Here is a 52,728-nt window from a genome sequence, read left to right on the forward strand (position 1 = left end):
GTCAGTTAATTCATGCCTGTCAGATCAAGTCTAAACTATTACAATTTTTGGGAATTTCAACTTCACCAGAAAGAATTTGTTTGTTAAATAGTTCCATAGTATTATTTTGTCTATTTGCTTGATTACTTCTAAGACTTTTCTGATTTTGAATAGTGCTACTAGAATGATCTTTATTGTTGCTCTTTTTAGTAATCTCTGAAATTATTTTTAATGTTTTCCCTCTTCTTGTTGGTGATCCTTGTGATTGTTCTATTTCATTCTTAAATACTGGAAGTCCGACTTCTGATCCCATTACTTCTTTTTCCAATTCTGGAAGAAATTTCTCGGTGTAATAATTATAATATTTTTCTTGCTCTCTCAGTAATTTTTCTAATTTAATTAATATGTTCGGATCAGCTCCTTTGTTGAACAACTCTATGCATTTTGCGATAGTTCCATCTCCCTTTTTTAGATTTCCATGATTATGTGTTTTTTTTGTGACCTTTTTGTATATAGCATTGTACAATTGTTGATTAATATCTTCACTCTTCTGATGTTTTGCAAAACGACTTAGCATAACATTTCTCCATACATAACAAAATGTATGAATACCTCTTTAGCGTTAATTTTACATTAAAACTGGGCAGTTATGCCTTATTGCGGATAATTATAGCAATTTGCTAACTATTTTCTTTGCTGATTACTGATTTTACATTTCAACATAATTGCTTGCCTGTTGAACTAACATATCTATCACTTCTTTTACAGGCTTTTCTCTATCAACCATGCCAACACTTTGACCGGCCATTAAAGATCCTGTTTCAACATCTCCATCAATTACTGCCCTTCTTAAAGCTCCAGCCCAGAACTTTTCTATTTCAAGCTGCCCATCTTCTTTTGAGATTTCTCCATTTTGATATTTATCAATAATGTCTCTTTGATGCTCCATAAAATCGTCACTTGCTTTGTTAACTATAGCCCTTACTGGAATTACAGGGAAATCAGCACTAATCTGCACAGAAGATACAGCATTACGCGCAGCTGATTTGATGAATACTTCTTTAAAATTTTTGTGAGCGATTGACTCATTCGTGCAGACAAATAATGTACCTATTTGACAGCCACTTGCTCCCATTTCTAGGTAGTTCACTATCATTTCGCCTCTTCCTATTCCACCTGCAACAAACACCGGTGTTTTCTCATTTTTAAAATGAGGTAATATCTCTTGTGCGAGAACAGAAGTGCTAACAGGACCGATATGTCCTCCTGCTTCCATACCTTCTATTATTAACGCATCTACTCCCATTTTTACTAACCTTTTCGCGAGGCTTAATGCTGGTGCAAAACACATAACTTCAATGCCCGCACTCTTGATTTTTTCTATATTAGGCTTCGTTGGTAGTCCACCGGCAAGCACTATATGGCTTACTTTCGTTTCAATGCACACATCTATCAACTCACTCAACTTTGGGTGCATAGTAATTAGATTTACACCAAATGGTTTGTTAGTTAATTTCTGTGTCTCTATGATTTCTTTTTTCAGTAAGTCTGGAAACATTGCACCGCAAGCAATCACGCCAAATCCACCAGCATTTGAGATTGCTGAAACCAAATTTCTCTCTGAAACCCAGCTCATAGCGCCACCCATTATGGCAAACTCACTACCGAGAAAATTTGTTCCTTTTTTCCAGAGGCTACTTAACATATAACCTATATCATACGTTTAAAAATGTTTTGTTTATCTATAAATGTGTGTTTTAAAGCACCAATTATATGCAAGGCTATAAAGAGTATCATAAAATATGCAAGTATCGAGTGTAACTGATTAGCTGCACTAGCTAGATCTTCATTATGGTTAATTAATAAAGGGATATGGAAAAAATATTTGATCTCTTTGCTAGAAGCAGAAGACATGACATAACCAGATAGTGGCATTAGCACCATCAAAGCATATAAACCAAAGTGTATCGTTTTGCTCGCATTGATTACAAATCGAGAAAAATTGGCTGGTAATGGCGGAACATAAGTAAAGACGCGAAAAAATATACGTACTATAATTAATCCAAGAACGGTGATACCACAAGCCTTATGAACAGCGTATATGCTGAATTTAATTTCATTGCTAATCGGCAAACTTTTCATGTACAGCCCAGAACAAAGCATGCCAATAATAAAAGCAGACATTAACCAATGAATGATCCTTAAACCTAAACTATATTTATTGTCTTTCATTAATTTTGATTACTCTAAAGTAGAATTTATATAGTAGAAAAACTATTTCTCAATCAAAATTATCTATACATAATTTCGCTGCCTTGATCAACATAAGTGCAATAATTGTATGTGACACATAAACATTGTCTATCAGATCATGAAGAAGTGGTGAAGTTTTTGAGAGTTTTTCTATTGTAACGATGAGTTATAGCTTGTACAAGAAGCCTATTGACTTTAAGCACATTTTACCCTATACAATTCCAATACCTTAAGCTACCAAGCATGCCTGATCTAAAGACAATGATGCTAAACTTTGGCCCTCAGCACCCAACTGCACACGGGGTGTTACGTCTTGTTTTAGAGATGGATGGTGAAGTGATCGAGAGGGCAGATCCCCACATTGGACTTTTGCATCGCGGCACTGAGAAGTTAATAGAACATAAAACATATCTTCAAGCTCTGCCTTACTTTGACCGCCTTGATTATGTGTCACCAATGTCACAAGAGCATGCATATTCGTTATGTGTAGAGAAATTATTGCAGTGCGAAGTTCCGATTAGGGCAAAATATTTGCGTGTTCTATTTTGTGAGCTGACAAGAATACTAAATCATTTACTAAATATCTCTTCCCAAGCACTTGATGTTGGGGCGATGACTCCTCTTTTATGGCTCTTTGAAGAGAGAGAAAAAATACTCGAGTTCTATGAAAGGGCCTCAGGTGCAAGATTTCACGCAGCTTATATAAGGCCAGGTGGACTTGCAGCAGATATCCCAGAAGGTTTGATTGAAGATATTGCAAAATTTATAGAGCAATTTCCAAAGTATATAGATGATGTTGATGAGCTTCTAACAGAAAATAGGATATGGAAGCAACGCACTGTAGGAATTAGTGAAATATCAATAAAACAGGCGCTTGATTGGGGCTTTAGTGGACCAATGCTCCGTGCTGCTGGACTTGCTTGGGACTTGCGAAAAAGCCAGCCATATGAGATATATGATCAGTTAGATTTTGGTATACCTATCGGCCAAAATGGTGACTGTTATGATCGTTATTTAGTAAGAATGGCAGAGATTAGGCAGTCTGTTAGCTTGGTGAAGCAATGCATAGAGAAAATGCCTGAAGGGCCAATAAAAACTGAAGATAGAAAGATCTCTCCACCGCCAAGAGCAGAAATGAAAGAATCTATGGAGGCTATGATTCATCATTTTAAGCTTTATTCAGAAGGATATCATGTGCCAGAAGGTGAGGCATATGTGGCTGTTGAAGCGCCAAAAGGTGAGTTTGGAGTATATATAGTTTCAGATGGTACCAATAGACCTTATAGATGTCGAATAAGAGCACCTGGCTTTGCGCATTTACAGGCCTTAGATTTCATGGCAAAAGGACACATGCTTGCTGACATTGCAGCAATTATCGGTTCACTCGACATAGTCTTTGGTGAGATTGATAGGTAATTATTTTAAAATAGTAACTTAACTAATGGTTAAGACATCTTCTATCATAAATTGTATAAATTCATTGCCATTCCAGTAATTCATAGAGATTTTACCCAAAATGGCTTTAACATTACCCTGCATAATAGCAGAGCCAAGCTCAGTATTTGCACAGCGAAACGCAATAGCTTTGACCATAACATTATCGTCAGCAATAAAACATTTTATATGGTCAACTCCTATAACTTCCGGCTTTCTTATCTTTGCCCCTTGAATGATGAATCTCGGTTCAGGATTGCCAACACCAAATGGCTCTAAGCGTTGCAATTGATTCCACAAGGATAAGTTTATTGCTTTAGCTGTTACTATGCCATCGGCTTTTATGATTTTGTCATTTGTAGAGTTTGCAAATCTTTCAGTAAAAAAATCATATAGATCACTTATTTTACCTTCCTCAATCGAAAATCCTGCTGCCATACTGTGACCACCACCTTCAATGATTAGGTTGGTAAATTTTGCAGAAAGAACCGCAGCGCCAATATCTATCCCAGAAATTGACCTGCAGCTTGCTTTTCCTATTCCATTGTTTAAAGATATCACTATCGTTGGTAAGTGAAACTGCTCTTTTAGTCTTGATGCAATGATACCAATTATTCCCTGGTGCCAATTACCACTTACCATTATAAAATTTACACCTAAGTGGGCAAAATTTTCCGCTTGTGTTGTAGCTTCCAAAATAGCCTCATTTTCTAGCATTTTTCTTGCATTATTCAAATCTATTAGTTTTAGCGCGATTGAATGTGCATCATCATCATCATCGGTGGAAAGCAACCTTGCACCGAGCGATGCTTCTCCAATTCTTCCTCCGGCATTTATACATGGCCCAATACTAAACCCTAATCGCGAAACACTTGGTTTTTCAAGGATTCCCAAAGCGTCAAACAAAACACGTAAGCCAACATTTTTTCTTGCTGACATAACTTTTAATCCTTGTAAAACAAAAGCCCTATTTAGGCCTGTAATCTGCATAACATCACAGACAGTTCCAAGAGCAACCAAATCCAGTAGATCAAATAAATCTGGTTCTTTTTTGTTGGTAAAAAATCCTTGCTCACGTAGGCTTCTGTTAAGAGCAACAATTAGCAGAAATGACACTCCAACTGCTGCTAAGTTATTATAAGGAGAGCTCTCATCAAGGCGGTTGGGATTAACAACTGCTACAGCACTTGGTAATTTTTCTGTTCCAAGGTGATGGTCGACAACTATAATATCAAGTCCAAAGACTTTTGCATCTTCTATTGGTTGATATGCAAGCGTACCGCAATCAACAGAAATACATAAATCAATACCATTCTTTTTAAGTTGTAATAAAGCATCTGTGTTCAATCCATAGCCCTCATCAACACGATCTGGAATATAGATTATAGAGTGTGTCCCAATCGCTCTTAGGTACCTATTAATCAATGCTGATGACGTTGCACCATCAACATCGTAATCACCATATATTGCAATATTCTCATTATTGTTTATTGCTTTTATTATGTGAGAAACAGCTTTCTCCATATCAAGGAGGTGAAAGGGATCTGGTAATAGCGATCTGATTAGTGGGTGTAAGAAGTCATGTGCATTTTCTATGTTAACACCACGAGCAACTAATATTCTTGCTAATATTTCTGGCAACTCAAATCTCTGTATAAGAGTAAAAATCTCCCTTTGATCTGCTTCTTGTAACTTCCACAGTGCATTTGTTATGCTGCATTTTTCAATATCAAGTAGCATATTTTTTGTAAATAAAACTACTTTACCAGAACTTTTACGCTTGTTCTATAATTGTGTTAGACTTCTGTATAACCTAAAGAAAGATATAGGAGAGTGTCACTCGAAAGGAATCACATTTATTTTGACAAAGAGCATCTGTAAAATCTGATACTTCTTCTTGCATAACATGCTCTTTAATTAGTATTATATCTATATTAGCATATAAGTGTGAATATTATATTAGTGTAATTACTTTTTGGTATACATAACAAATTTATGCCTGGAAACAGTTTTTGGTTACTCAAACCTTTTCTACCTTTATTTCATATTCTTTAAAGTATTTTTTGCACTTTCTTTATAAAAACCATAGGTACCAATCGGTTTTTAGCTTAAGAATAAAGGTTAAGTATCTGGAATTCTGGACATAAAATCCTCCTGAAAGATTAGAAAGAAAATGCAGCGCACATACAACAGAATTTGAACACGTGCTGAAGAAGATACACTACGTTTTTTGTTGAAAAATTGACTGAAAAGTCTGCAGACGAAGATAGATTTTTGAGCTCTTAAAATACCTCTACTGTTAGAGTAAGGAAAGCGAGAAGGTTTGTCAAGCAATCTTTATTGGCTGTTGTACTAGAATTCAGTTTTTCGTATAATTTGCTAGAATTTGTGTGAAGAATTTTAAATATGAAAGGCCTATATATTAAAACTTACGGCTGTCAGATGAACGTTTATGACTCCATTTTAATGGAGAATATAGTTAAGCCTTTAGGGTTCAACGTTGTTAGTGATGCAGAACAAGCTGATTTGGTGATATTAAATACTTGTCATATTAGAGAAAAGGCAGCAGAAAAGCTTTACTCAGAGCTTGGAAGAATCCATTCATCACAAAAAAATAAGGAAATGACCATAGTGGTGGCTGGATGTGTAGCGCAAGCAGAGGGAGAAGAAGTGTTCAGAAGGGCTCCTTTTGTTGATATTGTTGTTGGTCCGCAGAGTATCGCTGTTTTACCGGAGCTGATAGTCAAAGCAAGCAGAAGTAAAGGTCATGTAATAAATACTGATTTTCCAGAAGTTGCGAAGTTTGATAAATTGCCAGATGAATGCTATGGCAATAGCCAGGGGTCTTCTGCGTTTCTTGCCATACAAGAAGGTTGTGATAAATTTTGTACGTTTTGTGTGGTACCATATACACGCGGGGCTGAGTATTCACGACCAGTAAATGAAATATTCCGTGAAACATTGAAGTTAGTTGCAAATGGGGCAAGGGAAATCAATTTGCTCGGTCAAAATGTTAATGCTTATCATGGAGAGTGCGAAGGAGAGGTGTGGGATTTAGGAAAATTAATTAGTCACATTGCTAAAATTGAAAAGCTAGAAAGAATCCGCTACACAACTTCTCATCCAAGAGATATGCACGAATCTCTCTACTTGGTACATGCGGAGGAATCAAAACTCATGCCGTTTGTTCACCTACCTGTGCAGTCAGGTTCGAATAAAATATTGCATGCAATGAACAGGAAACACACTGCAGAGGAGTATTTGGAAATAATAGACAGATTTCGCAAATTGAAACCTGAAATCGAATTTTCTTCTGATTTTATTGTTGGTTTTCCTGGAGAAACTGAAAAAGATTTTGAGGAAACTATGAAGTTAGTAGAAAAAGTAAAGTACGCTCAGGCTTATAGTTTTAAATATAGCCCAAGGCCAGGAACGCCAGGGGCGGAAAGAAAAGATCAAGTACCAGAAGAGGTTAAAACAGAGCGTCTTCTTCGTTTACAGGAATTAATTAGCAAGCAACAACTTGAATTTAATCAGAGTATGATAGGAAAAACTATTCCTGTTCTATTCGGTGATAAAAAAGGTAAACACCAAAATCAAATTATTGGTAAAAGCCCATACATGCAATCAGTATGCGTTGATGATCCTGACGATAAATACAAAGATAAAATAGTAAATGTAAGGATATTGGAAGCTCGGCAAAATAGTTTGTTGGGATGCGCTGCCTAATTAGAGAAAAGTGCTCCCATGGTCTCATGTAGAAGCACTTTGTGTGTTTTTATAAGTTTATAAGCTATCTAGATTTAATCCTTAAAGGACTACAACTCTCTGTTACGCAATCATATGAGACTTGATATAATAGATTTGCGGGATTTTTTTTCTTTTCCCACTGATAGTGTACTTTTTCAACCTTTCCAGAATTATTATATTCATAAGAAAGCGATCTCCAAATAACGCTGCTTTTACTATTATTTTTGTTAGCATCGTGAAATTTCTGATAAGGCCAACTGTTATTGTCTTTATTCATCTTTAACTTAAGTAAATAAGTCTGATTTATTAATATGCTGTATAATAATGTCAACACCTATCAATGTTTATAGAAACAGAGTTTTTGGATTTGTAATTTTCTGGAAAGCTCTATATTCTTTGATTTTATCCAGTTAAAATGAATATGAAGTATTATCCTGATACAAGCAGCAGTCCTGATTTTTCATTGCTAGAAAAGGAAATCATAAAATTTTGGCAGGAAAATAAAATTTTTGAGCAGTCAGTCGAGAAACGTTCCAAGGATCATTGTTTTGTATTTTATGATGGGCCTCCGTTTGCAAATGGACTTCCGCATTACGGACACTTGCTTACTGGTTTTATAAAAGATGCATTTGCAAGATATCAAACTATGCTGCAAAAAAGGGTTGAACGCAGATTTGGTTGGGATTGCCATGGGCTACCGGCTGAGATGGGCGCGGAAAAGGAACTTAGAATATCTGGTAGAACTGAGATAGAGAAATTTGGCATTGAAAAATTCAATAATCATTGCCGTACTTCTGTGATGAAATTTTCATCAGAATGGGAGAAGTATGTAAATAGACAAGCAAGATGGGTAGATTTTCACAATGACTATAAGACTATGGATAAGTCATTCATGGAGTCGGTCATGTGGGCATTTAAGCAGCTTTATGATAAAGGTCTGGTGTATGAATCAATACGCGTTGTTCCCTATAGCTGGGCGTGCGAAACTCCACTCTCTAATTTTGAAACAAGGCTTGATAATGCATATAGAGAAAAAATTAGCAAAGCTGTAACTGTTGCTTTTGAACTTTTAGAAAATCCAAAGCAATTTAAACAAAAATGTAGATTACTTGCTTGGACTACAACGCCTTGGACGTTGCCGAGCAATCTTGCACTGGCAGTAGGGGAGGATATTGAGTATTGTATGGTGTTAGTAAATGGTGAAGTCTGCATCTTTGCTGAAAGTTATTTAGAGAAATTTGTCAGCCACTGTGAACAAAGCAATATTCAATATGAAAACTGTAATACAAAACTTAAAGCGAGTGATCTTGCAGGTCTTTCCTATAAACCACTGTTTGATTACTTTAAAGATACAAAGAATGCGTTCCGTGTTTTCATTGCTGATTATGTTACAGGAGAAGATGGTACTGGTGTTGTGCACACTGCTCCTGGATTTGGTGAAGAAGATTTTTACCTTTGCCAAAGCCATGATATTCGAGCTGTTTGTCCAGTTGATAACGCTGGAAAATTTACTACTGAAGTTTCAGATTTGGCAGGAGTTCATGTTTTTGATGCCAATGATACAGTAATCAAGAAATTAAAAAGGCAGGGGAGCTGGTTTAAAACTGAGCAATATATTCACAATTATCCACACTGCTGGAGAACTGACACTCCTTTAATCTACCGCACTATGCCTTCTTGGTATGTTGCTGTGACAAAGTTTAAGGGAAGAATGACAGAGCTAAATAAGAGAGTTAATTGGATGCCAAATCATATAAGAGATGGTCAATTTGGAAAATGGCTTGAAGGAGCGCACGACTGGTCTATTTCACGCAATCGATTCTGGGGTACTCCAATTCCTGTGTGGAAATCAGACGATGCAAAATATCCAAGAGTGGATGTGTATGGCTCAATAGCAGAACTAGAGCGAGACTTTAATGTTAAGATAGATGACTTGCACAGACCGTTTATCGATACTTTGACGAGACCAAATCCTGATGATCCAACAGGAAAATCAGTTATGCGTCGTGTGCCTGATGTGTTTGATTGTTGGTTTGAGTCTGGCTCGATGCCGTTCGCGCAAGTTCACTATCCGTTTGAAAATAAAGAATGGTTCGAGAAAAATTTCCCTGCGGATTTTATCACTGAATATATAGCACAAACAAGAGGATGGTTCTATACGCTTTTTGTGCTTTCCACTGCTTTATTTGACAGTGAGCCATTTAAGAACTGCATATGCCACGGTGTGGTTCTTGATGTGAAAGGGCAGAAATTATCCAAACGTCTGAATAATTATGCGGACCCAATGGAAGTGTTTGACAAATATGGTTCTGATGCGCTGCGTTTTCTTATGCTGTCTGGTTCCATTGTCTGCGGTGGTAATTTACTACTCGACAAAGAAGGAAATTTAGTGCGTGATGTTCTGAAAAACGTAATAAAACCTATTTGGAACAGTTATCACTTTTTTACTATGTATGCAAATGCAGATGGAATTAAAGCTGAGATTTGTAGGGATTATCAGAATACTATTGATTGCTACATGATTTCAAAATGTTTTGAAGCTGTGGAAGGTATGCGAGCTTCTATGAACAACTATAACTCTCAGGAAGCTTGCAAAATCTTGACAGATTTTTTTGAAGTGCTAAATAATTGGTATATTCGTCGCAGTCGCGAGCGTTTTTGGAAAAGTGACTTAGATCAAGATAAAACCGACGCTTATAATGTTCTATACACAGTTTTTTATTACATACTACGGGCTGCAGCTCCTTTGTTGCCACTTATAACAGAGACTATATGGCAGGGGCTGAAGTATAAGGAAACATCTGTTCATTTGGCTGATTTTCCACAATTAGATAGATATAATAGTGAACTCATTGCCAAGATGGATTTGGTAAGGGAAATATGTAATGCTGCACTCTCTATTAGAAACATGTTTAACATACGTATAAGGCAGCCACTTGGTAGCATGACTATTTATCATAAGTCTTCCTGCAATTTTCTTGAAGATGAATATCAAGAGATGGTAAGAGATGAGGTGAATGTAAAAGCACTAGAAATAGTAAGTGAATTGAAAGAGGTTGCATCACTAGAGTTAAAATTAAATTTTCCTGTGCTTGGAAGAAAAGTTCCAGACAAAATCAAGAAACTAGTTCAATACGTTAAGGAAGGAAAGTGGAAGCAAGTTGAAAACGAACAGATATTTTTGGGAGATGAAACAGAGAGCTATACTATGGAAAAAGGTGAATATGAACTATTATTAAAAGCAAACAGTGAATATTCTGCTGTGTTTGATAATAACAAAGGAGTTGTTATTCTAAATACTGAATTAAATAATGAACTAATTCTAGAAGGGCTGGCAAGAGATATTGTGAGGCTTATTCAAGAAACTAGAAAACAAGCTGATTTTCATATATCAGATAGAATTAGAGTAACAATAAAAACAGAAGATGAGAAAATTAAGGAAGCAATAAATACATGGGTTGAATATATAAAAGATCAGACCCTTGCCTTATCTTTGGACACTAATAAAGAGATCGAGGCCGATTTCTATTCTAAGGAATACCAAGGTTTGACAGTTGGTATTAAGTTAATAAAGTTGCAAAGTTAGTAATGTTTATGCTATACTTAAATTGCTTTAAGTAGGGTGGTGATATGAATCAAGTTGTTGCAGATGGTCATAGAGAAGTTATTGATTTAAATAACAATAGTGATGGTTTAGGTAAAGTAGAATCTATTTCCAATGTTGCTTTGGAAGAGGAAGAAGAGTTTTTTGATGCTATGGAAGATGTTTCTAATGTAGAAGAAGGGAATGATTTAGGTCTTGCTAATTCAGAAGAGGAAGAAGAGTTTTTTGATGCTGTAAGTAAGCAGGATTGGTTAATTAAACAAATAGCTGCTTTTAATGTTCCACTCAGTATATTTCATTATAAAGATTATAATTCTGAGTTTTTTACTTCCTGGTATAATATGTCAAGTGAAATATTTAAGGAAATAAACAGAGCTTGTCCAGAGAAGAAAGTATTAAATTTAGCTCTGTCAATTTTAATGCTTCCTTATATTGCTTTTACTGCACTGGGATTGGTCATATACAATAGATTGAGAATAAACAGTAAGACACAAGAAGGTGTAGGAGAAGATAAGACACAAAAGAGTGAGGCAAGTGTACCAAAAAGACTGGCATATGGCGTTCTTGCTGCAATAGCAATTTTTGTTAATGTGGCTGTGCTAACAGCCTTAGTTATTCCTGCAACAGTTGCTTTGGCTACTTTTTATCTTTTAAATAGAGAGTTAGTCCATTCTTTAGTTACTGTTCTTAAAATAAGTACGGGGCAGTATTCTAATAAGCACCAAAATATTGAGGTATCTTTTCATGAAACAGAAGTTCCTGAGCCAAGCATTGAATATGATATGGAAATAAAGTTTCCACCACAATTTAAACAATTACTTAAAGATTTATGCGAGAATGAAGATAATAAGTGGTTTAATGTGACACGAGATTCAGAGCATAATACCATACTAAAATTGTCAACTAACATCAATTTAAAAAATGGTCTTAAGCCCTTGCATAATGAAATTAAGAATGTGCTTGCAACTTCAATTCAAGAATTTGCAAAAACTATGGAAGAGCTGATGAAGCTAGAAAAGAAAGAGATTACATATGATAAACTGAAGGAATTGTTGAACGAATTCAGGCTGAAAGTTGTAGATAGTATAGGCCATCAATTGACAACTCATTTGATAGAAAATGCTTATCAAGTTGCCTTCATACAAGCAATTAAGTTTCAGCAAAATAGACGGGGAGAAGATTTTTCACTGGAGGATGAGCTAAAAAATACTTTAGTGAAACAGAAATTAGAAAGTCAAGGTAAGGAATTACCAAATGAGAAAGAGATGATAATAAAAGATCTGAGAGAAGCAGGAGCAAAAGTACCAGATATCTTAGAAGATAGTGAATTTCCTGTATTTAAAGCAGAATGGGAACGGCTTAAAGAAGAAGGGAAAATAGCTAAGAGGACAATCATTGATGTTTATAAAGAGAAGTATCGTGAAGAAACAGGAACAGCTCTAAATAGTGCTAAAAAAGAGATTGAGAATTTAAGAAAGGCAGGGCATGAAAGGTATCACAGTGTACGTCAAGAATTAGAAAAAATGTCTGATGATAAAGAGGGAAATAACTCAATAAATGATGATTTAAAAAGGAAATTAGAGGATCTTTTTAAGTTCGAGTATAATGATCAAGAAGTTGAGCAAAAGCTAATAAAATCAGTAATGAAAAAAGCAAAGGGTGAGTTAGGTCGATTAGGCATGCTTAGCTTAATAGATCAGTTTCAAAGTTTAGAAAAGAAGATAAAACATCATTCTAGCAAGAAAAGTTTAAAAGAAGCTTTAGATGAAGTGAATGATTTTATAGCAAAGATGTATTTAGAAATAACGAAACGTAAAACGCAAGATTTGTTTAAAAGTCAAGCAAAGGGTATAGAGAATTCATGTAAGCTGTTAGAGGAAAAGGAGCCGGATTTAGTACAGAGGATTAATGTGCACCGAGTGAAAATTGCAGAATGCTTAGATCAACCTATATCGTTAAGAGAAGTAATAGAAGAAAGTGAGGATTTAAATAAGTACTTAGAAGATGAGCGAAAGAGAAAAGGAGAAAAGCATCCAAGTACAAAATTAATAGAGAAGCACTTGCAAAATAACCAAGAAATTCTAAAAGCATTAAAACAGTTAGAATTAGAAAAAGAAGGATTGTTGATAAATAAAAAAACAAAAAATGATTATAGAGAAGAACTAGAATCTCGTGAAAAAATAAAATTTGCAATAATAGAAGATGATTTACTGAAAGCATTCAAGCATGAAACTTTTGATGAAGAAGAAATTAAGAAGTTATTAGAGGAAGCGGAACTTGAGTGCTACTTGGCAGAAAAGTGCATAAAAACTCCTATTATTAAAATAAAAAATAATATCAAACACTTTTGTCAAGATTTATTGTCTCCTCTAGTAGATAGATTAGCAAATCTTATAATAAATAATGTACCAAAAGATAATGAGAGTGGTTTGTGGAGGATTTGGAACTCTCTCAAAGTTGGTTTTAATTATAATGTGATTGGATGGTCAGCTACTGTAAACAAAGATAATAGCACAGAAGGGAAAGCATTGAGTGTGGCACATGATACTCATAAGGAAGTAGAGATATTTCTTCAACATTTTCAATCAAGTTATGAGGAAGTAGGAGTTTTTTTGGGTAATTTATTTTCTGATGATGGAACGACATTTAAAAATGATGTATGGCCTAAAGTAGAAGAGCATTTGCATGGAATGTGGGATAGGTTTTTCAAGGATATTGAATTCAAGATAGGGAATAAATTGGATGAAGTAAACGTGACACAGCAAAATCAGGAAACGGCGATTACGGCTTAATTGTAATAGTTTAGACTTGATCTGACAGGCATGAATTAACTGACAGAAGAATTAACAAAGTCAAAACCAAAATCAGCATCCTGTTTAATGCTATCAATATTTTTCTGATAAGCAATATGCATACTATCAAAAAAGGTTTGCATAGGAGTCTTACCATAGCAATATTTACCTGAATGCGGTCTAGATCTATTGTAAGAATGCACCCAATGGTCTACGTCTAACTGAAGTTCTGCCAAAGAGGTGTAAATTTTCTTTCTAAAGATAATATTGTAACATTCATCTTGCATAGTTCTGTGGAACCTTTCACATATGCCATTAGTCTGTGGAGAACGAGCTTTGGTTCGAGAATGATCAATATTTTCTACCCCTAAATATAGCTGGTAAGCGTGATTTTCAGGTCTGCCACAATACTCTGTACCACGATCCGTCAAAACACGTAGCAATGATACTTTCTGTTCATCAAAGAACGGTACTACCCTATCATTAAGAAGATCTGCAGCTGTGATAGCAGTCCTTTCTGTGTAAAGCTTAGCAAAAGCAACTCTGGAATAGGTATCAACAAAGGTTTGCTGGTAAATTCGTCCAATACCTTTGATATTACCAACATAATAACTGTCTTGGCTACCTAAGTATCCTGGATGCTCTGTTTCAATTTCTCCATGGGCCTCTTTTTCTTCCTTAGCCTTTTCTAGAGCTGTTATCTGTTCTTCTGTTAAAATGATACCATCCTGAGCTACTTTTGCTTCTAATGCCTTTAACCTCTTTTTAAAATTTTCAAGATCGTTTCTTTGCCACACTGATCTTATTCCACTTGCAGAGATGAGAATTCCTCTCTTTTTCAGTTCGTTTGCTGCTCTTTCTTGTCCGTATGCTGGAAACTCTATTGCTATTTCAACTACTGCTTTTTCTATATCCTCCGACACTCTATTTGCATACAATGGCTTGCTTTTGCTTATCTCGTGTAAAGCCTCTTCTCCTCCTGTTTCATACAGTTCTTTGAAGCGGTAAAATGTATCCCTTGAATATCCCATTACTTTACACGCCTGTGATACATTTCCTAATTGCTTTGCAAGTTCTAGCAATCCCAACTTTGGTTTTAGTATTTTTTCTTGTGTTGTATTCATATCTGACACTCCTTTAAAACTTGTCTATATTTTTATCTTACTTTGTTTGCTTGTCAGATCAAGTCTAAACTATTATAGCTTAATAATGAGCTCTCAAAGTTCCTTCAGTATTTTCACACACTAAGTTGACTATCATATTTGATTCTTTTTGGATTTCCTCTTCAGTTAAAGTGTGAGTTGGAGAGCAGAAAGTAACTGAAAATGCTATAGACATCTTATTCGATTCTATATTGTTTCCATGATATACATCAAATATCAAAACTTCTGTGATGAGCTCTGAGCTTTTTTTCACCATATTGATTATACTGCCTGCTGCTACATCTTTATTTACAATAAATGCAAAGTCGCGTTTTACACTTTGATATTTATAATCGATAAATTTTTTTCTACTTATAGGTAAATTTTCGATATTTTCTAATATCAACTCAAAGCCTACAATTTTTTGTTTGATGTTAAAAAAATCCAATATACTCGGATGCAATTCTCCAAAATAACCAACTATTTTACTTCTAAAAGATAAGGAGCCTGATTTTCCTGGGTGATAATATTCTTTTTCTGCTCTCTCTATTGCTAAATTATCACAATTGACATTAAAAAGTTCCAAAGCTGTTATGAGGTCAGCCTTTGCGTCAAAAATATCTATTTTTCTATCAGTGTTATAGTGGTTTTTCGGCGAATTATTTCCTGATCTAATTCCACTTAAAACGTACTTAGACTGAGCCTCACCATTATAAATTGGTCCAATTTCAAAAATTGCGAGATCAGATATCCCGTGAGCAATATTATCTGCAGTGACTTGCAACAAATTTGGTATGACACTTGGCCTCATTATATTGAAGTTATTATTAAATGGATTATCGATAATGAATAACTTATTCAAGTAACCAAACTTTTCAGCTATTGATTCACTCATAAAAGACCAAGTTATCACTTCATGAAATCCTCTGCTTGTCATTAAAATGCGCAAATCATCTTGTGTCTCTTCTTCTACTGTAACGTCTTCTGCTAGTTGCTCTTCCTTTATTTTATCATAGCCGTATATTCTTACTGCCTCTTCAACTAAGTCAGCAGGTATGGTTACGTCCGGTCTCCAGCTTGGTACTTGTATATTCCAATTACCTTCGGTTTTTTTATCGATACTAAACCCTAGCTTTGTTAAAATATCGAATAGCTCATTAGGTGATGCAGATACACTTCCAAGTTTGTTTGCATCTTGATAATCAAAATTTATCTTGGTATCAGCCTTATTCAGATTGCCAGCAGACACTACGCTTGAGATTTCTCCACCACATAACTCCAAAATCACCTGGGCTACAAGATTCAGCCCATCAAGAATGAATCCATGATCAACTGAGCGTGCAAACCTGTAACTTGAGTCTGTGGAGATGCTGAGCTGCCTTGAAGATTTAGTGATAGAGATGGGGTCAAACCAAGCAGACTCTAAAAAGATATCAGTAGTCTCAAGAGTGCATTCACTGTACTTACTGCCCATAATTCCAGCAATTGCATGAACATTTTTATTATCAGAAATAACGCTTATGTCTTTGTTTAATAAGTACTCTTTATCATTTAAACCAATAAATTTTTCTTCGTCATTTGCTTTGCGTACTATGAGCTCTCCTTCTATTTTTTTTGCATCATACGCGTGCATCGGGCGCCCGAAAGATATCATAATGTAATTAGTAATATCAACTATTGCAGAAATGGAGCGCATTCCTATCGATTGCAATTTATCTTTTAGCCACTTTGGGCTTTCTTTATTTTTTACATTGGCAATGTATATTCCACTAATAAAGCTCTCCCCGTCAGTAACTTTGACGTTTACTGGTGAATTTATAGAGCAGGCAAGTTGTGGAACGCTTAAAGTCTTGAGTATCCCAATTCCAGTTGCTGCTAGATCACGTGCTATTCCGTAGACGCCTAAGCAATCCCCACGATTTGGAGTAACATTTATATCAATCACAGAATCACAATTGAAAAATTTGTCCCCTATTTTATAATCGGCAGAAAGCTCAATTATTCCTTCACTTTCCTCTTGAGTTATCGCAAGTTCGAGAGCAGAGCAGAGCATCCCTTCACTTAACACTCCTCGTATTTTCATAGACTTAATAGTGAAATCACTTTCTGGCAATGTGCTACCAAGAGATGCAAGTACAGTCTTCATGCCTTCTTTAACATTTTTTGCTCCGCAGACTATCTGCAGAACTTTACTTCCATCATTTACTTTACATAATTTTAATTTATCAGCATTTGGATGAGGTGCGACTTCTAATACTTCTGCAACAACAAACCCGGCCAATCTGGAATTGTCGATCACATTCTCTACTTCCAACCCTATGTGAGTTAATTTATCAGTAATTTCCTCTAAACTAGCATTGGTTTCTAAGTACTCTAATAACCAAGATAATGTGAATTTCATCTATCTAACAAGAAACAAAAATTCATTGTAATGTAAAATGTGATGTTTTTAAAGTTTGTTGTAATAAGTGGCTTCTATATTGCAAGAAACAACAGAGAAGCCTACTCTTTCTACAAAGAAAGAATTTTCTTTATATCACCTTTGCAGTCCATTTCCATGCAGAGTTGAATGTTCATATTGTGATCATCTATATGGAAATTATAAATGTAAGCATCACCAGTGAAATTTCCTATAACATCATGGCTTTCATTTAGCATTTCACCTGCCATGTGGAAAAGACCAGTGTCTGAGTTAGAAGAATAATCTGTAAACTTGATGTACCCGTTACCACATTCCTGTTCTAAATTTAAAGGTGGATTAGTAAAATCTATTTCGTTCATAATTGCCTCATATTAAAATTAAATTATAGTTAAAATAAGATGTTAAGTCAAGAATTTAGAATAAGATTGGTAGCTGACTATAATTTGCATTTTAATTGTATATTTTGTTAATATGTTAATGCTATAATAATACAGAGCTCCTTATATTAATTCTTGACTTTATTCTATAAAATTTATACTTTATTTACTGCTGCAGTTTAAGTATACAGGGTCAAAATGGCGTTAAATCCGCTAGAACAATTTAAAGTATATACAATAATAGAACTACCAAAATTATTTGGGTATGACATAAACTTTACCAACTCATCTCTTTTTATGATGATCTCGGTGATATTAATGGTACTGTTTTTGCTCCTTGGAATAAGAAAAGGTGCAGTAATACCAGGATATTTGCAAGCTGCAGTTGAATATGTATATGATTTTGTTGTTTCAATAATAGAAAGTAACACTGGAAGCAAAGGTTTGGAGCACATTCCTTTGATATTTACAGTATTTATTTTCATTTTATCGTGTAATTTAGTTGGTGTTCTTCCTTATAGTTTCACAGTTACAAGTCATGTGATAGTTACCTTCGCTTTATCAATGGTGGTTTTTACTTATATAACGATTGTTGGGTTTAAAGAAAGAGGAGTAGAATTTTTACGCATATTGCTACCAAAAGGAACTCCTTCGTGGCTTGCACCTATAATCATCATTATTAAATTATTTGCTTATTTAGTAAGACCGATTAGTTTATCAATAAGGCTTGCAGCAAATATGATTGCGGGTCATACAATCATCAAAGTGATAGCAGGATTCGTCATAAATATGAACATATTTTTTACACCTGCACCTTTTTTGTTTATAATTGCACTAATAGGATTTGAAGTATTTGTTGCAGTTTTGCAAGCTTATATATTTACTATATTAACATGTGTATATTTGTCAGATGCAGTAAAGTAATTGACTTCCTTGCAGAATATTTTACAATTATATTATAAAGAAATAGTTAAAGGTAATATATGGATTTAGTGGCTTTAAAATTTATAGCAATTGGTTTGGCTGTATTTGGAATGCTCGGTGCTGGTTTAGGTATAGCTAATATCTTCTCTGCTATGTTAAATGGGATTGCGAGAAATCCTGAGTCAGAAGGTAAAATGAAAAGTTACGTTTATATTGGTGCTGCCATGGTTGAAATCATGGGGTTGCTTGCGTTTGTACTTGCAATGTTATTAATATTTGCTGCTTAACAGATGCCACAGCTTGATATTTCAACTTTCTCTTCTCAAATTTTTTGGTTTTTAATTTTTTTCTCTTCACTTTTTTTTGTAGTGAGTTGTTTGTTTTTACCGAAGTTAGATGAAATAATAAGCACTAGAAGTAAAGAAGTGTTAGATTCATTTAATAGTTCTATTCACCTTTTAAGACTTACAGAAGAGCAAATTGCCAAGTATAATGCAGCTTTAAATCAAGCTAGAGTACGGGCAAAAAAAATCATAGATGATGCATTTGCTCAAGTAGAAGAAATGAGAGCGAATGTTAAGGATATATTGGAAGAGGAAGACAAGAAGATGATTAAACTTGTTGAAGAAAAGGTAGTACAATTTAAATCTAAGTATATTAGTGAATTAAAACAAATGGCTACTAGTATTGCTTTGATTTACTATACTAAGTTAACTAATTCTGAGATTGAAGAGGAATTTGTTGCTGATTTGGTATCCAAAGAATTTTAGGGTTTTTATGTCTACATTACTAGTTATAAGCCTTGCTTTTTTAGTAGGTTTTATCCTCTCATATAAATTGCTAAGGAAGGTAATAAAAAACGCGCTTAACAATAAACGTAACAAAAGCAAGTTTTCAAGTGAAGAAACTGAAAAATTCAGAAAAGATATGTTGGAGTATTACAAAAAATCTTCTGAAAAATACAAAAAATTAGATGCAGAAGTTAACAAAATGATGAATGAAGCACTTGATAAGGCTAATAGTATTATTAAGCATAATAGACAGCAACTCGATCAAACGTTAGATGAAAATTCCCATTCTAATTTGAAGAAAGTTACTGACCAAGTTGAAAAAGCTCTTGGGGATTTACAAGCTAACACAGCGAGTATAGCTGCTGATGCTGTAAAAAAAATAATGCATGAACGTAAAGATGATAAGCGTAGTAGTGAGGTTATATCTTCGTTTTCACGTGACTTGAGCAAAAAGTTGCATTAAGTTTAATGCCTGTACTTCAAACTGATAATGTAGAAAAAATTAAATTTGATTCTAGTTTATGCAAAGAACAAGAGAAACTTTTCTACTATAGGTTTAATATAATTCCTTGGCAAAAATTAAATGATACTACTTTTTTTATGGTTGAAGACATAAGCCAAGATATCAACCTTTGGGTCGAATCTCATTACGGTATTGAATATGTATTGATAAAAGTAGATAGCAAACAGATTTTAAATCTTCTTAACTCACACTTTGGTATTTCAGAATTCGCAAGTAACTACTTATATTATAAGAATCCTAATTTTTCAGCTAAAAGCATTAGGCTCAGTTCAATCTTTTTTTCCTCTTTCTTTGTTATGATTTCGACTTTAACACTGACAAAAAAATATGCATATTTTGCTTTGGTGTTGATATTTATAATCGGATGTTCTAGTTCTTTATTCAAATTTGTAACTAAAATTTTTGGCTTGCGTAAAATTTCTAACCAAAAAGCAGATTATGATAAGATGAATGAACCTATATATACTATTTTATTGCCTGCTTTTAAAGAGAATGCGGTTATAAAGCAATTGATTAAGAGCATTGAAAGTTTGGATTATCCAAAATCAAAATTAGATGTAAAGCTTGTGATAGAGAGCGATGATCAAGAAATGTTGGCAGCTATAGAAAAATGCACTTTACCACAGTATTTTGAAGTAATAAAAGTGCCTCATTCTCTGCCTAGAACAAAAGCTAAGTCATGCAATTATGCTATGAGCTTTGCTAGAGGAAAGTATGTGGTAATATATGATGCAGATGACAAGCCAGATCCGTTGCAGTTAAAAAAAGCACTAATTGAATTTAATAAGGGCGACGAAAAGTTGGCTTGTGTACAGGCGAAATTAAATTACTATAACTTTGGTTGCAATTTTCTTACAAAATTCTTTTCTCTCGAGTATATGGACTGGTTTCAATATTTTTTGCCTGGATTTCAAAAAATGAACATGCCAATACCTTTGGGCGGTAGCAGTAACCATTTTTCAGTGGAAATTTTAAAGAAAGTGCTTTTTTGGGATGCTTACAATGTCACTGAAGACGCTGACCTTGGTTTGAGACTTGCGCAAATGGGATATAAAACCAGGATTATTGATTCAGAAACATTGGAAGAATCACCAACTACTGTGTTTGCTTGGATCAAACAAAGAGCACGCTGGATTAAAGGTTATATGCAAACTTATATCGTTCATTAAAAAAATATAAAATTACTTTTTAAGCACACTGGGCTTAAGGGAGTTTTGCTATTAAACCTTTTTGTTGGTTCCTCAGCTTTTATATTTTTCACGACTCCTTTTTTGTTACTTTCATTGGTGCTGACTCAAATTTTGAATGAATTATTCTTATATTATTTTATAATAGTATACGGTATTAACTTGATTTTTTTGATAATAGCTATCAGACAACAAAAAATGCCTTTTTATTTTTATATAGTATCAATATTTTTTCCCGTCTATAGTCTACTACATAGCGTTGCAGCTTTTCTCGCTTTGTGGGAATTTGTTATTCACCCTCAGCAATGGAATAAAACTCAGCATGGATTATGGAAGCAAAACCTGTAGCTATTTGGCTTTTTCTCTGCTCTCTCATGGTGATTTGCATGGTGGGAATTGGTGGATTTACCAGACTTTCAAAAGCAGGATTGTCAATCACGGAATGGAAACCAATTACCGGAACATTGCCACCGCTGAGTGAACAAGACTGGCTAAAAGAAAAATCAAAATATGAAGCTACACCTGAATATAAAGCATTTAATTATGGTATGAGTATGGAAGAGTTTCGCACCATATACTTAATAGAATATGTGCACAGGTTAATTGCAAGGCTGACAGGTTTAGTTTTTATCTTACCATTTATATACTTTACACTAAAAAAAAGAATACCTAAAAATGCAGTAATAAGGTTATCTACAGCACTATTATTTGGAATTTTACAAGCTTTTGCTGGTTGGTATATGGTAAAAAGCGGTTTAGTAGTCAATCCTCATGTTAGTCACTATAAGCTTGCACTTCACTTACTGCTTGCGTTGGTTATCTTTGCATTATTGTCGTATCAATTTTTTGATTACCAAATCAAACCAAGGCAAACTAAACTTAAGGTTAGTACATGTTACATATGGATAATTTTAATCCTAGTGACAGTACAAATAATCTTCGGTGCATTTGTTGCAGGGCTAAATGCTGGTTTAATTTACAATACCTTTCCACTGATGGATGGACAAATTGTTCCAGAAGATTTATTTTTCTTACAGCCTACATGGCTCAATATCTTTGAAAATAGAGTAACAGTGCAATTCATACACCGGGCATTGGCATTGCTGATATTAGTTCTGACAGCAATACTCACAATAAAAAATGCTAGTGTAAAACCAGCATATATTATGCTACTCTCCGTCATTATTCAGGTAATTTTAGGAGTAGTCACTTTGTTGCTGCATATACCAATGGCCATTGCCATAGCCCATCAAATGTTTTCATTTATCTTATTTGGGTCAGGTTTATATTTCTTGTGTTATTTAAGAAAGCAGATCTAATACCAAATCACCAGCCTGTACATTTTTCCCCTCTGTAACAGGGATATTTTTTATCACCATTTCTGATTCAGCACATATGATATTTTCCATTTTCATTGCCTCCACAACAAAGAGAGGTTGTCCTATTTCTACCTGATCTCCAGCATTTACGTGTAATTTAACTAATAAACCAGATATTGGAGATTTCACAGTGTCTACTGAAATCCCTTCTGTTTTGTTGTTTAGCATTAATTTGCTTAGTTTAGCTACATGAGGTTTCAATACACAACATTTAGCTTTCATACCTGCGTGTCTTATAAAGTATTTGCTGCCTTGCCTTTCTATTTTAAGTGCTATGTTGGTATCGCCATTAATTATGATATGTAGCAATCTATAACTTGATTTCCACCTACCTACCACGGAGTATTTATTGTGGTTATATACTGTTGTTAATATATTATCTTGGTATTTTGCATTTATGGAGTACTCATTGTCATTTATTTTCACTATGAATAAATCTCTTGCATGGTCATCTGTTGTTTCAATGCCATAAGGTATCATCCGAGTAGCTGACACTGGTGCCCCTTCTTTTTTACTAGATTCCAGTGTCACGCACTGAAATGACACCTGAGTTGTTTCATTTACTGCTTCGTGATAGTACCTTTCTTCATTTTCTAAATGAACATACAGTGCAGCAAAAATAAATATTTTAATATATTCCTCTGTGATAAAATCGCCTTGAAACCCACTGGGATAATGGTCTGGAATGAATCTTGTGTGGAGTTTTGCTGCAATAAAGTTTGGATGATGGAAAATGGATTCTAGAAATTCTATATTATTTGTTACTCCTTCTATATAACATTCAGACAATGCTTTTTGCATTCTGCTGATTGCTTCTATTCTATCTTTTCCATAGGTTATAATTTTTGCAATCATTGAGTCGTAGAACATGCTGATTTCTGAACCGCTAGCTACTCCATCATCTATTCTTACATGACCATTTTCATCTGGTTTGTCGTAATATTTGATTCTTCCGCTGGAAGGAAAAAATTTCTTTGATGGGTCTTCAGCACAAATTCTACTTTCTATTGCAGAACCAGTAAGTTTAATATCATCCTGATTGAATCTCAATTTTTCTCCACAGGAAGTTCTAATCATTTCTTCTACTATGTCTATTCCAGTTATAAATTCTGTTACTGGATGCTCAACTTGTAATCTCGTATTTACCTCAAGAAAATAGAAGTTTTGGTCTTTATCTACAACAAACTCGACAGTACCTGCTGAAAAATAACCAACTTGCTTTGCCAAAGAAACACATTGGGCATACATTTTTTGTCTTACTTCTTCACTAATAAATGGACTTGGAGTTTCTTCCATTATTTTCTGGTTATTCCTTTGTATCGAGCATTCCCTCTCTCCAAGACACACTATATTGCCATATTTATCTGCTATGATTTGTATTTCAATGTGTCTTGGCAGCTCTATATATTTCTCTATAAAAATACTGCCATCTTTAAAACTTTTCTCTGCTTCATTTGTTGCTGATGTAAATGCTAGTTCAATTTCTTTTTTGGAATATACAATTCGCATTCCTTTGCCACCACCACCTGATGCAGCTTTGAGCATAACGGGAAAACCAATCTCTTCAGCAACGATGGCTGCGTGGGCAGCATCTTCGATCTTACCCATATATCCTGGCACTACATTTACTCCAGCTTTTCTTGCCTCTTCTTTTGCTGTTATTTTATTGGCTGTAACTTCTATTGTTTCTGCACTTGGACCAATGAAATCTATGTTATGTTTTTCCAGAGCACGGGGAAAATCTGGATTTTCTGCTAAAAACCCATAGCCAGGATGAACCGCTTCAGCACCTGTTTCAACTGCCACCTCGCATATTTTTTCAATATTTAAATAACTCAGGCAAGAAGGTGAAGGACCAATGTACTTCGACTCATCTGCTTGCCTTACATGCACAGAATTTACATCTGCATCTGAATATACGCATACACAAGATATACCCATCTTGCGCGCAGTTTTGATTATCCTGCAAGCAATCTCTCCTCTATTTGTTATTAAAATTTTACTATACTTCTTTCTTATCATCTTATCAGTATACTTTCTTAAGTTAAGAAAGTAAATTTCTATATTATTCCTTGCAAGTACTTCATGTTGGGGCTAAACCACCCTCTAAAAGTTGCATAACATTAGGATCTGTCACTATAGTACTTTCGTTATAGAGGCCATATACCTCGTTACATGCCTTAAATAACAGATATGAAGACCCTCCAGAAGCTATTGTCGCTATTGAAGCCAACGCAAGAGACTGAGAAACCGAAAATAGAAGATACAAAGATACACACATAGCGATAGCACACACTATAGCCCCTGCTATATATAAGCATAGATGAAACTTCTTATTACATATAAAGCCACATTTTATATCTGCAATTTGCTTAACTTCTTTCCGCTCTGCAGGGTCCAAGAAATAAAGGGGTGATACTGCCTTCTTCCCGTCATCCTTAATATAGCTTTTATCGAGGAGTGCTTCCTTAATATATTTCTTGTTATTCTTAAATTCCTTTTCTAATCTTTTTACTTTTTCCCAATCTTTAGCTTCTTTTGCTTTCTTGACTTTGCTCTCAGTATCTTTTTCTAAATACTTTATGATCCCCTGTAACGCAGATAATAGAAACCCTTTACTTGCTGCTATATGAAATGGGTTTCCATTTTTATCAATTCTATGCTTAGCTACACAAGCAACTCTTTTCTTGCAAGCTTCAATAAATTTATTTTCATCCTCTTTTGTTACAACTCCTCTTGCAATTTCAAATAAATTATCCATATATACACCTCACTGCATTCACTAATATTAAATTATACAATGCAGTTTGTTAAAAATAAATGTAAATTGATCTTTCAAATTTACTATAGTTCCACGTTGTTGCAAGTACAAATTTTAGTTATCATCGGTTACGTTATCACAATAGACAAATATGCCAGGTATAGTCACTAGATTCGCTCCATCACCAACAGGATTTTTACATATTGGAGGAGCTCGTACTGCGTTATTTAATTGGCTCTATGCGCAGCGTCATGGTGGGGAGTTTTTGCTAAGGATTGAAGACACTGACAGAAAACGTTCAACACAAGAAGCAATTGATGCAATAATGGATGGGCTAAAATGGCTTGGAATAAACTATGATGGAGAAATAATATACCAATCGAGAAGAATAGCTAGACATATTGAAGTTGCAAATCTTTTAGTTGAAAAGGGTAGGGCGTATCACTGTTACTGCCCTGAAGATGAAGTTGCAGAAAAGAAGGCAAGAGCAAGAGAAGAAGGAAAAATATATAAGCATAAGTGTACTCATTCGACATCAAGCGCAAACCCTGTTGTCCGTTTCAAAGTGCCAGACTCAGAAGATATTGTTGTTGACGATAAAATATACGGCCAAGTTACAATAAGTAGCGATCAGCTTGATGACATAGTAATCTTGCGCTCTGACAATACTCCAACATATATTTTTGCTGTAGTGGTTGATGACCATGATGCCGGAATAACCGATATTATACGTGGCTCTGATCATCTCACTAATACCTTCAAGCAATTACTAATATATCAGGCTCTTGATTTTGATGTCCCACGCTTTGCACATGTACCGCTAATTCATGGAGAAGACGGGAATAAGTTATCTAAAAGACATGGGGCTACAAGTGTTTGCGATTATGAAAAGATGGGAATATTGCCACAGGCAATGCGTAATTACTTGCTAAGACTTGGCTGGAGTCATGGCAACGATGAGATTATTAGCGATGAGCAAGCAATAGAGTGGTTTAATTTAGAAAGCATCGGTCGTTCACCTGCACGGCTCGATTTCAAAAAACTGGAGCATTTAAATAATCATTATATTAGTAATATGAGCAATGAAGATATTCTGACTCTAATGCTTAGAGAAAATACTCTAACTGACAAAAAAAAGGGCTATTTACTGCAGGGACTGACAGAGCTGAAAAAAAGAGCAAACTATCTGACCGAATTATTGGACTTAGCAAAATTTTATATTCAAGTTGATTTTAGTGAAGAAGCTCAGCAAATTGTCAAATCTAACCTCAATGTAATTAAGTTACTTGCATCATTTCTTTCGAGTGTAGGTAGTGAAGATTGGAATAAGAATTTTTTATCTTCTCAGATTAAGGAATTTTCAAAATTACATAATATAAAAATGAGCGATATATACCACTCATTACGCGCCCCAATAACTGGAATAATGGATGCGCCTGGAATCATCGATATCATGGTAATTCTTGGTAAAGATGAGTGTATAAAAAGATTGCAAGCAATTTAAATAAAAAATTGCTTGACAGACTCTAGTAGCTTCATTATAGTGGAGAATGAAGATTTTTTAGGATCCAAAATCTATCTTCACCTGCAGGTTTTTTCACCAAATAATCAAATTTCAGCAAAAAATATATAAGTTTATTTTTGCTAGCTCTTTATTCATATAGGAGGGTTTATGTCTAGAATTCCTGATACTTGACTTTTATTTTTAAGTTAAAAAAACAATTGGCGCCTATGGTTTTCACATTAAATCATTTTAAATTGTTAAAGTTAATACGGGCTTTTTTTGCCTTTTTTTATTGGTATTTTTTTCATATTTTATTATATCATTATACCTGTGGTACCATATAGACTTCAGTTTCATGATAAGGGGGGCAGGCTCCGTCTCAGCTATGGAATTAAAAAATGACTATGCATAAGATCTAATGGTGTGTCTAATCTATAGATAATTTTTTGTATTGCTAAGTTAATATTTTACATATCTGTTCAGCAAAGTGGTAAAATAAGGTAGACGAGAAAAGACAACTAAATGAGTGTCATCCCAGTGCCCAGACACTGGGATCCAGTTTTTTGATTGAAAATGTTGTCTTGTTTTCGATAAATTTTGCTGGATGCCAGTGTCAAGCACTGGCATGACACCATTTGCTGTCTTCAAAAATGAATATTCGTACAGCTATGTGTCAGCTACTCGGATGACATCGTCATAAAGAAGCCAACGTCAGCTATTTTCATAACACCTACTTACTGATTACTTTACATCAATTTTCTTGATGTGTTTCTCTGATTTAGGTATGGTTACATGCAATACCCCATCTAAAAAGTTGGCAGATACCTTATCTTGCTCTACATTTGTTGGAAGTTGAATAGATCTATAGAAAGAACCATAGTACCTTTCTTTATGGTAAAACTGCTTATCTTTTGATTCATTATCACATGTTTTTTCACCCTTCACTATTAAGTTATCGCCAGATATACTAATGTCTATGCTTTCTTTAGGAATACCTGGTAACTCTAATGATAGGCAATAGCTTTCCTTTGTTTCATAAAAATCACAAACTGGTAGTAGACTACTGCCTCTTTTGGAAAGCTCTGGGTTCCATCCTGTAAAAAAGCTATCAAATATGTCATCAACGGCTCTTTGTAACCCTCTTACACTAAAATTATCACGATTATTGTTTTTATTTAAATGAACTATATTACTCATGTTGTACCTCCTTTTACTAATACATGCATTACATAATCACTCCACTTATTAATTTCAATCCTAAATCTAAAATTTTTTAGATGCGAAAAATTTTCCCCGTTTACTATAACTTGATTATGAGAAAAAATCTTGTTTGGATTACCACGAGTAGTTCTATAAACTAGATTAACTGTAAAAAAGGGCAAGTGTATGCAAATTTATTACTTCTCTTTCCACTTCCACAATCAAACAATTTTGAATGTTTCTTATTTGACTTGCCAACAATGAGAATTGGTATAACTGCTAGCTCCGTCTTTCAGCTATGGCATTAAACAATGACATGCATAAGATCTAATAATATGTATAATTTATAAATAATTTTTGAGGTAAATTGTGAAATTGGGCGTTAATATTGATCACGTTGCAACCCTTCGCAACGCACGTGGAGCTTCTTATCCAGATCCATTAAAAGCAGCAAAAATAGCTATTGATGCTGGAGCAGATTTTATCACCGTACACTTACGAGAAGACAGAAGGCATATCAGAGATGAGGATGTATTCAATCTAAAACAAAACATTAGCACTGAGTTAAATCTTGAAATCGCAGCTACGGAAGAAATGCTCAAAATAGCAAAAGAAGTAAAACCCTATTCGATTTGTATAGTACCAGAAAAAAGAGAAGAATTAACAACCGAAGGTGGCCTGAATATCGTGAATATGCACAGTAAACTTTCTGGTATAATAGAGGAAATGCATAGCTTTGACATAAAAGTCTCACTGTTTATCGATCCAAATATTAATCAACTAAAATATCTTGAGAAGCTAGAAAGAAAGCCTGACATAATAGAAATTCACACAGGGGATTACTGTGATAATCCATCAGAAGAAAAATTAAAACTTATTACTAACTCTGCAGAATACATTAATAAGCTAGGAATAGAATGCCACGCAGGGCATGGCATAAACTATAAACATGCTAAAAGAATAAAAGAGATACCTCACATCTCAGCTCTTAATATAGGCCATTCTTTAATCAGCGAGGCTATATTTCATGGCTTACATAGTGTAACTAAAAAGATGAAAATGACAATATCTAAGTAGCTTATACTTTCTCTTTGGTATTTAAAATACTTGAAAGAGCTTGACTTGCTTTAAACCTTACTCTTTTCTTTTCAGGAACGGTCATAATCTCACCATTTTGAGGATTACGGCATTGTCTTTCCTTACTTATAGCAGTAGAGAATGTCCCTATTCCATGCAAACGTATTTCACCTTTACGATTTAGATCGTTCTTGATTGTTTCCATAAAAATATCATGAAGCTTACCCAAACTAGCTTTTGTTATATCTATACCTTGACTAGAGCACTCTTGACTCAGTTGGTTTACTATATCTTCTTTACTCATAAATTACCTTAATATTGAAAAATTACATAAACAGCATATTATGCTAATGCCAATAGTCAACTAAATTCGTCATAAAAAGAGAAAATGTCATAAACCCTTGTAAGAACTTGTATAATATTTACAAAAAAATACCATTATGAAACAATTATCTCTTAGAAAACTGACATTTTTTCCGAGCTTTATGTTGACCATATTTCTTACGCTCAACAACACGTGAATCTCTAGTTAGGAATCCACCCTTACGTAATATAGAGTGTAGATCTTGACTTATACTACTTAAAGCTCTGCTTATTCCATGAGCTAAGGCACCTGCTTGGCCAGATAGTCCTCCACCTTTTACAGTTGCAAACACATCATACCTATCTAACATAGAAGTTACTATGAATGGCGCTTTAATCATTTGACACACTGATTCTCTTTTAAAATAAGAAATTAAATCATCTTTTTTATTAACACTAAATTTTCCACTTCCTGGCTTTATCCATACTCTTGCTACAGATTCTTTCCTTCGACCTGTGGCATATGAACGACCAAGTGAGTCAATCATTGCCTTTTTTGGCTGATCATTATTATTTATTTTCACTTTTTGCTCCATTATTTCTTATTTTTACGATTTAAAGAGGCAAAATCTATTTTTTCAGGTTGCTGTCCTTGATGCTTATGTTCTGAACCAGAATAAACATACAAATTTTCAAACCGTCTACGTGCCATAGGACCATCATCAAGCATTCTTTTTACTGCCATTTTTATCACACGCTCAGGGAATTTGCCATTTAAAATATTATCTGGAGTAGTTTTCTTTAAACCACCAGAATAACCTGTATGCCTATAGTAGATTTTATCTTTAAGTTTCTTTCCGGTAAAATGTACCTTTTCTGCATTAACAATAATTACATTATCTCCACAATCCATATGAGGTGTGTATTCAGGCTTATGCTTTCCACGCAATAGCGCTGCTACAAACGCTGCAAGCCTTCCTACTACTAATCCTTCTGCATCTATAACAAGCCATTTTTTATCGACTTGTTTCTCTTTTAAGAAAAAAGTTTTCATATATCAATACATAACAGTAGATTATGATATACTAAGTTGCTTGATAGTGTCAACAACATTAGTTATTGATTATTAAAGTAATTTATGCTAATAACTTTAATAATATGCTAGAAAGCAAAATGTTTCGATTGATTATTATATTTGTAATCGCTTTTAGTGCTATAGATTGCTATGCAATCGATTTGGAAGAGGCTATAAGCAAAGCTATCAAAAATAGCTCAAAAATAAAGTCTCAATTTTACCAATATAAAAGCGCAGAAAAATATTATAAATCTTCTGGGTTAGCTGGATTTTTACCTGACATTAATTTACAATATAATTTCGATAGTAGTTTTAGCCTGGAAAACTCTGGAAAGGATCTAATATTAAGTCAAAGAATAATAGATGGTGGTGGCACCTTTGCTACATTCAGTCGATCAAGTAATCTTCTCAAAGCAGCAAAAATGCAATTTCAGCAGTCAAAACAAGAGCTTGCACTTAATGCTGTGAAAGCATATGTTAGTGTTTTACAAAAGACAGAAATATTAAAGCTCAGAGAACATAGAGAACGCGTTTCTTTGGAACATTTGTCAGCTATGAAAAAACGCTTTTCCCTTGGAGAAGTTACTAATGCTGAAGTTTTGCTAGCAAAAGCAAAATTTTCGTCTTCTATATCCGAAAGAGTTGATGCTGAAGGTAAATTAAAATTGGCAAATATTGCTTATTATCATTTGATTGGCGAAGATGCTGATGAACTTTCTGAAGCTAATGATAAATTACCTTCTGTTCCAGAGCTAAATGAATGTTTACAATTAGCAAAAACCAATAATTTATCTCTAAAAGCAGCAGTTTATCAAAAAAGAGCTGCTGGAATGGAAGTGATCGCTGAAAGCTCCAAGTGGCTTCCTTCTTTAAATCTAAGAGCAAACAAAAATTTTGGGAAAGATGGTGTAAAATTAGACAAGCTATTAGAAAATGTTCATATAGTTTTTACTCTTGATGTTCCAATCTTTAAAAAAGGAGCGAATGCTTTTGGTGTCAGTAAAGCTAAAATGGATGCAAAAAAATCTACCTACGATTATTATGAAACGGTAAAAAATATAGAAGAAGCAGTTGTAAATGCTTGGAATAACGTGCTGACAGCAAAAGCTATTATTAAAGCAAGTCAAGAAGCGGAAAAAGCAGCAGCTTTAGCATTGGAAGGAGTTAAGCAAGAGGTAAACTTAAGTTTAAAGAGTACATCTAACCTTTTGGACACTGAAGATGCATTATTTAAAGCACGCTCCGATCTGGTTGGAGCAAAAAGCAATTATGTAATTAGTGTTTACAACTTGCTTTTTATGATAAATAGTATAAACCTTTAAATTTAATGGTATGAGCGATAATCAATCTGTAAAAGATATCCTAGAAGATATAAAAAAAGCTATATCGGGTAAAAATGCAAGTGTTGATAAAGCAGAAGTAATCGATGAAGATGATGATGTACTATGCCTTGAAGAGGAGTACCCAGAAGACATCGAAGAAAAAGAAAATAGTGAAGAAGAGAATGATTGTCAAAGTGAGAAAATGAATAACCAATTTAATAGTTACAACTCAGAAGAGAAAAATTTGTATGATAATATCCAAATGAGTAATAACAAAGTGAGCTATCAAGAACAAAGTAACGAGCATTTAGTTTTAAAAGAAAATATGGAGGAAATTAAAACATTGCTTGAAAAGATGCAAAGTGAACTACGGCATAAACAACAAAAAAGAGCGGATCTTACTGTTGAAGAATTAGTTGTATCTCTTTTAAAACCTCAGCTTTCAGAGTGGCTGAATAAGTATCTACATGCATTGGTAAAAGAAGTAGTTGAAAAAGAGCTCAAAGATATAATCAATAATAAGTAGGTTATTAGTATAAAGACCAGAGTAAAAACAGCTAGAGGTAGAAAGTTATCTTCAACAAGATGGCTACATCGCCATTTGAATGATCAGTATGTGCAAAAAACCAATAAGGACGGTTATAGATCGCGCTCGGCATATAAGTTAATAGAAATAGACGATAAATTTAAACTACTCCAACAAGGGCAAAAAATTATTGATCTTGGCGCTTTTCCTGGTGGATGGTCACAAGTTGCATCTAAGAAAGGAGCGAGTGTGATTGCTGTTGACATAAAACCAATAAACGCAATTAGTGGAGTAGAGTGTATACGGTGTGATATTATCAGCGAACTTGAAATTTTAAGAGAAAAATTCAAGGATCACAAATTTGATGTAATTTTATCTGATATGGCACCAGAATCTTGCGGTTTAAAATCGTTAGATCATATCAGAATTATGCTTTTATGCGAAGCAGCGCTCAATTTTGCAAAGCATTTTTTGAATCATGATGGCAAATTTGTAGTAAAAATTTTTCAAGGAGAGTCTGATAAAGATTTCTGCAATGAGCTAAAAAAAATGTTTAAAACAGTAAGATACTTCAAACCAAAGTCAAGTAGATCTGAATCTACAGAAATGTATTTGGTCAGCTTAGGCTTTATTGGTAGCAACTCTTCTATATAGAAGATACTTACAGAAACGTTGACGAATCTTATCCTATTAAACTGAAGATTAATAACGCTCGCACAAAAGCCCCTTTTTCTTGCTTGAGTGTTTATGATAGTTAATAAAATTCTTGACTTTATTACTTAAGTATATAATAATTAAAGTATATTATTATTTTTATAGGAGAGTTTGATATGTATTTAGCATTGTTGAAACAGATATTAAGTATAGTAAATCGTGAAAATGATTTGAATGGTAATAACATAGTTGAAAAAATAAAAGAGCAAATAAAAAAAATAGGCTCATCTACTTATGAAGAATGGGAGAAGAAAAAATTTGATATAAATTATGAATTTAGTAATAATGATTATTATAACAAAAAAGAATTAACATTATTACATGTAGCATTTATATATAATCAAGAAAATGTAGTAAAAGCTCTATTAGCAGTAGACGGAATAAATGTTAATTTGCAAGATCTATCTGACAAAACCCTTTTACATTTGGCTATTGAAAAAGGTGACGAAAATATAGTAAAAGCTCTATTAGCAGTAAAAGGTATAGATGTTAATTTGCAAGATCTATCTGACAAAACCCCTTTACATTTGGCTATTGAAAAAGGTGACGAAAATATAGTAAAAGCTCTATTAAATAAGGGGGCTGATGTTAATTTGCGAGATAAAAGTGAAAGCACTCCTTTACATTTGGCTATTAGAAAAGGTAACGAAAATATAGTAAACGCTCTATTAGCAGTAGAAGGTATAGATGTTAATTTGCGAGATAAAAGTGAAAGCACTCCTTTACATCTTGCTGCTGAGAAAGGCAAAATAGAGATAGTAGAGGCTATATTAGCTAAGGGGCCTAAAAATATTGATTTGCCAGATACATGTGGATCCACTCCTTTGTACGTTGCTGCTTGGGGACATCATAAAAAGATAGTAAGAGCTCTATTAAAAGCAGGTGCTGATCCTTTATTAAGTAATCGTGATAACAAAACTCTAGATAAAGCACTTACTGAAGAAGCAATTATGCTAGCAATAATCTCGGGTGTTGGTATATTTGTTATTGCATCTGTTGTAGCTGCGATAATAGTTACTTCTGCATATTTTATTGGTGTGTCATTATCAGTAGGTGCTATGGCTGGGATAGCTGTGGCTGCTGCTGTACTCACAGGACTTGTTGCTGGTGGCATTATATATGAAGTGTTGAAGCCTTGTGATGAGTTAAAGGAGGCTATTGCACAAGCAACGTCAAGTCCTGGTAAGAAGCTAAATGAAGTTGATTTACAATCAGAAATTTCTTCAAAGTCAAGTGTAACAGTGTAGTTAAGTAGAAGGAAGAAGTCTCTTCTTCCTTTTCAAGTAGCTGACACTGATTTTCATCCAAAATAGTTTCATTCAAGTAGCTGACACTGGTTTCTTACCAAGAAAAACTTAGCATAACTTTTGTGCTCAAAAAAACTTCTGGATTCCAGCATCAAGTGCTGGAATGACATGGTAAAATATTATTCAAGTAGCCTCTGTCTCAGTGTCCATTTGGTGTCATTCAAGTCAGCTCTTTTCTTGTCATCCCAGTACTGGGATTCAGAAAACTGACCAGGTTGGTCACGCGCTGGCTCTCTAAAATTACTTTAGTTGTAAATGTTAAGAAATTTACTAAATAAAAAAAGACAAAAGAATTCCCGTATAGCGAGTTTTAATAATGTAAATTGATAATGTGCTAACAAGCGCGATTTGGCTGAATGTAGAAAAAATAAAAAAAAGCCACTATAATTTTATGTAATTTGCCAATAAATATCTGAGTTTTTTACTGAATTTTGTCGTTGAGCCCAAAAACAAGGATAAATACCTTTATCAGTATAATAAGGAAAGTGGGAAGGTTTGTCAAGTAATAAAACTAGAGGGCTCAAATGGAAGAAGGTAAACTCTAAAGTGTACGTTCAGTAGCACTTTCTATAAGAGAGATTATATTATCTATCCCATAAAGCTTGATAAAAGATCCCATTCTAGGACCGGTTTTTTGTCCAAGTAATGTTTCATACAAAAACTGAAACCAATCGCGTAAGTTATTGTAATTATGTTTTTTTCCGATGGAGAAAACCTGAGATTGAATCTCTTCAGCAGTGGCCGTAATAGGCAGGGAATGTAGGTTATTCTTTAAATCTAGCAACGCTTCTTTCTCTTTTTCGTTTGAAGCTTTATACGCTTTTGTTGGCTTGATAAAGTCGTGATAATACCTAACTGCAAAATCCGAAAGCCTATCTAGCATTTTGTTGCTTTCTGGTGTAACGTTTGGTGCATAAGTTGATATAAAACCCCAAAGAATCTCTTTGTTTTCAGCATTACAAGCTGCTGCCAGGTTTAAAAGTAACGAAAAATTTATGCCTGAAGTTTCTACGTTTGGAACTTTACCCTGGTGGATGTGCCATACAGGGCTATTTACATCCTTTTCTTCACTCTCATTGTAACGCTTAGCAAACTCTAAATATTCATCAGTTGATTTTGGTATCACATCAAAATATAAACGTTTAGCTTTTTTAGGACTCTGAAAGATGTATAACGCTAAACTCTCTGTGGGTGCATAAGTTAGCCACTCCTCAATTGAAATACCATTTCCTTTTGATTTTGATATCTTCTTTCCTTCTTTATCAAGAAATAACTCATAGCAAAACAAAAGCGGTGGCTTTTCTCCAAGTATTTTACATATTTGACTTGAAAGCACAGCAGATGGAGTCAAATCCTTTCCATGAGCTTCGTAATTAACTCCGAATGCAGCCCACCTCATCCCCCAATCAGGTTTCCATTGCAGTTTACATTTTCCTTTTGTCACTGGAACTTCTATTTTTTCCCCGTTTGGGTCTTCATACGTGATTGTTCCTTTATCTGTATTTGTTTCAATTACTGGAACTTGTAAAACTTGGGAAGTTTTTGGGCATATCGGCAAGAATGGACTGTAAGTCTGCTGCCTTTCTTCCCGAAATGATGGAAGCATTACTTCCATCACTTTATCATAATTTTTCAGCAGGAGTAAAAGTTTTTCATCGTAAACGCCAGATTTATAACACTCTGTTGCACTCCTAAATTCGTATTCAAATCCAAACAAATCAAGAAATTTACACAACAACGAATTCATGTGATGACCATAACTCTCATGAGTGCCAAATGGGTCAGGTATCATGGTTAATGGCTTGTTCAGATTCTCTCTTAGCATTTCCTGATTTGGTACATTATCTGGTATTTTTCGCAAACCATCCATATCGTCGGAAACTGCAATGATTTTGGTTTTTATACTAGGAGCTATTTTTTTTAGAGCGTTTGCAATAACTGTGGTACGAAAAACTTCCCCAAAAGTACCAATATGTGGTAAACCCGAGGGACCATAACCAGTCTCAAATATTATCTCTTTTTTATTAGGGAATTCTTGTAGTATTTTTTCTGCTTCTTGAAATGGCCAGCTTATAATCATTGAATTTAAATTAATTATCTTACCTAAAGTGCTATTCATTTCAATAGATTTTTAATTAATGATGTAGTATTAGTGTTAGAGCTCTTATTAGAAGGTTAAAGATATGTCTACTGGCAGCATACAAACGAATCAATTATTTAAAGGTCTTACAAGACCTGCAATGCTCTTTGGTGTGAGTTATATGTTTGCAATATTAAACGTTCTAATTTGCATGCTAATTTTCATTAATACAAATGATCTTAGAGTAATTCTCCTGATGTTACCAGGTATACATGGACTTGGCTATATAGCTTCTGCAAAGGAACCGTTGTTTATTGAGTTATTTATGGTAAAGTTGGGAAAATGTTCCAAATGTTTAAATCGGTTTTATCATGGAGCCAATTCTTATGACATTACTTGATGTTATGCAATGTTGAGATTTAGAGCTATTCAATCAAAGAATAAATCTATTCTAAGTAGAGAGGTTCACGCTGCCGAATTTATACCTTATTCTTGCTATTGGAATAGTACAACCTTGATAACAAAGCAGAATTGGTTAGTTAAATTTATAAAATTAAATGGCTTTGCGTTTGAAACGGCCGATGATGAAGACTTGGTGATACAAAATAATATCAGAAATCAGATGCTAAGAAGCATTTCATCTCCAGCATTTAGTTTGTACTTTCATACCATCAGGCGTAAGAAGAATATCTTTTCTGATGAATTTGCAAACCAGAGTTTACCAAATTTTTTTGCTAACCATGTAAATCTAAAATGGAGAGAAAAACACGCAACTAGGCAATCTTTTATTAATGATTTATACATTACGATTATTCGTAGGGCAGATACAAAGGGAGTAGAATTTTTATCACATCTACTGAAAAAATTTGGGCATGTAACTTCAAAACATGCTTGGGAAAGTGATATGCGTGATACCTATGAAGATTTAGAGGAAACGACAAATCGTATAGTAACAAGCCTTAGGAATTATTCGCCTAAAGTCCTTGGAGTAAAAGAAACTCCAAACGGACTGTTTTGTGAAATAATGGAGTTTCTGTCTAGAATTGTAAATTGTGGCTTTGTTACAAATACGCTTTTTCCACTAAAAACTGAAATATCAAGATACTTACCAGTTCATAGGTTATTTTTTGGCCATAAGATGATACAGGTTGTGACTCATAATGAAAGTAAATATGCTGGAATAGTTAGTATCAAAGAATATGGAAATAATACTTCCGCAGGAATGCTTGATTCTTTTTTACAACTTCCTTATGAATTTATTATCACGCAGTCTTTTCAATTTACAAATAGGCAAATGGCAATTGCGAAAATGCAGATACAGCAAAATCGTATGATACAATCTGCAGATAAAGCTATTTCTCAAATAGCAGAAATTTCTCATGCGCTTGATGATGCAATGAGTGGTAAAATTGCGTTTGGTGAACACCATTTAACTATCTTATGTATAGAAAAAAGCCCTAAATCATTGGACAATGCTTTATCATTGGTTGAATCGGAGCTTTCTAATTGTGGTGTTTATCCTGTTCGTGAGAGGGTTAATCTAGAACCAGCATTTTGGGCGCAAATTCCTGGTAATTTTGATTATATAGTAAGAAAAGGTACAATAAGTAGTCTTAATTTGGCCGGTTTTGCATCTCAACATAATTATCCTACTGGTAAAAAATTCAATAACCACTGGGGAGATGCTGTTACAGTTTTTGATACAACATCTGGCACTCCATTTTTCTTCAACTTTCATATAAGGGATGTTGGACATACTATGATAATTGGGCCAACAGGTGCTGGCAAAACTGTTTTAATGAATTTTTTATGTGCTCAAGCAATGAAATTTTCTCCAAGAATATTCTTTTTTGATAAAGATCGCGGTGCAGAAATTTTTTTAAGAGCACTTGGTGGTATCTATACTATAATAGAACCAAGAACTAAGACAAATTTTAATCCTCTGCAACTTGACGATACTCCTGATAATAAAACATTTTTGATGGAATGGATAAAATCTTTAATTTTAGTGTACAACGATAAATTCACTTCAGAAGATATTGCTAGAATTAATGATGCAATTGAGGGAAATTTTAAATTAAAAAAAGAAGACAGATTTTTGAGAAATCTTGTACCATTTTTAGGACTTGCGGGCCCTGATACTCTAGCTGGAGCAATATCTATGTGGCATGATGATGGCTCTCATGCTGCAATATTTGACAATAAAGAAGATTTGCTAGATTTTTCAAAAGCAAGAGTGTTTGGCTTTGAAATGGCTAGCTTGCTAAAAGATCCTGTTGCTCTTGGGCCGGTCTTGATTTATTTGTTTCATAGGATTAGTATATCGCTTGATGGCACTCCATCTATTATTGTTCTTGATGAAGCATGGGCGTTAATAGATAATCCAGTTTTTGCACCTAAGATAAAAGACTGGTTGAAAGTGCTGAGAAAGTTAAATGCTTTTGTAGTTTTTGCTACTCAGAGTGTTGAAGATGCAAGTAAAAGTGCTATTAGTGATACGCTTGTACAGCAGACAGCAACACAAATTTTTTTGCCAAATCTGAAAGCTACTAGTGTCTATCGAGATGTTTTTATGTTAACTGAACGTGAGTACATACTGATCAAACACACAGATCCAAGTACTAGATTCTTTTTAGTAAAGCAGGGAGTTAATGCTGTAGTAGCTAGAATAGATCTGAAAGATTTGGATGATGTGGTCAACGTGTTATCTGGACGTGCGGAAAGTGTTCTATTGTTATATGATATACTGAAAGAAGTCGGAGATGATCCAAAGATGTGGTTGCCTGTGTTTTATCAAAAGGTGAAAAATGTTTAAAACTAAACTGTCATTACTGTTAGTTGCGATATTTTTGTTAAATATAGATTTTTTGCTCTCGTATCCAGTGTTTGCAGATACAGTAAGTGGTACTGACAAAACGGAATTTGTTAGCAGATTTAATTCTACTGGTAGCTTTAGCCGTGCCTCTAATCCTGACTGTAAGGCGTTTGAAACATCTGCAGCAGTTGCTGGGATAGCAATTGCTATTGGTGCAATATTTACTGGTATTGTTTTGATTGTCTCTTCTGCTGGTTTATTTACTGCTCTTGTTATCGTTGGAATGATAGCTGCAATTGTTGGAGTCTGGAAGGCAGTTGGGGGACTTATTGTTTGTCAGCATAGTTTTGTTAGGCATCCAGTTGCATACGATAATGATGGGAGATATAAAAATTTTAAACTAAAAGATACAGGTTATAGTGGTGATACAGATAAAAATTATCGAACAGAAGATGAATATTTTTCTGCATTACAGAAAAGATCAGGAAAAGATGGAAAACAAACAGAGAAAGATATTTTAAACTTTACTGATTGGGATGTTGTGAATGTTGATAGGGAACACTACTACTGGCCAAAAAATGGGGTGCAATATAGTGAATACATAGAAGTATGTCATCGCAATCCTTTAACATTTGGCAATCTTTTCAAGACGAATGACTTTAATTTCAGAGGGGAAGATGGATACATAGACTTTGATATCAGAGAGAAAGATACTGGATATGAAAGTGGGTCATGGTCTCCGAAGGTTGATGGCGATCTAGAATGTAAAGTGCTTAAATCTGGACAGAGCAAAGACATATATGGATCAACGTTCAGGGCAGTGAGAAAAATGGGTAGGTTATGTGTGGAATTGGCTGAAGTTAGGGCAGCTGGAACTGCTTGGCCGCAAGGAATTGATATAGGATGCACGGAATTACCACCTGATCCGATTGCTCCTATGTGTGAACAATCTGTGATATTATTCAAAAATAAAGATGGTACAGGTGGTGAAGAAAGGAGTTTTATCAACAGGGATGACGATTATAAAACTCTTATCAGGAAAAAAGAAAAAGAAGGAAAAATTTTTGTAGGTTATGACAATAAAAGCTGTTTTAGCTCGTATGTCTCTGAAGCTTGCTACAATCAAGCGGGAAGTAAGTCATTATCTCCTATTCCTATAACTTCTATGATAGTGCAATGTATTAAGGAGTCGTTAGATAATTTAGTGGCAGGTATTGATTCAAGTGGTAACTTACTTACAGACAAAAATGGACATGCTAAGGGTAGTTTTTTGTCTGTAGCACAAAAAAGACTGAAGAACACTGTTACTGCTATCTTAATTTTAGCTTTGATATTGTTCTCTATAAAAGTTATGTCTGGTGGAGTGCGTAGTCCGCAAGAAATGTACATGTTGATCATTAAATTCGCTTTAGTGATTTACTTTACGACAGGTAGCACTATGTCTCATTATTACGGGGAATTAACAAAACTTTCGAACGGCTTATCAGAAATAGTGCTTAAAGCTTCATCTGAGAGTAAAAATATATGTAATTATGAGGCAGGTAAAGATTATGAATACGATCGTGCAGGGCAGAAGGTATCCTACAGTTATCTTGCACCTTGGGATAGGCTTGATTGCAGAATTTTATTTTATTTAGGTGCCCCTTTAGATGGAATTGGTGGCAAAATTGGTACTGGAGGTGTTGCAACGTTAGCGGTTTTGCTTGGCGCTGCTCCTGTCTTGTTAGTTGCAGGTTCGGTGATTGGTATTATTTTCGCTGGTGGACAAATTTTAGTAGCTCTTGTCTGTATATTTATGGCCATTTTGCTGATGATGGTTATTTTGTGGATGTGCTATGTATTTATTTTATCTCTAGTTGCTTTAAGTGTAATTGTTATTCTATCACCTTTGTTTATTCCTATGGTTTTATTCCAACACACCAAAGGATATTTTGACGGCTGGGTGAAAGAGTTGATTACCTATAGCTTATACCCGGTTATCCTTTTTGCGTTTTTATCCTTTATGTTCATAGCATGTGATAAAATCTATTTTAAAAATTTAAATTTTAAACTGGACGAGTCATATAAAAATGAACAACCAGACAAGTCATATGAAAAGAAACAAGCAGAAATCTCATATAGTAAGAAAAAACAGTGGTTTAAATTGAAAGATGGGGAATGTGATAAAAATGAAACTACTCTCGCATGTATGATGCAAAATTATAGCTTTAAAAAGAGCAGCATACTTGGTCTATTCGACTTTACATACATGGAGTTTGGCAGCTCTCTAATCGGAGAATTATTAAAATTGTGTTTAGTATTATTCCTCTTTTACCACTTTTTAAACGTTCTTCCCGGCATGGCTGCTGAGCTTGCTGGTAATCACAGGGCAGCACTTGGTTCAGGTAGCACTCCTGCACAAATGGTGAATAAAGCTTTATCTGCTGCCAAAGCTGCTGCTGGAGGTGCTGGTCAAGTTGCTGCTGCGGCTGTAAATAAGGCAAGAGGGGCTATTGGAGGAGGTGGAGATGATAATAAGGGATCGGGATCTTCCTCTAGTGAATCTATAAAACCAGGTGGAGAGTGAGCGCAGGTGAGTAACAGATGTTTGAACATTTGAGCAACCAAAACTTGGTTAAGCTATGCATAAGTTTTGTGATACTCTTTTTATTATCTGGGTGCGGGTGTATTAAGCCAGAAGATTCATCAGGCTTGCGTGAGAAATTGGATATAGTGTCAACAGAGCAGAAATGGGTTGATTCTGGAGTTTATATTTCGGATAAAATAAAAGTAACAGAGATTAATATAGTACCTAATAAGGTTAATTTTTGTTCGCAATATAAAGATTTTGCAATTGAACCTGGAGTAGGAAACGTTACATTACCGTTTGCGCTTAAAGCTGGCGATGCGATAAGCTTTAGTGTTGTTGGAAGTAAAATGTGTAAAAACGATAATGGCACGGTCACCTATAAAAAAATTGACGAGAGTTGCGGTGAAGGAGAGACGGAGTATTTTGCACATGTTTTAAATCAAGAGAATTGTCAAGGTGAAATATGCCCTAATAAATATATCATAGGTAACGCAAAATGGTTGAATGGAAAAGAATACTGGAATCCAAGTTTTGTAAAATCTGATCAAGATGAAAAGGAGATTGAAAATATCATTAATTCTATAAAACAAGGAGAAAATATAGACTGCAGGAGGCTTTCAAGCAGTCAGAAAGTTGAGATAGATACGTACCTTTTAAATCTTGCGTGTGAGAATACATGTTATTATGCCAGTCAAGATTGTGTGCAAATTGAATCTAATACTATAGATGGCAATAAACGTAATGTAGCTAAAAATCTTGCCAACGAACTAGCTGTTGGAAAAGTAAGTAAGGAAGAAGCTATCAAGAAGGCTGTAGATGGTATAATGGGAGTGTTAGATGATAGCAACATAGCTAAAGGACACAGCGATAGTTCAGATGGTGAAAAGGATAAAGTAAATACAGAAAAAAATACCAAGGGAGCTGTGGATGATATAAGAAAAAAGAAAATGAAGAGGATAAAGACTTACATTCCATCATTAAAGGTGTCGATAGGAGGAAAGGAAAGTTTTAAATATGTAAGGAGTGATGGTATACGAACTAACTTTGATTATAAGATCAAAAAAGAAAACTATGATAAGGGTACAGAGTTAGTATTTACACTTAAAAATGCTAAAGAAAAGAATGCTGGTAAAGGGGGATATAATATAAGGGTCACAAAGAGCCATAGTCTAGCAAAAAACTTATATATACATGTTTCTGATAAGTTTCCTGAGCACAATCCTGGTGAAATTCTGGGGGATATACCTGTGAATATCAGTGAAGTTCATAATACTGAGTATATGGAAAGATTAAAAGAAAAGCTAAAAGACAAGAGTGGCACTATATATTACGGAATAAGAGATCATGGCTGTGATTATAAGAAAAATGAAGGTCAGTTTAGCATTAACCTTACAACTAAAGAGCCACCTGTAAGAACTTTTAGTGCGATATATAATTTTTTTGATGAAAAAGTAAAAATTGCATTTTTTGGTTCCAGTTATAAAAATTCAGAATGGAATCACTCTGAATCTAGTCCCGTGAAGTCTCTTTATCAAAGTTTTGTAGCGTCAAATAGAACAAAGACTATCAGATCCACAATAGTGTCGTTATTAGTGTTATATATAACTTTATATACCCTTTATTACTTTTTTGGTTTGTCTCATGCTTCTACATATGAATTTTTAATTATATGTGTAAAGATAGGAGTTATTACCCAATTGCTGAACGATAACAGTTGGAGTTTTTTTTATAACAATGCATTTTCTATTTTTGTTAATGCTCCAAAACAGTTAATAGAAATAGCAAATTTCAGAGGTACAACATCAAATGTTTTTGAATTTCTTGATTTACCGCTCAATAGGTTTTTATCAGCACACTCAGTGTTACTAATAGTATCTCTTATATTCTCTGGTCCTTTGGGTATTGTATCGTTTTGCTTGGTGATTTGGGGTTTGATAACAGTGAGCTTATCGATGTTTAACGCCTTATTTTCTTTTATCACATCTATAGCAATAGTTGCATTATTGCTTTCCTTGGCGCCTCTTTTTATTATTTGCCTTCTATTTGGATATACTAGACAGATGTTTCACAATTGGGTCAAAAATTTAGCAAGATTTGCAATTCATCCGGTAGTGCTTTTAATTTTTATATCATTAATAAGCCAGGTTATGGATTATATTGTGTATTCGGTCTTTAATTTTGAGGTCTGCCCTACATGTATACTTAATCTTAACTTAAAGATTTTTAATCCTTGTATTATTTATGGTTATGCTTCCAAACATGCACCTAATATCACCGCTATGATGGCTTTTGTGATTTTGGGACATGCTATGAAAGCTTTAGTTGAGGCATCTTCAACAATATCTGATTCGTTGTTTGGTGTTTATGTGGCAAGCGAACCAGGAAGGCAATATCAGCAAAGCTTAATGGGAACAGTAGGTTTAGATGAACAAAGTATCCAAAGAAGAGCAGGTCAGCAATCTGGTACACCAAGTCGAAGACCTCAAATACCACAATCAGCTCAAAGATCAGCACCTAAAATACCGACAAACACAGGAAATCAATGATGAGCAGAAAATCATTATTATTGATACTATGTCTTGTAATTACTGGCTGCACAATGGATTGTGTTGAACCTGGGCTGCAGAGCAGAAATACTAGTGTCAGTATAGATGTTCCAGTTCGTGAAGCTGGCGAAGGAGTTAAAATTCATTGGGTTGATTCTGGTCAAGTAATTAGCAAGGATGAGAAAATCAAATTTACTCTTGGTGGGTCAGTAAATTTTTGTCCTCTTAAAGAAGGGAAAAATCCAAAGAGAGTACTTGTGCCCGCTGTATTTTGTGCTAATGATTTAATACCAAATTACAGTAATAAGTTAATTGATAATGCTAGTCTTGATGAACGAGAAATATGTGGGGATATAGGCTTTGGAAATAATGAATTCTATAGCAATAGACGTTATGTAGATACTGGAATTAAAGCAAATCCTGGTGATAAGTTAAGCTTTAGCTTAGTTCCCAGAGAGATAACGATTAATTATGACAATCCGGAAGGGAAAGGTATCAGCTTTGATGACAATTGCTATAGAGCTGAAGAAAATGATAAAAAAGACAAAGCTACAATAAAAGACATGCTCAATGGAGGAACGTTCTTTTGTGGAGAAAGTGGTAAGAGGACTAAAGTAGAATTTGCTAAGATTAATAAAGAGAACATAGAAGAAAGAAGAGTGCTAGTTGGTAATGGCTACACTCCATATGATAATAAGGTACATTTTAATAAGGATTATATTCAAAATTCATGGATAAATGGTGCATTGTTAGATTTACGACGAACTAAAATAGGACTGGATAAATTATGTAATGGGAAAAAATGTGATTTTAATGAGATAAGCAAGTACAGCTCTTATGAGCTTAATTGTTACTATCAAAATATATGTTACAACGCAAAAGGTATAGGGGAGAATTGCGTCTCTTCTATAAGGTATGAGAAGTATGATAAAAGAAATACATGTGACATGTATTCTCACCTTAAACGTATTGAGGATGAACTAAAAGAGATTGAAGAAAATAAGAGGGATTCTAAGCAGATTGACATTAATTTAATATCAAATTCTAAATTAAACTTCAAAGAGGACAGAGAAGATATTTCTTGGGCTGAGGCTCTTGTTGCAAAAGTTGGCGATCTTAATAATCAGAATACTGCTAAAGGTATTCAATGTTTTCCAGAGAACAAGGGTGCAAAAGGGGATAATGTGTGTTCGCAAATTGGTGGTAATTTTGAACATTTTTCTTTGAAATTAAATCATGATTATAAAATAGATGAAAAAGATATAATACCTGGTAGTAGTGTGATGCTTGCTATAGCAAGTAATGGCAACTACCAACTTCATAGAGGTGGATATCATGTTGCAGTGACTAGATCATGTAACTTCGATAGTGGTGAAAAACTGTATATGTACTTGGGTGATAGCCCGCCAGGAGATCCATCTGTTCGAAAGACTAATAATTTCAAAAAAGTAAGGAAATTAGATAAAATAACAGAGGATAATGTAGACTATTACATAATAGATGGAAGTCATTTGGTAAATGAAGAGTCTAAGAAAATATATTTTGGTATTAATGTAGAAAACGTAGAGAAAGATGATATTACGGATAAAGATAGCAAATATTATGAAGATAACAAATACACAGTAAATTTATTTTTAAAAAGAAAAATAAACGATTTTATTTCATCAACTGTAAACAAGATTTTTGATTTCATAACAGACGGGAGTGAAGACGGAATTAAAATTCCATATGAAGGATATAGAAAGGGGCTTCTACAAGGAATAAGAGCTTTGCTTATTCTATACGTTATATTTACTGTTGTTGGCTATATGCTTGGAACAATACAATTAAGTAAATTCGATTTTATTATAAGAATATTCAAAATAGCATTTATAGCTTTTGCTTTTAGTGATAGAAGTTGGGAATTCTTTGGTACAACTTTGTCTGGGCTTTTTGTTGAGGGTAGCATTTATTTAGTTGATAGTTTTTCTGGCTATATAGGAGAAGGAGGTAAAAAATTTGCATTCTTAGATTTAACAGCGGGAGTATTATTTACAGGAGAAACATGGCTGAAATTTTTATCTTTAATGCTATCAGGACCTTTTGGCTTTATTGCATTTTTGGCAATACTTTATGCTACTTTTGTGTTTTTAAGATGCATTATTAGTGCTACGTTTAAGTATGTAATATCTACTGTTTTAGTGGCATTTTTATTGTCATTGGCACCTTTATTTATCGTATTTATTCTATTTCAACAAACTAAAACATTATTTGATAATTGGATAAAAACGCTGGCTCATGTTTCATTGCAACCAGTCATTTTATTTTCATCCTTGTCTCTTTTAAACCAGTTAATGTATTCAGTTCTATACAACCTCACAAATTTTTCTGCATGCTATCAATGCTTAATTAGTGTAAATTTTTTATCGTATGATCTGTGTCTTATGAAATCAATATTACCTCTTGGGTATAGTCCTGGTACTAGTGTTGATGTTGCGCTCAGTACTGGAGAAAGGGCTGGTGGGCACTTTGCAGCATTACCTATAGATCTAATCCAGGCATTTATATATCTCATCATTGCTAGTGCAATGGAAGCTTTTGTTTCTATATCAGAAACTATGGCGCAGGCGTTGTTCAGCTCTGGTTATGGAGTTGCTCAAAGTGTTAGTCATATTTCTAGGAGCGCATCACAAGCTATGCTGTCAACTGTTGGCCTTGATGATAGAACCCAAAATATGATACATAACATCAAGCAGGGAATGAGTAAAGATCGTAGCAAAATTGAAGCTAAATTGCCTGATACACCAAAGCAAGCAGATGGGAAAGGGAGTGCTGGCAGAGAAATGAGCAAATCTGAAACACTAAGCCAGCCAGATAAGCAAAAGGATTCTGATAAAACAAAAGGACAAGTCAAGGAAGATTGATGAGATATATGGAGTAACTAATTAAAAAGATATTTGAAGTAAGGTTTTAGAAATTTATTCTGTATTGGAAAAAGTTTAGGTATGCAATCACGCTTAGGCAAATGTTGGTTTAGGTTATTAATTTTGGTAATCTGTGTTCTGGTTACAGGTTGTAGTAAGAATGATATGCCTTTTCCAAGATGTATATCTGCTGATTATTTTGGTCCTGAACCCATTGCAATTGGTGCTCATTTTCCAATCGGTCATGATGCGTTTTTTCCAGAAGGTGAAAGTGGAGAACCTATTGATCCTGAAACCGGAGAAATCAATTATGGTTTTCACCCTAATCAAGTAGTGAAGTGGAAGGATACCGGCCTTGAAACCAATGGAGATAGTTTAGTAGTACGAGTAAATGGTGCATGGACATCTTGGAGCAATAGTAATAAGAAGAAATCTCAAAGTAGTTATAGTTTGGAAAGTTTGGAGCAGTTAAAATATGCAACCAAATTTGAAAGAGGGGAAGGTGACAACAGTCTGCCTGACTTTCACTTGGTTTGTAATGATTATAAACCTAGCATACAAAAATTTTCAAGTAAGCCTAATGCAAGTTGCACTGTAAATTGCAAGTGCATTAATGAAGATGATAGCGCAAATACAGTATCACGTGGTGCTCCATGTTGGTTTACTAACGGCCATGGTGCTTATCTTTTATTTAAAAGGCCTAGCGATTCTAGTCCTAACGAAAATTTAAAATCCATGCGTAACCCTGAGTCTCCTACTGTACATCTAGGTTACAATTCCGTAGCGGAAGATGGAAGTGGGCTTTTTACTTTAGACAGAGATAACACCACATTACAGGACAGAAATTGTAATAAGGTGAGGTTAGAAAAAGGATGGAAAATATATGTAAACATATTAGATAGATATTATCTAGATAATGCAGGTGGCTACTCTTTTGAGTTCTTAAGTGGAGTGCAGCAGCCAAGTAGTTTTGGGTTTTTTGATTACATTTATAACTATCTAAAATGTGTATTATTGATTAACGAAAATTGTAAAAAGCATTTTGATAGCAATGATCCTGCAGCTGCACAAGCGATATTTCAAAATATAGCTGAAAAAAGTACGAGCTTTCACAATTTTGTTCTTTCCTTGCTTGTTCTATTTATAGTGATTTCATCGCTTCTTTATCTTTTTGGAATGATAAGAGAAACTAAGCATGATATGCTCATCAGAATGATGAAAATCACTCTAGTAATAGTGCTTATATCTCCTGGAAGTTTTAGATTTTTCTATGATCATTTTCTTGTTTTATTTGTTAAAGGTCTTGAACAATTGATAAGCATAATTACTAATTTTGCTCCCAACATGAACACCGGAGGTAATTCAAACGTTGCTCAAGGAAATGAAGCTAAATTGTTTAGCTTCATGGAGGATATGTTTAATAAGTTTTTTGCTTACTCTGTTTGGAAAAAGTTTGCAGCATTTTTACATTATCAAATGTGGGCAAGTCTCCTTATGATACCGGCAATTTTTATAGGGATTGTCTTATATTTCCTGCTGTGTATGTATGCTTACATAATATTCCTTTCTGGTTTTATGGGTATAGCTTTTCTTGTAGCTATAATGCCGCTATTCCTAATCTCTATTTTATTTTCACCACTGAAAAGTCTATTTGAGGGTTGGATAAAATTCTGTATTAGTTTCTGTTTGCAATCAATTATGATATTTACCCTGCTGTCATTACTTGCTGCGATGATAATGAATACCTTTTATAAACAGTTAGGCTTTACTGTGTGCTATAATAAATGGCTTGAAATAAAGTTATGTGCTCCAAAATGGGTATTTGGTGGTTTTTGTATAATTGATAAAGAATACTTTAGCTGGACTCCAGGGCAAATTTTTGTACCTTATGCTATTGGAGAGGCTTCTCCATTGAACGTAGATAAGAATATAGAAGGTATAGAAAAACTAAGCAGAATAGGTGGTACAGTAAAGTTTACTGGTGGCGCTGGATATATCCCTCTTCCACCAGATTACATTAATAAAGGTTTTCGTTATATAGATTATCCTTTCTTTAATCCAATTCCTGGAACTAAAGATAATCCAGCAGACCACTATATTGCGGAAAGTGATATGATAGTTAGTAATGGCTGTAGTGCAAAAGATCTAGTACGCTTAACAAATAGTTTATCTCATGCATCAGAGAGGGCTGACATTATATTACTGATCAACAATATAGAGAAAAGGATAGGTGATGTTAGTGAAATAATAAAACGCTACTGTCAAGATATAAATAAATGCAATAGTTATAGGGAAATAATTAATGAAATAAGATCTTTAGTGCGGAGTGCGATAAAAAAACAAGGTTGTAGAATACTGAAACTTCATGATTTATATAAGGATCCCAACAGTGAATACTGTCAGAAATGTAAAGATTGTGAGGATTGCAAAAATTATAAAGAAAATAGTGATTACCAAAGGGTGCAAGACATACAGAGAGGTTATTTAATCAACGCAGGAGAGATCTTTGTATTGTTCTTGCTTTCGTTTTTGATGTTTTCTTTGAAGGAGTTTGTACAACAGATGGGCTCAAGCATTGCCGGTGGTGGGTTTGGTGTTTACAATATATCTAGTATGTATCAAGCATCACCTGTGACTGGTTTAATGCAGGGATTAAAACAACAGATGCAAGATAAAATTGGTGGAGGGCTAGAGTCTTTAGGTAATTGGGCTACTCATGTACCGGACAGATTAGCTGGAGGTACAGCTAATTTGCTAGGTAGAATACCAGGAGTTGGGGGTGTGCTGAAATATGCTATTAATGTGCCACGTAAGCTTGTAGGTGCTACTATTGAAGCAACAAAATTTGCAACATCACCTAAAAATGATGTTGATAAGCTTGAGGAAAAAATCTACAGGGCGTTTGGAATTGATAAAGAAGATATTGCACATAGAAGAATTGATAAATATTTAGAATATTATAAAGGATATGTAGGATCACATTTGAGCTATACAATAGAAGATGCTATGAAGTTTACTTGGGAACATGGTCTCGACTCTATAGGAATTAACCCTGCTACAGGAGAAAAGGATGGTTACCAGCATAATCTACTCTATAGAGCAAAAACATATAGACGGGAATTTCTTGAGAAGCTTCATGATTACACTATCGGCCGTAAGAGAGAACCAGAAAAAGACAATCCTGATCAATCAAATAAGGTAGAACGAGAGTTAGGCACGGAACTAGTAAGAGATAACCATGATCAGCCACTAGAAGAAGGCGACCCTCTTCGACTACGAGGGGGAGGTCAGCCAGATAAGGTAGTACAAGAACTAAGCACAGAACAAGAAGACAAGCCTAATCAACTACAGCATGATCAGCCAACAGAAGAAGATAAGCCTGATCAATCAAATGAAGTGACACGAAATTTAGGCACGGAACCAAAAGGTTCAGATGAAATTGATGATTTTGGATCTGCTTTTGAAGGTATGGAAAAACGTGCTGAAAGAGAAGGCAGAAGAAATCAAGATAAAGTTTACAACCTCTCACCACTTTTTGAAATGAACACTCCAGAAGCTGTAGAAAAACGTGCTGAAAGAGCTAGAAGAAAAGAAGAAAGAGATCGAAAAGACGAAGTTTATAATCTTAAGCCTTTATTTAAAGAACCAAAAAATCCAGAAGAGTACGTTAAGGCACTTTTTGAAATGAATACCCAGGAAGCTATAAAAAAACGTGCTGAAAGAGAGGAAAAAAGAAATCGAGAAGACAGTAAAAGGAAATTACCGGAACCAATGAGGAAACCAGATGCAAAAGGAGATGAGAAGAGGATTGAAGATGAAGACTAATAAAAATTTCAAAGGCCTTGATTATTATAAATTGCAGCAAGACAAAGATGGCAACATAAAGTTAAATGACTACGACGACATTTTAAATGCGCGTAGGGCAAGGGTAGACTTGTTGCGGGATAACACATCACTTGACAAGGATGTCAATTTTGCTAAATTGAATAAAGCTTTGAGTGAGAAATTTGTAGATAATCATGGTTTATTGTCTGAATTTGATAAGGAAGACAAAGAGATTGCACAAGAAAGGCTTAAGATGTCTAATATTTTAGACAATCTTGATAATCTTGCAAACATTGAAAGTGAAGATCTATTAGAGGTTAGTTTGTTACTATCAGATCTTAGTTTTATAGAGAGAAATATTGTGTTGAATGCCGATCAGAGTTCTGATCTAATAGGGTTCAAAAGTCTATTTATAGAAAAAAAAGCATCTGGTGAGGAATATAGTGATGAAGAGTGTCACAATTTCCTCGATAGTATAGAGAAAATCAATACTTTAATTAAGTTAGAGTTAGAAAGTAGAATTGAAGGGATGGGTCATGATGAAAAAAACAACCATGATGATTTACAAGACGAGATTGGTCGTGCAATCAGTATAGAAAATAAATCAAAGAAAAGCGATTGATCTTGCGTTCCTCCACAAGCAACCTTCTTTCTATTAGACTGCTGAAGCTATGTTGACATTAAATGTGTATTATAAATAATTAGTTAACTTCGAACTTGTTTTATATGTTACGTGTTATTGCGGGTAAATATCGTGGAAGAAAAATAACTACAGGCAAGAATTTAGCTGCACGGCCCACTATGAGTAGTGTCCGAGAAGCAATATTTAGTATACTTTCTTCAAGAAAACCTATTTATAACCTAAATGTACTTGATTTATTCTGCGGAAGTGGCTCTTTTTCATTTGAAGCACTTTCTCGAGGTGCTAAACATGCATTCATGGTAGATTCAGATTATTACAATTTGCAACTGCCTAAAAAAACAGCAGAAGATTTTGGAATTACGAGCGATATCACGTTAATTTGTTGCAATGCTAACGGATTACCAAGACCTATTTCAAAGTGCGATATAGTTTTTATGGATCCACCTTATAATATCAATCTGTTTAACTCAACTTTAGACGAGTTAGCTCACTCAGGCTGGTTAAATGATAATGCGTTAATAATTCTAGAAATGAGGAAAAATGAAGGTTTTGAGTGCAATAAAAACTTCAATATAATTGTGGAGCGTACCTACGGTATTGCAAAAATAATTTTTCTTTCTTCACTCACTTGAATTTCTTTTGTAAACATCTATAGCTAAGCTAAGTAAGATTTTTCCGAGGACTGAAAGAAAAAATCAATTCGTTTTGGTGGGAATAGGGTGTGTAACAGCAAATCAATACGAGTTGATATACTAGAAGAAGCAGTATGGAAAGAAATGAAGATGGTACTCAAAGAACCAGAGGTAATGACAAAGGTTAGACTTTTAAAATATGAAAATAAGCAGGCAAAGGATGAGATTGAAAAACGCGCAGATAAAATAGAACAAGGTATAGAAAGATTAGCTTATGTATATGCAAGGGGTCATATAACGAAGGAAAAGTATGACTTAGAAGTTGTGTAATAGTTTAGACTTGATCTGACAGGCATGAATTAACTGACA

General features: G+C 34.4%; 39 protein-coding genes and 1 pseudogene. 25 read left to right on the forward strand and 15 right to left on the reverse strand.

Going from position 1 to position 52,728, the window contains the following annotated elements; all coding sequences use genetic code 11:
- Nucleotides 1-19 precede the first annotated feature (19 nt).
- The 3 genes from JR053_RS01660 to JR053_RS01670 form a co-directional block, all read right to left on the reverse strand.
- Nucleotides 20-556, reverse strand: coding sequence for a hypothetical protein (locus JR053_RS01660; protein ID WP_010402624.1), 537 nt, complete (start codon nt 554-556; stop codon nt 20-22).
- A gap of 132 nt (nt 557-688) precedes the next feature.
- Complete coding sequence (locus tag JR053_RS01665; RefSeq protein WP_010402622.1) at nt 689-1,684, reverse strand: NAD(P)H-dependent flavin oxidoreductase; 996 nt, start codon at nt 1,682-1,684, stop codon at nt 689-691.
- A 5-nt stretch (nt 1,685-1,689) separates the two neighbouring features.
- Entirely contained in the window at nt 1,690-2,211 is a 522-nt protein-coding gene (locus JR053_RS01670) for a cytochrome b (RefSeq protein ID WP_029237615.1), read from the reverse strand.
- 264 nt (nt 2,212-2,475) lie between these two features.
- On the opposite strand from JR053_RS01670, the gene JR053_RS01675 reads away from it, so the two are divergent.
- A complete protein-coding gene (locus JR053_RS01675) occupies nt 2,476-3,648 on the forward strand; it encodes an NADH-quinone oxidoreductase subunit D (protein WP_010402617.1) in 1,173 nt (390 codons plus the stop codon).
- Between the two features lie 18 nt (nt 3,649-3,666).
- Here JR053_RS01675 and recJ read toward each other — a convergent pair whose 3' ends face one another.
- On the reverse strand, nt 3,667-5,406 hold the full coding sequence (gene recJ, locus JR053_RS01680; protein ID WP_010402615.1) for a single-stranded-DNA-specific exonuclease RecJ: 1,740 nt from the start codon (nt 5,404-5,406) through the stop codon (nt 3,667-3,669).
- 666 nt (nt 5,407-6,072) lie between these two features.
- Between recJ and miaB the strand changes: the two genes are divergently transcribed.
- A complete protein-coding gene (gene miaB / locus JR053_RS01685; protein WP_010402603.1) occupies nt 6,073-7,395 on the forward strand; it encodes a tRNA (N6-isopentenyl adenosine(37)-C2)-methylthiotransferase MiaB in 1,323 nt (440 codons plus the stop codon).
- A 64-nt stretch (nt 7,396-7,459) separates the two neighbouring features.
- Here the strand turns inward: miaB and JR053_RS01690 are convergent, their stop codons facing one another.
- On the reverse strand, nt 7,460-7,693 hold the full coding sequence (locus tag JR053_RS01690) for a hypothetical protein (protein WP_010402600.1): 234 nt from the start codon (nt 7,691-7,693) through the stop codon (nt 7,460-7,462).
- Nucleotides 7,694-7,831: 138 nt separating this feature from the next.
- On the opposite strand from JR053_RS01690, the gene ileS reads away from it, so the two are divergent.
- Both ileS and JR053_RS01700 read left to right on the forward strand, forming a co-directional pair.
- A complete protein-coding gene (gene ileS / locus JR053_RS01695) occupies nt 7,832-11,002 on the forward strand; it encodes an isoleucine--tRNA ligase (protein ID WP_029237614.1) in 3,171 nt (1,056 codons plus the stop codon).
- Between the two features lie 44 nt (nt 11,003-11,046).
- Entirely contained in the window at nt 11,047-13,812 is a 2,766-nt protein-coding gene (locus tag JR053_RS01700; RefSeq protein ID WP_416603338.1) for a hypothetical protein, read from the forward strand.
- 35 nt (nt 13,813-13,847) lie between these two features.
- Here the strand turns inward: JR053_RS01700 and JR053_RS01705 are convergent, their stop codons facing one another.
- The 3 genes from JR053_RS01705 to JR053_RS01715 form a co-directional block, all read right to left on the reverse strand.
- A complete protein-coding gene (locus JR053_RS01705; protein WP_416603176.1) occupies nt 13,848-14,936 on the reverse strand; it encodes an IS481 family transposase in 1,089 nt (362 codons plus the stop codon).
- Between the two features lie 79 nt (nt 14,937-15,015).
- Entirely contained in the window at nt 15,016-17,355 is a 2,340-nt protein-coding gene (pheT, locus tag JR053_RS01710) for a phenylalanine--tRNA ligase subunit beta (protein WP_010402569.1), read from the reverse strand.
- A 110-nt stretch (nt 17,356-17,465) separates the two neighbouring features.
- On the reverse strand, nt 17,466-17,735 hold the full coding sequence (locus tag JR053_RS01715) for a hypothetical protein (RefSeq protein ID WP_010402566.1): 270 nt from the start codon (nt 17,733-17,735) through the stop codon (nt 17,466-17,468).
- Between the two features lie 216 nt (nt 17,736-17,951).
- Here JR053_RS01715 and JR053_RS01720 point away from each other — a divergent pair, with 216 nt between their 5' ends.
- The 6 genes and pseudogenes from JR053_RS01720 (at nt 17,952) to JR053_RS01745 (ending at nt 22,497) form a co-directional block, all read left to right on the forward strand.
- Nucleotides 17,952-18,677 (forward strand): F0F1 ATP synthase subunit A, encoded by a 726-nt coding sequence (locus JR053_RS01720; protein WP_007302047.1) that lies wholly within the window; start codon nt 17,952-17,954, stop codon nt 18,675-18,677.
- Between the two features lie 59 nt (nt 18,678-18,736).
- Nucleotides 18,737-18,964: a F0F1 ATP synthase subunit C gene (locus JR053_RS01725; protein WP_006014985.1), complete on the forward strand. Its 228-nt coding sequence runs from the start codon at nt 18,737-18,739 to the stop codon at nt 18,962-18,964.
- A gap of 3 nt (nt 18,965-18,967) precedes the next feature.
- Nucleotides 18,968-19,447: a F0F1 ATP synthase subunit B family protein gene (locus JR053_RS01730; protein WP_010402544.1), complete on the forward strand. Its 480-nt coding sequence runs from the start codon at nt 18,968-18,970 to the stop codon at nt 19,445-19,447.
- A 7-nt stretch (nt 19,448-19,454) separates the two neighbouring features.
- Nucleotides 19,455-19,931, forward strand: coding sequence for a F0F1 ATP synthase subunit B family protein (locus tag JR053_RS01735; protein WP_010402542.1), 477 nt, complete (start codon nt 19,455-19,457; stop codon nt 19,929-19,931).
- Nucleotides 19,932-19,936: 5 nt separating this feature from the next.
- Nucleotides 19,937-21,526 (forward strand): annotated as a pseudogene (locus tag JR053_RS01740) (glycosyltransferase family 2 protein).
- Nucleotides 21,508-22,497, forward strand: coding sequence for a COX15/CtaA family protein (locus JR053_RS01745; RefSeq protein ID WP_010402538.1), 990 nt, complete (start codon nt 21,508-21,510; stop codon nt 22,495-22,497). Before JR053_RS01740 ends, JR053_RS01745 begins: the two are co-directional and overlap by 19 nt.
- Here JR053_RS01745 and JR053_RS01750 read toward each other — a convergent pair.
- Together JR053_RS01750 and JR053_RS01755 are read right to left on the reverse strand one after the other, a co-directional pair.
- Nucleotides 22,480-24,579: an acetyl-CoA carboxylase biotin carboxylase subunit gene (locus JR053_RS01750; RefSeq protein ID WP_010402536.1), complete on the reverse strand. Its 2,100-nt coding sequence runs from the start codon at nt 24,577-24,579 to the stop codon at nt 22,480-22,482. The genes JR053_RS01745 and JR053_RS01750 overlap by 18 nt on opposite strands.
- 61 nt (nt 24,580-24,640) lie before the next feature.
- Entirely contained in the window at nt 24,641-25,318 is a 678-nt protein-coding gene (locus JR053_RS01755; protein ID WP_010402534.1) for a hypothetical protein, read from the reverse strand.
- A 151-nt stretch (nt 25,319-25,469) separates the two neighbouring features.
- Here JR053_RS01755 and gltX point away from each other — a divergent pair, with 151 nt between their 5' ends.
- A complete protein-coding gene (gltX, locus tag JR053_RS01760) occupies nt 25,470-26,822 on the forward strand; it encodes a glutamate--tRNA ligase (protein WP_010402532.1) in 1,353 nt (450 codons plus the stop codon).
- A 741-nt stretch (nt 26,823-27,563) separates the two neighbouring features.
- Here the strand turns inward: gltX and JR053_RS01765 are convergent.
- The gene (locus tag JR053_RS01765) at nt 27,564-28,019 is read right to left on the reverse strand and encodes an Hsp20/alpha crystallin family protein (RefSeq protein WP_226079516.1); all 456 of its coding nucleotides are present in this window, start codon (nt 28,017-28,019) and stop codon (nt 27,564-27,566) included.
- A 372-nt stretch (nt 28,020-28,391) separates the two neighbouring features.
- On the opposite strand from JR053_RS01765, the gene JR053_RS01770 reads away from it, so the two are divergent.
- Nucleotides 28,392-29,099, forward strand: coding sequence for a pyridoxine 5'-phosphate synthase (locus JR053_RS01770; RefSeq protein ID WP_010402508.1), 708 nt, complete (start codon nt 28,392-28,394; stop codon nt 29,097-29,099).
- Between the two features lies 1 nt (nt 29,100).
- On the opposite strand, the gene JR053_RS01775 is transcribed toward JR053_RS01770, so the two are convergent.
- The 3 genes from JR053_RS01775 to rplM all read right to left on the reverse strand — a co-directional run bounded on the left by JR053_RS01775 (nt 29,101) and on the right by rplM (nt 30,456).
- A complete protein-coding gene (locus JR053_RS01775) occupies nt 29,101-29,403 on the reverse strand; it encodes an HU family DNA-binding protein (RefSeq protein WP_010402506.1) in 303 nt (100 codons plus the stop codon).
- Between the two features lie 145 nt (nt 29,404-29,548).
- Nucleotides 29,549-29,998 (reverse strand): 30S ribosomal protein S9, encoded by a 450-nt coding sequence (gene rpsI, locus JR053_RS01780; protein WP_010402504.1) that lies wholly within the window; start codon nt 29,996-29,998, stop codon nt 29,549-29,551.
- Nucleotides 29,998-30,456 (reverse strand): 50S ribosomal protein L13, encoded by a 459-nt coding sequence (gene rplM / locus JR053_RS01785; protein WP_006014941.1) that lies wholly within the window; start codon nt 30,454-30,456, stop codon nt 29,998-30,000. The genes rpsI and rplM overlap by 1 nt, the downstream gene beginning before the upstream one ends.
- Before the next feature lie 119 nt (nt 30,457-30,575).
- Here rplM and JR053_RS01790 point away from each other — a divergent pair, with 119 nt between their 5' ends.
- The 4 genes from JR053_RS01790 to JR053_RS01805 all read left to right on the forward strand — a co-directional run bounded on the left by JR053_RS01790 (nt 30,576) and on the right by JR053_RS01805 (nt 34,286).
- A complete protein-coding gene (locus tag JR053_RS01790) occupies nt 30,576-31,799 on the forward strand; it encodes a TolC family protein (RefSeq protein WP_029237613.1) in 1,224 nt (407 codons plus the stop codon).
- 10 nt (nt 31,800-31,809) lie between these two features.
- Complete coding sequence (locus tag JR053_RS01795; RefSeq protein ID WP_010402496.1) at nt 31,810-32,325, forward strand: PopZ family protein; 516 nt, start codon at nt 31,810-31,812, stop codon at nt 32,323-32,325.
- Nucleotides 32,326-32,400: 75 nt separating this feature from the next.
- The gene (locus JR053_RS01800) at nt 32,401-32,979 is read left to right on the forward strand and encodes an RlmE family RNA methyltransferase (RefSeq protein ID WP_010402492.1); all 579 of its coding nucleotides are present in this window, start codon (nt 32,401-32,403) and stop codon (nt 32,977-32,979) included.
- A 176-nt stretch (nt 32,980-33,155) separates the two neighbouring features.
- Nucleotides 33,156-34,286, forward strand: coding sequence for an ankyrin repeat domain-containing protein (locus JR053_RS01805; protein ID WP_416603345.1), 1,131 nt, complete (start codon nt 33,156-33,158; stop codon nt 34,284-34,286).
- Between the two features lie 601 nt (nt 34,287-34,887).
- Here JR053_RS01805 and JR053_RS01810 read toward each other — a convergent pair.
- Nucleotides 34,888-36,465, reverse strand: a complete 1,578-nt coding sequence (locus JR053_RS01810) for a lysine--tRNA ligase (RefSeq protein WP_039833371.1) — start codon at nt 36,463-36,465, stop codon at nt 34,888-34,890.
- A 64-nt stretch (nt 36,466-36,529) separates the two neighbouring features.
- Between JR053_RS01810 and JR053_RS01815 the strand changes: the two genes are divergently transcribed.
- The 9 genes from JR053_RS01815 (at nt 36,530) to JR053_RS01855 (ending at nt 52,689) form a co-directional block, all read left to right on the forward strand.
- Nucleotides 36,530-36,826, forward strand: coding sequence for a type IV secretion system protein VirB3 (locus JR053_RS01815; protein WP_006015054.1), 297 nt, complete (start codon nt 36,530-36,532; stop codon nt 36,824-36,826).
- Between the two features lie 9 nt (nt 36,827-36,835).
- Entirely contained in the window at nt 36,836-39,241 is a 2,406-nt protein-coding gene (locus JR053_RS01820) for a VirB4 family type IV secretion/conjugal transfer ATPase (protein ID WP_010402460.1), read from the forward strand.
- Nucleotides 39,234-41,807 carry a TrbL/VirB6 family protein gene (locus tag JR053_RS01825; RefSeq protein ID WP_010402457.1) on the forward strand — a complete coding sequence of 858 codons (2,574 nt, stop codon included), beginning with the start codon at nt 39,234-39,236 and terminating at the stop codon, nt 41,805-41,807. The genes JR053_RS01820 and JR053_RS01825 overlap by 8 nt, the downstream gene beginning before the upstream one ends.
- Before the next feature lie 17 nt (nt 41,808-41,824).
- On the forward strand, nt 41,825-44,356 hold the full coding sequence (locus JR053_RS01830) for a TrbL/VirB6 family protein (protein WP_416603348.1): 2,532 nt from the start codon (nt 41,825-41,827) through the stop codon (nt 44,354-44,356).
- Nucleotides 44,353-47,259, forward strand: coding sequence for a TrbL/VirB6 family protein (locus JR053_RS01835; RefSeq protein WP_010402443.1), 2,907 nt, complete (start codon nt 44,353-44,355; stop codon nt 47,257-47,259). The genes JR053_RS01830 and JR053_RS01835 overlap by 4 nt, the downstream gene beginning before the upstream one ends.
- Nucleotides 47,260-47,340: 81 nt before the next feature.
- A complete protein-coding gene (locus JR053_RS01840; protein ID WP_029237611.1) occupies nt 47,341-51,084 on the forward strand; it encodes a TrbL/VirB6 family protein in 3,744 nt (1,247 codons plus the stop codon).
- Complete coding sequence (locus tag JR053_RS01845) at nt 51,074-51,706, forward strand: WD_0853 family protein (protein WP_010402440.1); 633 nt, start codon at nt 51,074-51,076, stop codon at nt 51,704-51,706. The genes JR053_RS01840 and JR053_RS01845 overlap by 11 nt, the downstream gene beginning before the upstream one ends.
- Nucleotides 51,707-51,810: 104 nt before the next feature.
- The gene (gene rsmD / locus JR053_RS01850) at nt 51,811-52,359 is read left to right on the forward strand and encodes a 16S rRNA (guanine(966)-N(2))-methyltransferase RsmD (RefSeq protein WP_010402438.1); all 549 of its coding nucleotides are present in this window, start codon (nt 51,811-51,813) and stop codon (nt 52,357-52,359) included.
- An 87-nt stretch (nt 52,360-52,446) separates the two neighbouring features.
- On the forward strand, nt 52,447-52,689 hold the full coding sequence (locus tag JR053_RS01855; RefSeq protein ID WP_416603352.1) for a hypothetical protein: 243 nt from the start codon (nt 52,447-52,449) through the stop codon (nt 52,687-52,689).
- Nucleotides 52,690-52,728: the final 39 nt, after the last annotated feature.

Origin of the sequence: Wolbachia endosymbiont of Nasonia vitripennis (assembly GCF_048054115.1) — a bacterium.
Lineage (GTDB): Bacteria > Pseudomonadota > Alphaproteobacteria > Rickettsiales > Anaplasmataceae > Wolbachia.

Excerpts from the sequence above, each read along its gene's own strand:
- JR053_RS01830 (WP_416603348.1), top strand. The coding sequence starts at position 41,825 with ATGTTTGAACATTTGAGCAACCAAAACTTGGTTAAGCTATGCATAAGT.
- JR053_RS01795 (WP_010402496.1), top strand. The coding sequence starts at position 31,810 with ATGAGCGATAATCAATCTGTAAAAGATATCCTAGAAGATATAAAAAAA.
- JR053_RS01735 (WP_010402542.1), top strand. The coding sequence starts at position 19,455 with ATGTCTACATTACTAGTTATAAGCCTTGCTTTTTTAGTAGGTTTTATC.
- rplM (WP_006014941.1), bottom strand. The coding sequence starts at position 30,456 with ATGAAAACTTTTTTCTTAAAAGAGAAACAAGTCGATAAAAAATGGCTT.
- ileS (WP_029237614.1), top strand. The coding sequence starts at position 7,832 with ATGAATATGAAGTATTATCCTGATACAAGCAGCAGTCCTGATTTTTCA.
- JR053_RS01835 (WP_010402443.1), top strand. The coding sequence starts at position 44,353 with ATGATGAGCAGAAAATCATTATTATTGATACTATGTCTTGTAATTACT.
- miaB (WP_010402603.1), top strand. The coding sequence starts at position 6,073 with ATGAAAGGCCTATATATTAAAACTTACGGCTGTCAGATGAACGTTTAT.
- gltX (WP_010402532.1), top strand. The coding sequence starts at position 25,470 with ATGCCAGGTATAGTCACTAGATTCGCTCCATCACCAACAGGATTTTTA.
- JR053_RS01725 (WP_006014985.1), top strand. The coding sequence starts at position 18,737 with ATGGATTTAGTGGCTTTAAAATTTATAGCAATTGGTTTGGCTGTATTT.
- JR053_RS01840 (WP_029237611.1), top strand. The coding sequence starts at position 47,341 with ATGCAATCACGCTTAGGCAAATGTTGGTTTAGGTTATTAATTTTGGTA.
- JR053_RS01820 (WP_010402460.1), top strand. The coding sequence starts at position 36,836 with ATGTTGAGATTTAGAGCTATTCAATCAAAGAATAAATCTATTCTAAGT.
- JR053_RS01775 (WP_010402506.1), bottom strand. The coding sequence starts at position 29,403 with ATGAGTAAAGAAGATATAGTAAACCAACTGAGTCAAGAGTGCTCTAGT.
- JR053_RS01790 (WP_029237613.1), top strand. The coding sequence starts at position 30,576 with ATGTTTCGATTGATTATTATATTTGTAATCGCTTTTAGTGCTATAGAT.
- JR053_RS01810 (WP_039833371.1), bottom strand. The coding sequence starts at position 36,465 with ATGAATAGCACTTTAGGTAAGATAATTAATTTAAATTCAATGATTATA.
- JR053_RS01745 (WP_010402538.1), top strand. The coding sequence starts at position 21,508 with ATGGAAGCAAAACCTGTAGCTATTTGGCTTTTTCTCTGCTCTCTCATG.
- recJ (WP_010402615.1), bottom strand. The coding sequence starts at position 5,406 with ATGCTACTTGATATTGAAAAATGCAGCATAACAAATGCACTGTGGAAG.
- JR053_RS01705 (WP_416603176.1), bottom strand. The coding sequence starts at position 14,936 with ATGAATACAACACAAGAAAAAATACTAAAACCAAAGTTGGGATTGCTA.
- JR053_RS01700 (WP_416603338.1), top strand. The coding sequence starts at position 11,047 with ATGAATCAAGTTGTTGCAGATGGTCATAGAGAAGTTATTGATTTAAAT.
- JR053_RS01670 (WP_029237615.1), bottom strand. The coding sequence starts at position 2,211 with ATGAAAGACAATAAATATAGTTTAGGTTTAAGGATCATTCATTGGTTA.
- JR053_RS01825 (WP_010402457.1), top strand. The coding sequence starts at position 39,234 with ATGTTTAAAACTAAACTGTCATTACTGTTAGTTGCGATATTTTTGTTA.
- JR053_RS01720 (WP_007302047.1), top strand. The coding sequence starts at position 17,952 with ATGGCGTTAAATCCGCTAGAACAATTTAAAGTATATACAATAATAGAA.
- pheT (WP_010402569.1), bottom strand. The coding sequence starts at position 17,355 with ATGAAATTCACATTATCTTGGTTATTAGAGTACTTAGAAACCAATGCT.
- JR053_RS01750 (WP_010402536.1), bottom strand. The coding sequence starts at position 24,579 with ATGATAAGAAAGAAGTATAGTAAAATTTTAATAACAAATAGAGGAGAG.
- rpsI (WP_010402504.1), bottom strand. The coding sequence starts at position 29,998 with ATGGAGCAAAAAGTGAAAATAAATAATAATGATCAGCCAAAAAAGGCA.
- JR053_RS01765 (WP_226079516.1), bottom strand. The coding sequence starts at position 28,019 with ATGAGTAATATAGTTCATTTAAATAAAAACAATAATCGTGATAATTTT.
- JR053_RS01845 (WP_010402440.1), top strand. The coding sequence starts at position 51,074 with ATGAAGACTAATAAAAATTTCAAAGGCCTTGATTATTATAAATTGCAG.
- rsmD (WP_010402438.1), top strand. The coding sequence starts at position 51,811 with ATGTTACGTGTTATTGCGGGTAAATATCGTGGAAGAAAAATAACTACA.
- JR053_RS01665 (WP_010402622.1), bottom strand. The coding sequence starts at position 1,684 with ATGTTAAGTAGCCTCTGGAAAAAAGGAACAAATTTTCTCGGTAGTGAG.
- JR053_RS01815 (WP_006015054.1), top strand. The coding sequence starts at position 36,530 with ATGTCTACTGGCAGCATACAAACGAATCAATTATTTAAAGGTCTTACA.
- JR053_RS01730 (WP_010402544.1), top strand. The coding sequence starts at position 18,968 with ATGCCACAGCTTGATATTTCAACTTTCTCTTCTCAAATTTTTTGGTTT.
- JR053_RS01805 (WP_416603345.1), top strand. The coding sequence starts at position 33,156 with ATGTATTTAGCATTGTTGAAACAGATATTAAGTATAGTAAATCGTGAA.
- JR053_RS01660 (WP_010402624.1), bottom strand. The coding sequence starts at position 556 with ATGCTAAGTCGTTTTGCAAAACATCAGAAGAGTGAAGATATTAATCAA.
- JR053_RS01755 (WP_010402534.1), bottom strand. The coding sequence starts at position 25,318 with ATGGATAATTTATTTGAAATTGCAAGAGGAGTTGTAACAAAAGAGGAT.
- JR053_RS01715 (WP_010402566.1), bottom strand. The coding sequence starts at position 17,735 with ATGAACGAAATAGATTTTACTAATCCACCTTTAAATTTAGAACAGGAA.
- JR053_RS01675 (WP_010402617.1), top strand. The coding sequence starts at position 2,476 with ATGCCTGATCTAAAGACAATGATGCTAAACTTTGGCCCTCAGCACCCA.
- JR053_RS01690 (WP_010402600.1), bottom strand. The coding sequence starts at position 7,693 with ATGAATAAAGACAATAACAGTTGGCCTTATCAGAAATTTCACGATGCT.